Annotated in this window: 40 protein-coding genes and 1 rRNA gene (1 of these 41 only partly in view); 13 read left to right on the forward strand and 28 right to left on the reverse strand. The window is 67.9% G+C overall.

Features of this window, described 5'->3' with window-relative positions; translation table 11 throughout:
* A protein-coding gene (sepH, locus tag ACGLYG10_RS12635) for a septation protein SepH (protein WP_073332610.1) crosses the window boundary here: on the forward strand, positions 1-1,028 show its 3' portion. It extends 25 nt beyond the left edge of the window; 1,028 of the gene's 1,053 nt are visible here — the last part of the coding sequence; the start codon falls outside the window, past its left edge; it ends in the stop codon at positions 1,026-1,028.
* 51 nt (positions 1,029-1,079) lie between these two features.
* On the opposite strand, the gene ACGLYG10_RS12640 is transcribed toward sepH, so the two are convergent.
* Positions 1,080-2,318, reverse strand: a complete 1,239-nt coding sequence (locus ACGLYG10_RS12640; protein WP_073332612.1) for an alkaline phosphatase family protein — start codon at positions 2,316-2,318, stop codon at positions 1,080-1,082.
* Complete coding sequence (locus ACGLYG10_RS12645; protein WP_073332615.1) at positions 2,315-2,917, reverse strand: DUF5998 family protein; 603 nt, start codon at positions 2,915-2,917, stop codon at positions 2,315-2,317. The genes ACGLYG10_RS12640 and ACGLYG10_RS12645 overlap by 4 nt, the downstream gene beginning before the upstream one ends.
* 81 nt (positions 2,918-2,998) lie before the next feature.
* On the opposite strand from ACGLYG10_RS12645, the gene ACGLYG10_RS12650 reads away from it, so the two are divergent.
* Entirely contained in the window at positions 2,999-5,542 is a 2,544-nt protein-coding gene (locus tag ACGLYG10_RS12650) for a DNA gyrase/topoisomerase IV subunit A (protein ID WP_073332616.1), read from the forward strand.
* 43 nt (positions 5,543-5,585) lie between these two features.
* On the opposite strand, the gene ACGLYG10_RS12655 is transcribed toward ACGLYG10_RS12650, so the two are convergent.
* Both ACGLYG10_RS12655 and ACGLYG10_RS12660 read right to left on the reverse strand, forming a co-directional pair.
* Entirely contained in the window at positions 5,586-6,437 is an 852-nt protein-coding gene (locus tag ACGLYG10_RS12655) for a hypothetical protein (protein ID WP_139240981.1), read from the reverse strand.
* Positions 6,438-6,604: 167 nt separating this feature from the next.
* The gene (locus ACGLYG10_RS12660) at positions 6,605-7,288 is read right to left on the reverse strand and encodes a hypothetical protein (RefSeq protein WP_083565902.1); all 684 of its coding nucleotides are present in this window, start codon (positions 7,286-7,288) and stop codon (positions 6,605-6,607) included.
* Between the two features lie 200 nt (positions 7,289-7,488).
* On the opposite strand from ACGLYG10_RS12660, the gene ACGLYG10_RS16265 reads away from it, so the two are divergent.
* The 6 genes from ACGLYG10_RS16265 to ACGLYG10_RS12685 all read left to right on the forward strand — a co-directional run bounded on the left by ACGLYG10_RS16265 (position 7,489) and on the right by ACGLYG10_RS12685 (position 14,023).
* Positions 7,489-7,665: a hypothetical protein gene (locus tag ACGLYG10_RS16265; protein WP_159097655.1), complete on the forward strand. Its 177-nt coding sequence runs from the start codon at positions 7,489-7,491 to the stop codon at positions 7,663-7,665.
* A 61-nt stretch (positions 7,666-7,726) separates the two neighbouring features.
* Positions 7,727-9,763 (forward strand): hypothetical protein, encoded by a 2,037-nt coding sequence (locus ACGLYG10_RS12665; RefSeq protein WP_073332619.1) that lies wholly within the window; start codon positions 7,727-7,729, stop codon positions 9,761-9,763.
* The gene (locus tag ACGLYG10_RS16040; RefSeq protein WP_139240982.1) at positions 9,760-10,257 is read left to right on the forward strand and encodes a hypothetical protein; all 498 of its coding nucleotides are present in this window, start codon (positions 9,760-9,762) and stop codon (positions 10,255-10,257) included. The genes ACGLYG10_RS12665 and ACGLYG10_RS16040 overlap by 4 nt, the downstream gene beginning before the upstream one ends.
* Positions 10,258-10,590: 333 nt before the next feature.
* Entirely contained in the window at positions 10,591-11,325 is a 735-nt protein-coding gene (locus tag ACGLYG10_RS12675) for a hypothetical protein (RefSeq protein ID WP_139240983.1), read from the forward strand.
* Positions 11,326-11,504: 179 nt separating this feature from the next.
* Positions 11,505-13,292, forward strand: coding sequence for a hypothetical protein (locus ACGLYG10_RS12680; RefSeq protein ID WP_073332627.1), 1,788 nt, complete (start codon positions 11,505-11,507; stop codon positions 13,290-13,292).
* Positions 13,289-14,023, forward strand: coding sequence for a hypothetical protein (locus ACGLYG10_RS12685; protein ID WP_139240984.1), 735 nt, complete (start codon positions 13,289-13,291; stop codon positions 14,021-14,023). Before ACGLYG10_RS12680 ends, ACGLYG10_RS12685 begins: the two co-directional genes overlap by 4 nt.
* Before the next feature lie 18 nt (positions 14,024-14,041).
* On the opposite strand, the gene ACGLYG10_RS12690 is transcribed toward ACGLYG10_RS12685, so the two are convergent.
* From ACGLYG10_RS12690 to ACGLYG10_RS12740, 11 genes are read right to left on the reverse strand one after another with little or no spacing between them, the layout of a single operon-like run.
* Positions 14,042-18,718 (reverse strand): FtsK/SpoIIIE domain-containing protein, encoded by a 4,677-nt coding sequence (locus ACGLYG10_RS12690; RefSeq protein ID WP_073332632.1) that lies wholly within the window; start codon positions 18,716-18,718, stop codon positions 14,042-14,044.
* A gap of 11 nt (positions 18,719-18,729) precedes the next feature.
* Positions 18,730-21,450: a hypothetical protein gene (locus ACGLYG10_RS12695; protein ID WP_073332634.1), complete on the reverse strand. Its 2,721-nt coding sequence runs from the start codon at positions 21,448-21,450 to the stop codon at positions 18,730-18,732.
* Entirely contained in the window at positions 21,447-21,875 is a 429-nt protein-coding gene (locus ACGLYG10_RS12700) for a TadE/TadG family type IV pilus assembly protein (RefSeq protein WP_073332637.1), read from the reverse strand. Before ACGLYG10_RS12700 ends, ACGLYG10_RS12695 begins: the two co-directional genes overlap by 4 nt.
* Positions 21,872-22,321: a TadE family protein gene (locus ACGLYG10_RS12705; protein ID WP_073332640.1), complete on the reverse strand. Its 450-nt coding sequence runs from the start codon at positions 22,319-22,321 to the stop codon at positions 21,872-21,874. The genes ACGLYG10_RS12700 and ACGLYG10_RS12705 overlap by 4 nt, the downstream gene beginning before the upstream one ends.
* The gene (locus ACGLYG10_RS12710; protein ID WP_073332643.1) at positions 22,318-22,728 is read right to left on the reverse strand and encodes a TadE/TadG family type IV pilus assembly protein; all 411 of its coding nucleotides are present in this window, start codon (positions 22,726-22,728) and stop codon (positions 22,318-22,320) included. The genes ACGLYG10_RS12705 and ACGLYG10_RS12710 overlap by 4 nt, the downstream gene beginning before the upstream one ends.
* Before the next feature lie 2 nt (positions 22,729-22,730).
* Positions 22,731-22,961 carry a hypothetical protein gene (locus tag ACGLYG10_RS12715; protein ID WP_073332645.1) on the reverse strand — a complete coding sequence of 77 codons (231 nt, stop codon included), beginning with the start codon at positions 22,959-22,961 and terminating at the stop codon, positions 22,731-22,733.
* 55 nt (positions 22,962-23,016) lie between these two features.
* Positions 23,017-23,940 carry a type II secretion system F family protein gene (locus ACGLYG10_RS12720; protein WP_073332648.1) on the reverse strand — a complete coding sequence of 308 codons (924 nt, stop codon included), beginning with the start codon at positions 23,938-23,940 and terminating at the stop codon, positions 23,017-23,019.
* Entirely contained in the window at positions 23,937-24,806 is an 870-nt protein-coding gene (locus ACGLYG10_RS12725; RefSeq protein WP_073332651.1) for a type II secretion system F family protein, read from the reverse strand. Before ACGLYG10_RS12725 ends, ACGLYG10_RS12720 begins: the two co-directional genes overlap by 4 nt.
* On the reverse strand, positions 24,806-26,119 hold the full coding sequence (locus ACGLYG10_RS12730; protein WP_073332655.1) for a TadA family conjugal transfer-associated ATPase: 1,314 nt from the start codon (positions 26,117-26,119) through the stop codon (positions 24,806-24,808). The genes ACGLYG10_RS12725 and ACGLYG10_RS12730 overlap by 1 nt, the downstream gene beginning before the upstream one ends.
* Positions 26,116-26,865 carry a P-loop NTPase family protein gene (locus ACGLYG10_RS12735; protein WP_073332657.1) on the reverse strand — a complete coding sequence of 250 codons (750 nt, stop codon included), beginning with the start codon at positions 26,863-26,865 and terminating at the stop codon, positions 26,116-26,118. Before ACGLYG10_RS12735 ends, ACGLYG10_RS12730 begins: the two co-directional genes overlap by 4 nt.
* Positions 26,865-27,575, reverse strand: coding sequence for an SAF domain-containing protein (locus tag ACGLYG10_RS12740; protein WP_073332659.1), 711 nt, complete (start codon positions 27,573-27,575; stop codon positions 26,865-26,867). The genes ACGLYG10_RS12735 and ACGLYG10_RS12740 overlap by 1 nt, the downstream gene beginning before the upstream one ends.
* A gap of 336 nt (positions 27,576-27,911) precedes the next feature.
* Between ACGLYG10_RS12740 and ACGLYG10_RS12745 the strand changes: the two genes are divergently transcribed.
* The 5 genes from ACGLYG10_RS12745 (at position 27,912) to ACGLYG10_RS12760 (ending at position 32,709) form a co-directional block, all read left to right on the forward strand.
* Entirely contained in the window at positions 27,912-28,217 is a 306-nt protein-coding gene (locus ACGLYG10_RS12745; protein ID WP_073332661.1) for a WXG100 family type VII secretion target, read from the forward strand.
* A 324-nt stretch (positions 28,218-28,541) separates the two neighbouring features.
* A complete protein-coding gene (locus ACGLYG10_RS12750; protein WP_139240985.1) occupies positions 28,542-29,117 on the forward strand; it encodes a hypothetical protein in 576 nt (191 codons plus the stop codon).
* 173 nt (positions 29,118-29,290) lie between these two features.
* Positions 29,291-30,187, forward strand: coding sequence for a hypothetical protein (locus ACGLYG10_RS16720; protein ID WP_073332665.1), 897 nt, complete (start codon positions 29,291-29,293; stop codon positions 30,185-30,187).
* A gap of 66 nt (positions 30,188-30,253) precedes the next feature.
* Positions 30,254-30,574 (forward strand): hypothetical protein, encoded by a 321-nt coding sequence (locus ACGLYG10_RS16045; protein WP_139240986.1) that lies wholly within the window; start codon positions 30,254-30,256, stop codon positions 30,572-30,574.
* 53 nt (positions 30,575-30,627) lie between these two features.
* Positions 30,628-32,709 (forward strand): DUF6571 family protein, encoded by a 2,082-nt coding sequence (locus ACGLYG10_RS12760; RefSeq protein WP_139240987.1) that lies wholly within the window; start codon positions 30,628-30,630, stop codon positions 32,707-32,709.
* A gap of 144 nt (positions 32,710-32,853) precedes the next feature.
* Here ACGLYG10_RS12760 and ACGLYG10_RS12765 read toward each other — a convergent pair whose 3' ends face one another.
* The 13 genes from ACGLYG10_RS12765 to rrf form a co-directional block, all read right to left on the reverse strand.
* The gene (locus ACGLYG10_RS12765) at positions 32,854-33,522 is read right to left on the reverse strand and encodes an NUDIX domain-containing protein (RefSeq protein WP_073332669.1); all 669 of its coding nucleotides are present in this window, start codon (positions 33,520-33,522) and stop codon (positions 32,854-32,856) included.
* A gap of 26 nt (positions 33,523-33,548) precedes the next feature.
* Positions 33,549-34,715, reverse strand: a complete 1,167-nt coding sequence (locus ACGLYG10_RS12770; RefSeq protein ID WP_083565904.1) for a glycosyltransferase family 4 protein — start codon at positions 34,713-34,715, stop codon at positions 33,549-33,551.
* On the reverse strand, positions 34,712-36,364 hold the full coding sequence (murJ, locus tag ACGLYG10_RS12775) for a murein biosynthesis integral membrane protein MurJ (RefSeq protein ID WP_073332670.1): 1,653 nt from the start codon (positions 36,362-36,364) through the stop codon (positions 34,712-34,714). The genes ACGLYG10_RS12770 and murJ overlap by 4 nt, the downstream gene beginning before the upstream one ends.
* Positions 36,365-36,387: 23 nt before the next feature.
* Positions 36,388-37,311, reverse strand: a complete 924-nt coding sequence (locus ACGLYG10_RS12780) for a hypothetical protein (protein ID WP_073332673.1) — start codon at positions 37,309-37,311, stop codon at positions 36,388-36,390.
* A gap of 20 nt (positions 37,312-37,331) precedes the next feature.
* The gene (locus tag ACGLYG10_RS12785) at positions 37,332-38,255 is read right to left on the reverse strand and encodes a copper transporter (protein WP_073332676.1); all 924 of its coding nucleotides are present in this window, start codon (positions 38,253-38,255) and stop codon (positions 37,332-37,334) included.
* Positions 38,256-38,272: 17 nt separating this feature from the next.
* Positions 38,273-39,514: a putative cytokinetic ring protein SteA gene (gene steA / locus ACGLYG10_RS12790; RefSeq protein ID WP_073332678.1), complete on the reverse strand. Its 1,242-nt coding sequence runs from the start codon at positions 39,512-39,514 to the stop codon at positions 38,273-38,275.
* A 56-nt stretch (positions 39,515-39,570) separates the two neighbouring features.
* Positions 39,571-41,391, reverse strand: coding sequence for a DNA repair protein RecN (gene recN, locus ACGLYG10_RS12795; RefSeq protein WP_073332681.1), 1,821 nt, complete (start codon positions 41,389-41,391; stop codon positions 39,571-39,573).
* The gene (locus ACGLYG10_RS12800; protein ID WP_073332762.1) at positions 41,388-42,272 is read right to left on the reverse strand and encodes an NAD kinase; all 885 of its coding nucleotides are present in this window, start codon (positions 42,270-42,272) and stop codon (positions 41,388-41,390) included. Before ACGLYG10_RS12800 ends, recN begins: the two co-directional genes overlap by 4 nt.
* Positions 42,273-42,442: 170 nt before the next feature.
* A complete protein-coding gene (locus tag ACGLYG10_RS12805) occupies positions 42,443-43,318 on the reverse strand; it encodes a TlyA family RNA methyltransferase (protein WP_073332683.1) in 876 nt (291 codons plus the stop codon).
* A gap of 23 nt (positions 43,319-43,341) precedes the next feature.
* Entirely contained in the window at positions 43,342-43,524 is a 183-nt protein-coding gene (locus ACGLYG10_RS12810) for a hypothetical protein (RefSeq protein ID WP_073332686.1), read from the reverse strand.
* A 37-nt stretch (positions 43,525-43,561) separates the two neighbouring features.
* Positions 43,562-44,647 carry an HAD-IIA family hydrolase gene (locus ACGLYG10_RS12815; RefSeq protein ID WP_073332688.1) on the reverse strand — a complete coding sequence of 362 codons (1,086 nt, stop codon included), beginning with the start codon at positions 44,645-44,647 and terminating at the stop codon, positions 43,562-43,564.
* A 1-nt stretch (position 44,648) separates the two neighbouring features.
* Complete coding sequence (locus ACGLYG10_RS12820; protein WP_244542683.1) at positions 44,649-45,425, reverse strand: hypothetical protein; 777 nt, start codon at positions 45,423-45,425, stop codon at positions 44,649-44,651.
* A 630-nt stretch (positions 45,426-46,055) separates the two neighbouring features.
* A 5S ribosomal RNA gene (gene rrf / locus ACGLYG10_RS12825) occupies positions 46,056-46,177 on the reverse strand.
* Positions 46,178-46,460 lie beyond the last annotated feature (283 nt).

The following is a 46,460-nucleotide window of genomic DNA, read 5'->3' on the forward strand; positions in this document are numbered from 1 at the left end:
CCAACGGCGACACCATCGTCATGACCGACGCACGCGGTGAGCGCTACAGCATCGTCGTCGACGACGCACTGCGGGCCGCGGTCAGACGCGCGCGCCCCGCGGCCACGGCCCCCACTCCGCCTCCGCCCTCCCCCGGCCAGACCGTCCGCCCCCGGGAGCTGCAGGCACTCATGCGCGCCGGCGCGAGTGCGGAGGAGGTCGCCTCCGCCACCGGACTGGACGTCGAGCACGTGCGCCGCTTCGAGGGGCCGGTCATCGCCGAACGCCTGTGGGCGGTGCAGCAGGCGCAGGCCTGCCGCATCGGCTGGGAGAAGGACTCCCCCGTGCTGGGCGAGCTGGCCGTGGACCGGCTGGCCACGCGCGGCGTCGAACCGGACAGCCTCGAGTGGGATGCGCTGCGCGAGGGACGCGAGCCATGGCAGATCATCCTTACCTTCGTGCAGGGCGCGCAGGCGAAGCGGGCGCGCTGGGAGCTGGACCTGACGGCCCGCTCCGTGTCGGCCCTGGACGACGAGGCCCGTTGGCTGACGGAGGCCGGAACCGGACGCCGACCGGCCGTCTTCGACCAGGACTCCGCCGCACCGGGCGCGGCCTCCCCGGCGTCGGCGCGTACCCCGGCCGCGGCCCCGGAGCCGCCGGCAGACTCCACCGAGGCGCTGCTGGCGGACCTGGCCTCCAACCGTGGCCGCCGAATCGAGACGCAGGCCCCCGAGGAGGATGACACCACCGCGGCGCAATCAGAGAGCCCGGCACCGGACACTCCCGCCCAGGGGCAGGCGCAGGTGGTCTCCATGTCGGAGCGGCGCCGCGCCCACACCGGCAACCATCCGGCGGGCAGCCGACTGCACGCCGCCCCCACGGCCCCCACTCCGAAGCAGGCGGAGTCCAGTGACGCCTCCGGTGACGCTGCCGCCACTCAGGACGCCCTCCCGGAGATGCCGGCGGCGCCCGCGCCCAAGCCCAAGCGGCGTTCCCGCCGGTCGGTGCCCTCCTGGGATGAGATCGTCTTCGGCGCCAAACCGGAGTAACCGTCCGCACTCCCCCAACAGGGGCGCGTGCCCGCCCCGGGCCTCCAGATTTCAGGCCCGAGCCAGCAGGAGCGGCACCGTCATTTCGGTGTCCGTAAGGGAGCCGTGCACGCCCGGCATGGCGATTGCGCTCTCGGAGTGGACGCGCGGGTCGACCACCACCCAGTTGTCGGCCATGGCCACCAGCACGTCCCCCAGGACGCTTTCGGCGCGCTCCCCCACCGGGCCCAGCAGGCCGGCGGCCTCCCGGCGAGTACCCACCCACGCGGCCCGCTCCCCCAGCACGCTGCGCCAGCGGTCGGCGACCGCCGCGGCCGCCTCCGGGTCGGAGTGCGGCACGTACAGCTGAGTGAAGCGCGGCTCCCCGGCGACCGCGACCACGTCACGCGCCAGGGCGGGGTGCGCGGTCAGGTCGAGGCGGTGCGCGGCGTCGGTGTCCACCATGCCGTGATCCGCGGTCAGCAGCACGCGGGTGCCCGTGGGCACGCGTCGCAGCAACTCCGCCATGGTGGCGTCCAGTCGTTCGAGCTGACGCAGCCACTGTTGTGAGCGCCAGCCGTGGCGGTGGCCGGCATGATCGAGTTCGCCCACGTACAGGTACACCAGGGGCACGCCGCGCTCCAGGGCGCCGGCGGCGAGCGCGGGCCGGTCCTCCATGCGGTCGGCGCCCAGGTGCGCCGGGCCGCGCAGGGCCGCCTCGGTCAGCCCCGACCCGGCGAAACGGGCCGGGCCGATGGTGACGGCGAGCGAGGTGGGCCCGGCGGCGCGCGGGCCGGCGGCGAGGCGCTCGAACACGGTGGGCACGTCCTGCCAGCGGCGCGGGTCGGGGGCGGTGCCCTCCCAGGTGATCAGGCACAGGTTCTGGGCGGCGTCCGGGGTGGTGTCACCGGGCAGGTCGCGGCCCACGCGCGGGTTGAGCACGCTGTAGCCGACCATGCCGGTGACCCCGGGCAGCGCGCCGGTGCCCAAAGTGGTCAGTGCGGCGGCCGTGGTCGAGGGGGCACAGGTGCGGGCGACGCCCCCACCGGGGGTGGATTCGGCGTCGCCCAGCCAGGCACGCAGGGTGGGGGCGTGTCCGCGACGCTCCTGGAGCTGCCGCCACCCGAGTCCGTCGACGAGGACGACGACGACCCCTGCGCGGGTGTCGGCGTCTGGATTGGCCAATCCCCAATCGGTGGCGGCGGACAGGGCCTCGGGGGCGGTGATCGCCCCCGGTGGTCCCGCCTGCAGCGTCAGCCCGGCGCCGACGGCGGCAGCGGCCAGTACCTGGCGCAGCTGTGGAGTGCTCATGCGTGTGCCGCCGCCCGGGCGGTGGCGGCGGACAGGACCCGGGCGAAGTGTTCGGCGCGGGCCAGGGCCTCGTCGCCCTCGACGCCGGCGGCCACACGCACCACGATGTCGTCGGGGACGGACACGCCGGTCAGGCCGTGGTCGGCCTGGCATTCGGGGTCACCGCAGGCGGCGGGCTCCAGGTCGATGCGGCGCACCGAGCCCCAGGCCAGGGCGAGGGTCATTTCCGTGAGCCGGCCCCCGCCGTTGGCCGGCTCGGACACGCCGCGAGTCAGGCCCACGGAGTTGATGCGGGACACGGGCACGGCCTCGCTGGTGGCCAGAGCCCCGGGCAGGCCGTCCTCGCGGGGGGCGTCGTCCACATGGACGATAACCAGGCGGGTGGAGGTCAGGGCCAGAACGGTCAGGTGCCGGTGGACGGCGTCGTCGAACACGGTCTCGGCCTGCACCAGGTCCGCGAGGATCTCCTCCCCCGCGACGGCCGTGTTCAGGGTGCCGAGCACGAGTTCTGGGTAGTAGCCGGCGCGGGTGACTTCGTCGACCAACGACATCGGGGTGGGGGCCTCATCCCCGGGGCGAGCCTGTGCAGTCCACGTCATGGGGCAGATCATGCCATTGTTGCCGCCGCACCCGGGTGTCGTTGCCCCCTTGGCGAAGCCGCGGCGGGCCACAATGCGACTATGCCGAAGTCCGCCCCGCCGACGCCCCCGCCCACCGACCATCTCATCGTCGAGCAGGACCTGCCCACGGAGATGCGCACCTCCTTCCTGGAGTACGCCTACTCCGTCATCTACGCGCGCGCCCTGCCGGATGCCCGGGACGGGCTCAAGCCGGTACAGCGGCGCATCCTGTTCCAGATGGACCGGATGGGACTGCGCCCGGACCGGCCGCACGTGAAGTCCTCCCGCGTGGTCGGCGACGTCATGGGGCGGCTGCACCCGCACGGGGACGTGGCCATTTATGAGGCGCTGGTGCGGCTGGCGCAGCCCTTCACCATGCGACTGCCGCTGGTGGACGGGCACGGCAACTTCGGCTCCCTGGACGACGGCCCCGCCGCGCCCCGCTATACGGAGGCGCGGCTGGCCGCACCCGCCCTGTCGCTCACGGCGGACATCGACGAGGACACGGTCGATTTCGCCCCCAACTACGACTACACCCTCACCGAGCCGGAGGTGCTGCCGGCGGCCTTCCCGAACCTGCTGGTCAACGGCGCCTCCGGCATCGCGGTGGGCATGGCCACCAATATGCCGCCGCACAACCTCACCGAGGTGGTGGCGGCGGCCCGGCACCTGCTGGCGCATCCGGACGCCACCCTGGAGGAGCTGATGGCCTTCGTGCCGGGGCCGGATCTTCCGGCCGGCGGCATGATCGTGGGCCTGGACGGGATCCGGGAGGCCTACCGCACCGGCCGCGGCAAGTTCTCCACCCGCGCCACGGCCCGCATTGAGAACATCACCGCCCGCAAGAAGGGCATTGTGATCACCGAGCTGCCCTACCTGGTGGGGCCGGAGAAGGTGATCGCCCGCATCAAGGAGACGGTGTCCTCCAAGAAGCTGCAGGGCATCACCGACGTCGCGGACCTGACCGACCGCAAGCACGGCACCCGGCTGGTGATCGGGGTCAAGAACGGCTACAACCCCGAGGCGGTGCTGGCGCAGCTGTACCGGCACACGCCGCTGGAGGACTCCTTCGGCATCAACAACGTGTGCCTGGTGGACGGCCAGCCGCGCACGCTCGGCCTGCGGGAGCTGCTGGACGTATTCGTCCGCCACCGTTTGACGGTGGTGGAGCGGCGCACCCGGTTCCGCCTGGGCAAGCGACGCGAGCGCCAGCACCTGGTGGAGGGCCTGCTGATCGCGATCGTCGACATCGACGAGGTCATTCAGGTGATCCGCTCCAGCGAGGACGCGGCCACGGCCCGCCGGCGCCTGATGCAGGTGTTCGACCTGTCCGAGCCGCAGGCCAACTACATCCTGGAGCTGCAGCTGCGGCGCCTGACCAAGTTCTCCGTGATCGAGCTGGAGAAGGAGCGCGACGAGCTGGCGGCCGAGATCGCCGAGCTGGAGGCGATTTTGAACGATGAGTCGCTGCTGCGTGACACCGTGTCCCGCGAGCTGGCGGCGGTGGCGGAAGAGTTCGGCACGCCGCGGCGCACCGTGCTGCTGGAGGCAGCCGGGACGGGCGCGGGGGCGCTGAACGGCGGCGTGGGCGCGCCCGGTGGTGCCGGCGCCGGCGCCTCGCAGGCCATGCGACAGGCCGCCGCGGTCAGCCTGATGGCCGGGACCGGGGAGGTGCCGTTGACGGTGCCGGATGACCCGTGTCGGGTGCTGCTGTCTGCCACCGGGCTGGTGGCCCGTGTGGGTGGGGCGGAGCCGGTGCCGCGCTCGGGCGGGCGGCAGCGCCATGACGCCCTCGTCTCCCAGGTGGCGACGACGGCGCGCGGGCACGTCGGTGCGATCACCGATACGGGTCGGCTGGTGCGCATGGAGGTGCTGTCCACCCCGGAGGTGCCGCGCCTGGAGGGGGCGCCGTCGCTGGCCGGCGGGCAGCCCGCGCGGCTGCTGGCGGATGTCGAGCCGGACGAGCGGATCGTGGGCCTGGTGCCCATCGGCTCCCCCGGAGATACGTCTGGCACCCCGATTGTGCTGGCCACCGCCGGCGGCGTGGTTAAGCGGGTGAAGCCGGGGAGCGAACCCAAGCACGGCGATGCCTGGGAGGTGATCGCACTGGCCGACGGCGACCGGGTGGTCTTCGCCGGGGCGGCCGCGGACTCCGACATGCTGGTGCTGGTGACTTCCGATGCCCGCCTGCTGCGCTTCGAGGCGGCCAAGGTGCGCCCGCAGGGGCGCGGTGCCGGCGGCATGGCGGGGGTGGCCCTGCACGAGGGTGCTCGCGTCGTCGCCGGAGCATCCGTGCCCGTCGACCTGCTGGCCGAGGCCGTGGTGGTCACAGTCGCGGACGGCGCGGGGGCGCTGCCTGGGACCGGTTCCGGTAGTGTCAAGGTGACCCCGCTGGACCGTTACCCGGCCAAGGGCCGGGCGACCGGGGGCGTGCGTGCGCAGCGCTTCCTGCGCGGCGAGGATCAACTGGTGCTCGCCTGGGTGGGGGTCGGTCCGGCCCGGGCCGTGGGCAGTGGCGGCCAGCCGGTCGACCTGCCGGACCCCGACGAGCGTCGGGACGCCTCCGGCACTCCCCTATCCGCGCCCATTGCCGGGATCGGCTGAGCGGCATCCCGACCTCCCGCCCCGTGCCGGTGCGATGCACGACCTAGGGCTGGCGGGTGTTGGTGTTCAGGGCCTGGATCTCAGCGACTGGGATCTCAACAGTGCTGGTAGTGGTCAGGGCACCCAGGTAACCCGAACGATCCGTAGTCGACTTCCACGACGCGCTGTACTGGACATCGACATTCATCGGGGTAGTGCCGCCCAGATGAGCGCTGGAACGGTCGAATACGATAACGCAGTCGGTGCCCTTAGCATCGTTAGCAGGAGTCCACGGAATCCCGAAGCCCGTGCAATCGGCCTCGGCGTCCTGCGCCGAAAGATCCAGCCCCGACGATGTAGCAATAACCGTCACGCTGGTCGAGCCCACCGCGGCAACAATCTCCACCCGCGTAGGTGTATCCGCCGTAGCCCACACCCAGGTATCAAAACCGACAACAGTCGCTTGGGACTCACCGATCGTAGGATTCCGGTCAATGCTAGGAGACGGAATGTCCGCGCTCACGCTCGTCCACACCGCAGACGCCAACGCGGCCGGATCTACCTCAGAGTCCGGAGGGTCCTCGCCCTCGGCCACCCACACGTGCCACGGGTGCTCTGCGTTGAACTCCCGTGCCGCCTCAACGTAAGCGTCTTGATCCGCAAAGGCCGACTCGTCGCAGTAGCGCGTCCACCAGCGCCCCGTGGTGTCGTCTACATAGTCCTCCCAGCCCGGGTACATGGCGGCCACCGCCCTGTTCGCCTTCTCATCGCCGAATCCGCCAATGAACTCGGCCGCTTCCGCTCCCGTACGGCCAGGCTTGTATCCGCACGACGGCGCCACCGACGTCACCTGCGAGGCCGTAGACGTTACGGCATCCGCAGCCCCACCGCTGGCCATCGTGTACGTCACCTTCACCGACGCCTCCAACGACACTCCGCCATCGGACGACTGCGAACCACCAACCGACACCGTCGTATCCGGACGCGTTGAGTCCCCGTCGACCGCAGCCGCAGTGGGTGTCGGAAGAGCGACGCAAAGCACCAGCGCCAGGATAGGCGATATGACGGCTCTCGATTTACGCATCAGCTCTGCTCCGTAGTGCACTCGTTTTCAGAAACCGCCGTTTCCTCGTACGCAACCCAGTTGCCTTCGGCGTCGGGCACCATCTGGATCGAGAACTCGACCAGAGCTTGGACCTCGGGGTCGGTGATGTCGTTGCCGTCAGCATCCGATCGGGTTGTCTGCGTACGATCAAGACACGTAGTGATGCTTGCGAGTGTGCCGTCGTCAGTAATGGTCACCTCGCTGATCCCGACGCTGACCGGAGGGTTGGAGTGCTCGCCGTTCAGGTTCGAGTAGTTCTCATAGATCCGATCCAACAAGTCCCCGGTGGCGACCAGGGCGACGTCGTCAATGCCCTCCCCGGTGAACCAGACCCGCCAGGTGGCCTTGTCGTAGGCCACGTAGTCCGCCAGCACCTGCGCCTGCGCCTCGTCGAGATCCTCCGGGATTGACACCACGTAATAGCCCAGTTCCGCATCGGTCAGCGACTCAGCGCTCACCACACCGGCCGCGGCGGCAGACGCTGCGGCCGAGGCGGATGCCTCTGCTGCCGCCGCCGACGCAGCCGCATCCTCCGAGGCCATCGCCTCCGGATCAAAAGTCGGGATGTCCAGGCCGCCCTCGTCGGAGCCGGACGAGCATGCCATCAGGGACGCCCCCGCCAGCAGCACGGCCCCCACTACCGCGCCGGCCCGCTTACGCACACCAAACCTCATCAGGAACCTCCCAGGAACATCGCGCACGGGAAAATCACAATTTGACCATAGCAGCCATCGGAGTGCGCTACCAGACCCGATAGAACCTCAAACGAGACGGTTGTGTGAGCTGGCGCACACCCATCCTGCGTAACGACACGGTACGGTAACGGCAGTTTTGTTCCTCGAACCCTGCTGGGAGGCCATGCATGTGCGGCGACGCTGACAGCACCGATGGGGATCTTCAGAAGAACCTCTACCGGGACGCCATCGGGGACCACTCCTCGGATCTCAATGCGGCGATTGCCTTCTCCCTTACTCCGCCTAACGGCTTCGGTCATGTCTGTACGAAGGTGTGTCAAGACGTGGCAGCGGCCTGGGAGTGAGGCTCCGTCTGCCACGCAATGGTGGATATTTCCTGGCCCTGTTTGAGGAGGATGTGCGGTCATGACGTTGGTCAAGGTCAATATTGAGGATCTGCGTTCCGCGGCCACCTCTCTGTCCGGTCTTGCGGACAGTGTGGAGGACTTGTATGACACCAGCGCGTCGGAGGGACGCAGACTGTACCTGTCGACGTCGTCCCTGGCGGAGGTTCCTGGTTACGTGGAAAGCCTGCAAGACGAGTCGACCTTCCTGTCGGCGAAGGTCGACTGGATTGTGCTGATCAACTCCGACAGTGAGGGCAACCTGCCCGAGTCCGGGGAGGTGAGCTATGAGGTCGATGGCGAGGACCCGGACACCCTGGAGGAGATGGAGACCGCTCTTGGCGAGGCGATCGCGTCTCTCGGCACCGACATCGCTACCTCCGACTATGAGAAGGGCGATCCGCGCCTGGAGACCCTGAGCAAGTATCTGGACACGTGGGGCGGCAACGAGAACGTTAATGCTGCCCTGTTCAGCAGTCTGGGTCCCGATGGGACGCTGGCACTGACCGAGGCGGTGGGCAACCATGCGGGCCTGACCTACAGTGCCAGCGACTCCGAGCGCGAGATGGCCCAGAAGACACTCGCGCAGCTCAAGGAGGGACTCGAGATCGCTACCAAGCAGTGGGAGCCGGACTACGCCCAGCAGTTCGGTGCCGACCTGGTGGAGGCAGCAGCGTGCCCGGATCCTGACTCCTCTTACTACCGGCTTGAGAACCGCAATGAGTCCCTAACCTACCTCCTGTACGACACCACCGCAGGCAATAAGTTCATCCTGGGTACGGCGGAGAAGATGGATGAGCTACAGCACGAGGCCGACGAACGCGGCATGCCGAGCCCATGGAACTGGGGTACGCCGTCACGCTTCCTCCCAGCAATGATCAACGAGGCGGACGAGGCCTGGGCCCTGGACATTCCCTCGATCATCATGCACGACCTGGGAGGCCACCCCTACGCTTCCTACGAGTTCTTCTCCGGCGACGATGGTCGGGTCGACTACTGGGCGGGCCAGTACGCCTATGACAGCGGTGATCTGTCCGGTATCGCTGCCGCCCTGGACTCCGCCTCGACCCCCCCGTACCTTATGAGAGCCCACAAGCAGGAAACGGCCAGCATTGCCGCGCGCGGCCTTGAGGCCCTCACCGGCCGGGACGACTTCGGCGTCGAACGCAGCCAACGGGGAGTCGAGGGAGCCCAGTCACTTGAGCACATCCTTGAGACCTACATGGACTCCCTGGTCGACACTTATGCGGACTCACTTAGCAGACCCGGAGGAAGCGATCTGACCTACGACCTCACCACAGCAGCCGGCCAAACAATCGCCGACAGCCCCTGGTTCAGCGAGGAGACATTGGATGCGGTACTCGGAGTCGTCGGTCGCGACGGACAGGCCCTCATCGACCTGCGCACCGCCGTCAACAGCGCCGAACTCAAATCAGTGCCCCAAGGAACCACCCGTGACCAGCTTACTGTAATTGCAAATGACTGGGGCGCCACCGAGGGCAGCATAGCCAATGCCATTGGTACCGGCGCCATTGACGCGGAGAAATCAAACGATGAGTATGCGCAGGCCTGGATCGATCTGGCAGGCAAGCCCGCCTCCGAGCTAGCAGGCCTGGTCAAAACCTTCGCCCCACCGGGAACCACCAAGGGTGCTGGCTGGGCCTCGGACGCCCTGATCAACCACCTCCAGCAAGAGGCAAGCAACACTTGGGCGAGCAATGCGGACGCAGAAACTGACAGGCAGGAAGTCATTGCTGACGAGGCTTACCGCTCCTACATGCGCAGGCTACTTTGGGCGGCTGATACCGCTGGCCTAAACGGATACCAAGACCCCAATTCCGGCCAAGAGCTGAACAGTGACAGCATCACCAGCGTTCAAGAGCCGGACGGCACCTACAGACTCATCACCCCGCAAGAATACGAACGTCTGAGCGACGAAGACAAGGCAACTGCGGACACCCAGCTGGAAAGCCTAGCGAAGAGCGCAGATGGAATGGGAACCGCTAGCGCCAACGTCAAGACCCACTTCGATCAGCAGTTCCAGGAACGCTACTCATGAGCCACACACATAGCTTTCGATCATTCTTGATTCTGGCGCTAGCGACAGGCATGTTAGCTGCATGCGGTCACGGTGGCACCGATCAGGAGGCGACCGCCACCCCGGAGCCAATCCCCGCCACCGCCCTGACACTCGCGGACATCCCCGGAGCAACCACACAGGCCGCCTACCACGGAATACGCATGGAAGTGCTCTGCAGAGGTATCGAAGAGGGCATTCGGAGTATTGCTCTGTTGTTAGAGCCGGACCACCCAGTCACCATCGGGTATGAAGTGGGTGATGCCACGGTTTATGAGACACTCACCCTCGGCCTGAACACTATATGGCCCAACGGGCGTTTCGCCGGTATTGCCAAGGATATTGCCGCTTGCGACGGCACTGAACTCACCACCCAGTACTGGCCCGAAGACATAATACAGTCCGGAGAGGGCGTCTTTCACGCCACCGCGGGTCTGCCGGACACCCGCGGGCTTCACCATCACCACGACCGGTGAGGATGGTGCTCAGCACCACATTGAGCGCATCTACGCCGCCGTCACCACCAATGACGGGAGGGAGCCCGGCATCATCGTCCTGACCACCGTATCCAACACCGACCAACCCGCCACCCCCGCACCCCTGGACCTACTCGACACCGCACTCCAACGCGCCGACGCCACCCTCGACCCCACCGCCATCACCACCGACCTCGGACCCCACACCACACCCCAACCCACCAACACCCCCCAGCAAGAGTGATTGTCGTGACGGCAACTTCAGCAAGCACCCGACAGGAGTGGCGTAACGCCCGCCCACCCAGACGACGCCGAAACATGAGCGCCATTCTCATGAGCTACACACGTAGTCTTTGCTCGTCCTTGGTGCTGGTACTGGCGGTCGGCCTGGTCGCTGCCTGTGGTCATGGTGGCGCTGATCAGGAGGCTACCGCCACTCCGGAGCCCATTCCCACCACGGCCCTGGCGCTCGCGGACATCCCAGGCGCAACCAGTCAGACCGCCTACCCCGGAATGCGTGTGGAAGTGATTTGCAAACGCATCGAAAACAGCATCTACAAACTCGTCCTACTGTCTGAGCCTGACCACGCGGTCACCGTCGAGTATGAAGTGGGCGATGCCACTGTGTATGAGACTCTCACCCTCGCCCTGACCACTATAAGGCCCAACGGGAGTTTCGCCAGCATTGCTGAGGATGTAGCCGTCTGCGACGGCACCGATCGGACCACCCAGTTCTGGTCCAACGGCGCACCCGATCCCGAGCACGGCGTCCTCCACGCCACCGCGGGCCTGCCGGACACCCTGGCAGGTTTCACCATCACCACGACCGGTGAGGATGGCGCCCAGCATCATATTGAGCGCATCTACGCCGCCGTCACCACCAACAACGGCGAGTACCCCGGCATCATCGTGCTGACCACCGTGTCCAACACCGACCAACCCGCAACACCAGCGCCCCTGGACCTGCTCGACGCCGCACTCCAACGCGCCGATGCGACCCTGGACCCCACCGCCATCACCACCGACCTCGGCCCCCACACCACACCCCAACCCACCAACACCCCTTAGCGGCGAAGACAGCGCAGGAGCATTGAGGCACGATATGGTAACGGGTGCCGGCATCCAGTCCCGCCGGGACGGCACGCCAGTGTTGTGGACGCCAAACAGCTGCCAGTGATAGATGAGAGGTTGTCGTGACCGGTTCCACCGACACACCGAGCCACCACTCTCGACGCATATTTCTCGGTATGTCGCTCGCCGCCTTGCCGGTCGCGGCTTCGCTGGCCGCCTGCCATGACAAGTCAACCACCTCCGTGGATGCGATTCCACTGGATGGCTTCACCACCGCAGTCCTCCGACAGGAAGATGCCGACGAGCTCACCCTGGGCAAGCTGAGCAGTTTTCTGGAAACCTCGTGCGACGACTCCGATGCCCTCGCTGCCATGTTCAGTGGTCTGGGTGCCGATGGGACGCTGGCACTGACCGAGGCGGTGGGTGATCATGTGGGCCTGACCCACCGGGCCAGTGACGCCGAGAGCAAATTGGCCCGGAAGACATTGGGCCAGTTGAAACGATCCCTGGGAGCCGCGTCGAAGAAGTGGGAACTGGGCTACGCCCGGCGGTTCGGCGCCGACCTGGTCGAGGCGGCGGCGTACCCGGACCCCGCCTCCCTCTACTACCAGCTCGGCAACCGCAACGAGTCCCTTGCATATCTCCTCTACGACGCCAGTGGAGCCAGCGACGAGCTCATCCTCGGCGCAGCCGACAAGATGGACCGAATCCAACGGCAGGCGGCAGCAGCGGGGTACCCACACGATTGGGCGTGGAACGGCCGACCACGCTTCCTTCCGGGCATGGTCGAGGAGGCCGACGAGGATTGGGCCCACGACATCCCCACGATCATCATGCATGACCTGGGTGCCCACGGCCGCGCCTCCTACAAGTTCTTCACCGGCGACGATGGCCGCGTTGAGTACTGGGTCGGTGAGCACGTCTACGACGGCGACCTGTCCGGCATCGCCGCAGCCCTGGACTCCGCCTCAACCACAACCGACTTCATGACGATCGATCGTCAGGCGTGCGCGAACGTTGCCGCATTCGGCATCGAAGCCATGGCGCACCGGAAGGACTTCGGCGTCAAGCGCGTCAAGCACGGCAAGCGCGGTGTTGAAGGTGCACAGTCCCTCGAACACATCCTTGAGGCCTACATGGATTCCCTGATCGTCTCTTACGCCACCGGGGGTTGGGAATACCCCGGCACCTACACCCTCACCACAGCAACCGGCCAAAAGATCCCGAACAGCCCCTGGTTCAACCACATTAGCCTAGACGTGATTCTAGGGGTTATCGGCCGCGACGGCCGAGCTATGATCCACCTGCGCACCGCTGTCAACAACGCGGAGCTCAACTCACTACCGCCAGGCAGCGACGAAGAAGACCTGACGATCTTTGCCGACTATTGGGCCGAGGTTGAAGGCGGTACTACAAATGCCATCGGTACGGGAGGTATCCGGGGAGCGGCAAATCCGGACTACCGGTTCGCTCAGGCGTGGACTGATTTGGCTAACAAGCCCGCCTCCGAGCTCGCCGAGCTCGCCCAACAATGTGTCTCCGACGCCTTTGACAATGCAGCCGTGTGTGACTCAAGCACGCTGATTGACCTGCTGAAGGACGACACCAGCCTCTGGCGGAACGGTGACGACAATACCGACGAGAAACGGCGAGCCATCAGAAATGCAGCCTACTCCTCCTACATGCGCCGCATGCTCTGGGCTGCCGACGCCGCGGGCCTCAACGGCTACCAAGACCCCGACTCAGGCCACACTCTCGACAGTTATTCCACTGCCACCGTCCAAGATCCTGACGGCACCTACCGACTAATTACACCGCAAGAATACGAACATTTGAGCGACGAGGAGAAAAAGAGAGCGAACACCGAACTAGAGATGCTGGCCGACACCCCGGGATGCATGGGTGATGCCGTCGGCGAAGTGAAGAACAGTTTTGATCAGCAATTCCAGGAACGCTACCCATGAGACGCGCGCGTAGTCTTCGATCGTTCTTGCCGCTGGTCCTGGCGTCCTTCCTCCTTGCTGGTTGCGGTCACGGTGGCGCCGGCCAAGAGGCGACCGCCACGCCGGAGCCCATCCCCACCACCGCCCTAACGCTCGCAGACGTCCCCGGAGCAACCAGCCAGGCCGCCTACCCCGGAATGCGCGTGGAAGTGATTTGCAAGCGCATCGAAAGCAGCATCTACAAACGTGTTCTACTGTCTGAGCCTGACCACGCGGTCACCGTCGAGTATGAAGTGGGCGACGCCACGGTGTATGAGACTCTCGCCCTCGCCCTGACCACTATAAGGCCCAACGGAAGCTTCGCGAGCATAGCCAAGGACATTGCCGCTTGCGATGGCACCAAAGAGGAGACCCAGTTCTGGTCCGTGGGTCCACCCGAATCCGAGACCGGCGCCTTCCACGCCACTGAGGGCCTGCCGGACACCCTGGCAGGTTTCACCATCACCACCACCGGTGAGGATGGCGCCCAGCATCATATTGAGCGCATCTACGCCGCCGTCACCACCAACAACGGCCAAGAGCCCGGCATCATCGTCCTGACCACCGTATCCAACACCAACCAACCCGGCGCACCCGCGCCCCTAGACCTGCTCGACGCCGCCCTCCAACGCGCCGACGCCACCCTCGACCCCACCGCCATCACCACCGACCTCGGCCCCCACACCACACCCCAACCCACCAACACCCCTTAGCATCAGGCGGCCCAGGGCCTAGCCCGCGCTGCCGCCGCTGGGCACTTGTGCCCAGGCCCAAGTGCCCGATCTGACCAGGATGCCGCGCCCCAACGGAACGGGTTGCCCCACGGAACGGGGCAGGCGGGCGGACAAGACCTCGCCGTCCTGCGAAGAGCGCGGAGCCAGGATGAGCCCGGTCCGGTTCCGCTTAATCAGAGTCATCAGGCCCCGGTACATGCCTGTCAGCTCGTCCACGCCACTGGCCACCAGCACGCCACCGCTCTGGTCACGGCATGCCTTGACGTGCTCCTCAAACACTTTCACCAGGACATGATCATTGCCCAGCACGTCGTAGTCATCCACCACGACGAGGGTCTGCGTGCCGTGGACCTGCAATAGCTTCCGCAGGTCGTCGGCCTTGGCCGAACTGTCCAGCACTCCAACGACCCGGGGGTGGTTTCGGAATTCGCTCACCGGCGACCGGCGGGCGAGTACGAGGATCACCGGGGCGCCGCCGTCCAGCGCGGTTCGAAGCCCGAAGCACAGGGCCGTCGACTTGCCCGAGCGCCGCGGCCCCGTCACCAGCACGCCGTTGCCGACCTCGTCCATGCGTAGCGGAAGCATGGACAGCGTGTCGCCGCCCACCGCGAGCGCGAATTCGCCCGGAGTCGGCCGCGGCCCCAGCGCCAGCGCATCGGCGGTCGTAATAGCCAGCGGCAACTCGTCCACGCGCGCGGGCCGACGGGCCGCCGGAATCTTCCCCCAGCGCTGCTTGGCCTCCTCGCCCTCCCGGTGCACCGCGGCAACCTGAGCAGTACCGGCTGCGTCGGCGTCGAGCAACGCGAGTTGTACCTCCCGCACGCTAGTCCCGCTGCGGAAGGCGCGTCCAGGAGGCATGGACTGGGGCACGTCACGGCTGCGCATGCCGACTAGTTCGAAGTCCTCCGCGGCGGGCATGCGCAGCACGATCCGATCCTCGAGCATCATGCCCATGCGCCCCCTGAAGGTGCCGCGGTCGCCGGAGATGACGACGCGCAGCCCGGCGGCGGGCCCCTCCCGCAGCAGCGTCTCCATCCGATCCAGGAGCAGCCCGTTGTCAACCTGTTCGAAGGCCGCCTTGAAGCCGTCCCAGCGATCCAGTAGCAGCAACAGGTAGGGCATGCGCTCCGAGGGCGTGACCGCGGCTCGTTGCTCGGTGATCGAAGCAAATCCGGCGACGGCGAGCGCCTGCTGGCGGCGGCTGACCTCCTTACTCAGGAGGTCGGTGAGCCGACGCAACCGTTCGGGCTGGTCGCGGGTGACCACTGCGCCGGTGTGTGGCAGGGAGACCAGCGGCAACAGCGCTCCGGTACCGGCGTCGATGCCGTACATGTGTAGGTCTTCGGGCGAGGCGGTGCGCGCGGCCGCTACGGCGAGTGCACGCAGCAGCGACGAACGACCGGATCGCGCCGCCCCCGCTACGCCGAGGTGCCCGGCCCGCGTGTAGTCCCAGCTCATCACCCGCTGAGCCTGCTCGGAGGGGATGTCTTCCAGTCCGAGGATCAGCGGGGGCAGCAAGCCCCGCGCCCTCAGCTCGGCCTCGGCTTCTGGAGTGGCCGTCTCGTCATCACTCGTCTGCGTGGCATCCGCACCCGAGGTCTCGGCGTCCTGTCGTTCCTCCAACTGGTCGAGGGTCACGTTCTCGGGCAGAGGGGCCAGCCACGGGCTGTGCGGGGTGGGCCGCCCGGTTTCCTCGTGGGCCCGGTTCATGGCGTCTACGAGCGTGGCCAGATCGGTGGGGATCGAGACGTCCTCCTCCAGCTGGGGCGCGGCCGCCTCGGGACGGGACATCTCCGCCAAAGTCAGGGCGCTGGTGCGCAGCGCCGCCTGCGGCAGGGCGCCGCGGGGGCGCCCACCTACCCGTGCGGCCTGGAACTGCCGTAGGCTGGCGTGCCCCAGCCGGGCATATGCGCGTCCGGGGATGGACGGCGGGATCTGCGCGGAGGCCGCCGATTCGATGACGTCGTCGGAATCGGCCTCGTCGGTCACGCGCAGGGCGATGCGCAGGTTGGTGTTGGACTTGATCTCGGCGGAGACCACGCCGGCGGGCCGCTGCGTGGCCAGGACCAGGTGCACACCCAGGGAGCGTCCCCGGCGCGCGATATCCACCAGACCGGTGACGAAGTCGGGCAGCTCCGCCACGAGCGCGGCGAACTCATCGATGATGATCATGAGCCGTGGCATGGGCTCGTCCCCGGGCTTCATGGCCGCCACATAGTCTTCTATGTCCTTGGCGTCGGCGCGTGCCAGCTGCAGTTCGCGCCGGCGTAATTCGGCACCGAGCGATTCCAGTGCCCGGGCCGTAAGGTGCCCATCGAGGTCGGTGACCATGCCCACGGTGTGCGGCAGCCGGGAGCAGTCCTTGAAGGCAGCACCGCCCTTGTAATCGATCAGTACGAAGGTCATGTCATCGGGCGAGTTGCCTACGCACAGGGAGGCGATCAGGGTTTGCAGCAGCTCGGACTTACCCGAGCCGGTGGTGCCGGCCACCAGTGCGTGCGGCCCGTCGGCGCGGATGTCCACGGCGAACAATCCCTCCGCATCCTCTCCGATGATGGCTCGGGTGGTACGCCCCACCCGCTGCCATGCCTCCAGCACACTCTGGCCGTTGGGTTCGGGCATGCCGACCACGTCCAAGAATCTGGAGCTGGTGGGGATCGAGCCTTCCGCGGCGGCCGCGGACACATCACGGATCGGGGCCAAGGCCCGGGCCACCCGCTCACACCACCCTGCGGGCACGAGATCCAAGTTGACCTGCTCAATCTCATCGCGGTCGGTCTCTGCGAGAGTCACCGGGCCCGGCCCGGTAGCGACCACGGCGCGGCATTCCTCCGGTAGGGCTGTCCGATCCGTATCCAGGCACAGCAGGTGAATGCCGTGCTGGGGGCCATCGCGCAGAATGCGCACCATGCCGGGAGCCAGGCGCAGTGCCCGCGCCCCGTCCAGCACCACCAGGATGCGGCCGGGGCGTCCACTGATCCCTTCCGCCGGGCCGGACTCAATGGTCTCAAGCAGTTCGTTGATGCGTCGGGTGACGGTCTCCTCGTCGAGTCCTACGCGCGCCCTGGCCCCGACACCCTCCGGGGTGCGCAGGTGCGGCAGCCAACGCGCCCAGTCCCACTCGGACCGGCCCGGATCCTGCCGTCCCGGGTCGGTCAGGATGACCAGGTCCAGCTCGGCCGGGGAGTGCAGCACGGATGCCTGGGCCACCAGCCATGCGGCCACCCGGTGCCGCTTCTCTCCGGCAACGCCTACGGCGCCGAGCCGCCCGAGTCCAAGCGTCACCGGGACGTCTGGGACGGTCCAGCGCAGCGGCTCCTCGTATGAGGCGCGGGTGGGGTCCTGAAGGACAACCTCGCTGGGCACGTCCGCGGTGCCCAGGCGCAGGTCCAGCCAGTCCGGGTCGCTGGGGCGGCGCTCCCACAGCCCCGAACGGGGGCCGGTGGCTCGCAGCAGGACCTCCGCCGGGTCCGGAGAGTCAAGGCGGCGCAGGCCGCGTTCCTCCAGTAGGGCCCGGTGGGCGGCGGACTCGGTCGCGGCCTTCTGCTGGCGGTAGCGCCGCACTTCGTCACGGTAGACGCGCTTGCGGCTGGAGCGGCCTTGCATGCGGTTGGCCAGCATCATGAGCGGGGACAGCAGCACGAACAACAGCGTCGTCGTCCGGTGGGTCATCAGGTACAGGCCGCCGCCCATCACCAGTGGCGACAGGAGCAGCGCGAACGGAAATGGCGGTTTGCGGGGCTGCTGGGGCTCACGCGGCAGGGTGAATACCCGTTCCCGCGTGGGGCGGGCCAGGCGCGGGGGCCGGTTGAAGTCGATGGTGGGCTCGCCCGGAGTTGGAGTGGCTACCGCGTCCGCGGTTGGCACCGGGCCGATGACCAGCTGGCTGTGCCCGACGGACAGCACCGCTCCGTCCTCCCAGACGGTGTCGGGTTGCAGCGCACGGCGATCCAGTTCCAGGAAGCTGCGGGGGGCGTCGGGCTGCTGTTCCTCCAGAGTATTGACGGTCTCCGCGTCGGTCTCGTCCTTCTTCCGGCTTCTCCGGCTTCCGCGCCGGCGCTCGAGGACAGGCTCCCGTTTCAGTCCCAGGACCAGCGGCCCCGGCAAGGCGTGCTTCCGCAGTGGGGCGGGTTCCATGAGCCGGTCAACAGCCTCGTCCCGCGGGCTGAGCACGGCGCGGCCGCCGGAGAATACGACAAGGTCAACCAGGGCACCGGCCTCCTGCTCCTCCAGGCGGACGTCGGCATCGGCACCCCCGATCGTGTAGCGCCCCAGCCCAAGACGGTGCACCGCGCCCGCGCCCGGGCCGGAGACGACCCGCAGTTCGACGACGCCGTCGGGCTCGTCGTCATCGGGCAGGTTGGCGGGACCGCCCAGGCCGAGCACCATGCCGTCGTGCACGGCCCCCTCCCCCAGCCTGGCCCCCGGGTCCAATCGGGTGGAGCCGGTCCACAGGGAGGGGGACGGACGGCGTGGCTCGCGCACATCGTCCTGACGCGCAACCACGAGTTTGAGCGGCTGCTCCGGAAGCTCTCCGCCGGGCGTGCCGACCAGCGCGTGATCGAGCGCGTCGGCAAGCTCCCTGACCGTTGATTCCGGTTGGGCGGTGACGATCAGGTCGCGGGGCTGTCGCCCGTCGGCGGCGGTGGGGTGGACACTGAGCAGTACGCGCATGATTACTTGCTTTAGGCGGTGGCGCGGCGGACAGAGGCGCCCGGGGCCAGTTCCTCGACGAGGGCCGCGGTAGCCGGATCCACTTCCGCGACCTCGTCCGCGCCGGTGGCGTTCAGTAGGGCTGCAACCTCGTCGAGTAGCTCGTCCTGCCCGCGGGCGGCCGCAAGGCGCAAGCGATCCCGCCACAGGCGCTGGTCGAGGTCGACCACCCGTAGTCCGGTGTCGACCGCGAGCGCCGCCCCGTCGGGGTCGGTGTCGTGCAGTAATTGGGCGGCCCGGTGTGCGGCGTCGGTGACGAGCGCGTCGGCCTGGCGAGCGGTGCGCACACGGGCCAGCCAGGCGTAGCCGCCGGCCGGAATCCCAGCGCCCACCGGACCGCGCACCAGTCGCAGCGCCTCGAGCAGCAGTTCTGCCTCGCGGTGGATATCGCTGCGTCGGGAGGCGGACAGCAAGGAGCGCAGCACGTCCCAGTCGCAGACGACGTCCGGGCCGAGAAGCAGTCGTCCCTCCTCGTCCTGGCGCACATGCGGGATGCCCTGGGAGTCGGTGCCAAGCCAGTCGCGTAGGCGCCGCACCATGGCGGCCACCACGTCGCCGGTGACGCCGAGGGGCCAGAGCATGGCACCGAGGGCCTCCGGGCGGATGCCCCGCGGGTGCAGGGCGAGGCAGATCGCCGCCTCGGTGAGCCGATCGCGGCGGTCCGGGTCGACCGTCCCCGGAGCGTCGACGCTGGCAGGGCCCAGCACCAGGATCCTGATGGCGGCCGAACGTAGCGCCACCGTGGACAGCGGGGGCTGCGGCGGATCCGGCACAGGTGGACGGGAATCGTCTCCCGGAGGCGCGGGAGCCGCGGAGCCCAACAGGCCGGCGAGCGCATCGAGTTCCTCACCCGTTGCCCGGGTGGCGGTCACGGCTACGCCCAGCGGGTCGATCCGCGCCATACCGGAGGCATCGATCTCAATGCGCCAGCGTGCACCCCGAGAAGGTCCGGTCCTGACGAGGCTGAGGTCGTGCTGTCCCGGTTTCGTGGCTTCCTGACCGGAGGTCAGGACGAAGGTCTGCTGGGTGTGCCGCTGGCCGGTGAGGACGCTGTCGGGGTCCACGGCCCGGGCCGGCGAGATGTCGTCGAGGCTGGCGACAGCATGCAGGCGATCGCCGACGATGCGTTGCAGGACCGCCGGCAGCCCCAGGGTGTATGCGAGGGCTCCCTGTGACCACGGGTTGGTACCGAGCTCGAGGGCGAGGGCGGTAATGAGTTCGGCGGCCATGGTGGGTTCTCCCCCAACCACCACGTCGCCGTCCGCCGCCCCCAGGTTGATGAGGATGTCTGCCCCATTCTCGTCGCGTCCGATGGTTACCAGTCCAGGCAGGGCTGTGCCGCCGTCCGCGTCACCGGCAGGCGCCGCCGGCTCGTCCCCGGACGGGAGGCTCCAGGTAGAGCCGTCGTCGTCGGTGGTCCACGGGAGCGGCGGTTGCGGGAGCGGGCGCGGCAGGAGCAGCCGGCAGGCCGCATCATCGATGACGACGGCGTAGGGCTCGGGACGCCCCGACACGGCGCCGAGCGAGCGCAGGATGCGATACAACCGGTCCGCGCGGACCGGGTCGGCGCCCACCCGCATGAGGCGTTCGAGTTCGAGCGCATCGTCTCCCGGGGCCGCCGCTATGGCGCGGCGCCGTCGATCGGCAAGGATGGCGGTGAAGGTGGCGGCCATGAGGGCGCCGATGGCGGGCATCTGGGCCGGTGGCACGTCCGGCACCGCGGCGGCCGCATTGCTGGCGGCCGCCACCATATCGCTTGTACCCGCCGCGGTGTCACTGCTGGCGGTAGCACTGGGCGCAGAGGCATCCGCCTGCGCGGTCTCCTCGACGGGCACGGCGACGACGCGGTCCACGTCCTGCGCGGATTCGGGCACGATCAGGTACCAGCCGGGCTGAATGAGCCGGGCGAGTTCCAGCGAGCGGCCGTCGGGCTGGACCCTGCCGACGTTGAGATCGTAGATCTGCTGGTAGGCACGACCGTCGCCCAGGGTGCGCTCGGCGATATCCCACATATTGTCGTGATAGCGGCCGGCGGGTGGCTGGACCACGTAGACGCGCTGCCCGACGAGTTCGGCCCCGATGTCGGCGGGAAGCTCGGTATCGCCGAGCATGTAGCGGACGGATTGAGCCTGTTCTCCCGGGGAGCTCGCCTCGGTTGGCCCGTCCGCGCTGCTGGTGGCGGAAGCAGCGGCCTGGCTCAGTGACGGCGTCGTGTCGGCGGCCTGCGTCTGCATGGTCGCGACCGGGGGGAGTTCCGGGGCGGACACGGGCGCTGCGACGGCAGCGGGAGCGGCGACGGCGCCCAGCACCAGCGCGGAAGTCACCAGCCGCCGTACAAGTGCCTGCGTGCCACCCGCCAGCGGCACATGCGCGGGCAGGCCGCGGCCGCGCAGCGCAGAGATCACCTCGACGACGGTGCAGACAGTGAATTGCAACCAGGCGAGCCATACCACCCAGCTGAGCACGCCGAGCACGGTCTCAGCGGTGACGGCGCGGGTCAGCAGTGAGGCGTCCAGGTGCCGCGGCAGCGGCGGCAGCCCAGCTTGCCACAACAGCAGGCAGGGCAGGCCGATGATTACGGCCCCCAGCACCAGCACAGACAGGATTGAGCGCCACAGGGGCTCGCGCCGCTCCGGGGTTGGCGCGCGGAAGCGAGCCGGACCCGGTGCCGTGCGCTGAAGTGTAGGGGTCACATTTCCTCCTGGTTGATGCCGACTGCGGCGTGGGCGTCACCGGAGACACTCACGTGCACGGTGCTTACGCCCACGAAGCGGAGCATGGTCGTGGAAACGTCGTCCTCTAGCGTGACCACCACGTCCTGGCCGGTTGTGACAACAGAGAAGCGGTCCGCACCGATGCCGGTGGCATTCAGGTAGCTGGCTGCTGCTGAACGTGCCCCCGCCGAATCGAGGCCGATTCCGCCAGCGCCACGCAGTGACCCGGCGGAGACCTGTTGGGCGCCGGCACGGGCGGCCTGTTCGGCAGTGTCGGCCAGGGTGGCACGGGCATTGAGCACCCGGCCGCCGTCGATGCATAGTCCGGCCAGGGCCATGAGCACCGCAACGACGATTACGGCGAATACCGAGGTGGATCCGCGTTCCTTGCGACAGGCGTTCATCGGGTTCCCCGCCAAGTGTCTACCGGGGAGATCGAACTGGAGGTGACGGTTGTGGTGCCGGGCAGGAAGACCAGCCCGAGGTCGGCCAGCCGCACCTGGCAGCTGACGGTCACCTTCACGGAGCCGCCACGGGAGAAGCCGGACACGTCCGTGTCGGACCTGCACTCGGCGGCGGCGGTGTCGGCTACGGCCAGGCTGGAGGCGGCCGCCGCTGCCGCCGTGCCGGCAGAGCGTTCCATCGAGGCGGCGCGGGCGGCATCACGGGCGGCGGCCTGGGTCATGCCCTCCGCGGAGACCCAGCGCCCTGCAGCGACGACGAGCATGACCACCATGAGCAGAGCGGGCGCGATAAGGACCATTTCGACCGACATGGTGCCGCGCTCGCCACGCCACCGGGGGCGACGGCGCGCACGTCGTCGGGAATAGGTGCGCACGGCGATCCTCATGTGTCCTCCCTGAAGGTCTCGATCGGCGCGGTGACGGAGGCCTCGATGCCGGGGGCGAGGCCGGCGACAATATCCATGGAGGCACCGGTCACGGTGACCCGAGCCTCGTCGCCGTCTATGTCGACGTGCACGTCGACATCGGTCAGTGCACGGCCGCTGCCCACCCGCGTGGCATAGCGAGCGCCGTCGGCCTCGGCCTGAGCGACCTGAGCCGGGGCGGTGCCGCCGTCGCGCACTATCCGAACCGTCTCCCGGGCGGTGGAGATGGCCACCTCATGGCCGTACCAGGACAGCGCGACCTGCACGGTGATGAGGATGATGAGCATCAACAGCGGGAAGAAGACCAGGAGCTCCACCGAGGAGGCCCCGGTCTCCGCCCGCAGTCGCTTGCAAATCCAGGCAGACATGGTCACCCGTTGTCGCCGCCGCCGTTGTTGCCGATCGTCGGCACCTCGAGGTTGGAGGACGCGTCCTGGACCAGCCCGTAAACGACGCGTCCGACCAGGGCGGCCAGGGCAATCAGGAAGCCGGTGATGATGACCCACTCGACCGTGGAGGCGCCCTTTTCGCCGGCGTGGGCGTTCAGGCGGCCCCGAACCGTACCGGCGAGGATCTGGAGTGTGCACATTAGGCGGAGCATGGTGATTTCCTTTCTGCAGGGTTTTCTGGGTGATTTGTGGCGCGGGAGTACCCGGTCAGGTACTTCCCATGATTCCGGCGAGGGCCGGATAGACGAGGAACACGATGAACCCCATCGCGATGATCAGCTGTGCTACCAGCATGGATTCCGAGCTCTCCCCCGCCTTGCCCTCGGCGTCGGCCAACTCACGCCGCCGCATGCTGGTGGCGCGGGCGGACAGGGACTCGCGGATCTTGGCGCCGTCTTCGGCGACGAGCGCGAGCGCGGCCGAAAGGTCGCGCAGCTCGTCAATCCGCAACTGGTCACCGAGCTGTCCCATGGCGGCCCAGGGGGTCTCACCGCGAAGGCGCGCGGCAGCCAGAGCATCCCGGATGCGCACCATCGCCGGGTCGTCGGACAGTGTCGCGGCGGAGTCGAGGGCCTCGGGCACGCCCCGACCGGCGGCCAGGGACATGGACACCAGGTCCAAGTAGGAGCCCACCACGTGCCGGAAGTCCCGGCGCGCCGCATCTGCCTGCCCACGCAACCTGACGGTGGGCAGGATGACCGCGAGCGCGCCGAGTACCAGGCATGCCAGCACGGGCGTCTCCCAGGAGGTGATGCTGCCGAGCGCGGTAGCCACCCCGACCAGGGTCAGTGGCGCGGCAAATGCAGCCAACCCGCACATGAGCGAGATCACCAGGTGCCGTTCCAGAGACCGCCCCACCATGGCCAGGTCGGATGACAGCGAGCCCAGGCCTATGCCGGTGCGCCTTAGCAGTGCCGCCGAGCGGAAGCCGACCGTGTCCAACCAATCCGGCAGCGCGCCCTCGGCCGGGTTCAGGCGGCGGGCGTCGCGGCGCAGCCGAGCCTCATCACGCTGCGTGTCCAACTCAGCCAGTGCCGGAGCCGGCTGCACCCGCGGCGGCACGAGGATGAGCGTCAGCAGCAGCACGCCGGCCCCGCTGACGGCACCGCCGACCAGAATCCAGATGCTCATGCGGCACCCCCGTTCGTGACGGTCAGGAAACGGCGCGGAAGGACCACGCCGGCCAGGCGTCGCATCCACATCAGACCCACGGCGAACAGCCCCACCACCACGAGCAGGACCAGCTGTCCCTGGACGCTGGAGTACGGCTCCACGAAGCTTCGGTTGAACAGCGCTAGCGCAAGCATCACCACGATGGAGAAGATCACGACGATCTGCGCGGAGCGACGGGTGCCGGCGCGGGAGGCCGAAACTCGCTGGCGCATGTCCAGTTCGGCGCGTGCGGTGTCGGCCAGTGAACCGAGCAGCTGACGCAGTCCGGGGCCACGCAACCGCGAGTTCATGATCAGCGCGGACACCATCAGGTCTGCCGTGGGATCGTCCAGATCGTCGGCGAACTGCCGCAGGGCGGTACCCATGGGCACGCGCACGCGCATCCGGTCGGCCAGCAGTGCCAGGTCCTCGCGGATGGCCGGGGCCGCGGCGTAGACGGTGGCGGGGATGGCCTGTTCCAGGCCGACTGCGCCGGCGATCGTGTCGCGCAGTGACTCCGCCCAGGCGGCCAGCGCCTCCACCTTCGCGGCTGCCTCCCGCTCCTGGCGGGCGCCACCGAACAGCAGTGGCCACACCAGCACGAGCACACCGCCCGCCGCAGCGAGCACGACCCAGCGGGTCAGCACCAGCACGGCGAGGGCGACTCCGGCGGCAAGCAGGATCCGGCGCAGGTCCCGCCGGATCAGCGGCTTGCGGCCGGCTTCGGTGTGCGAGGTATGGGCGGGAAGCGGGTCGACGCCCATGATGAAGATGATCAGTAGGAAGGCTCCGGCACCCACGAGGGCGCCGGCGAGCAGGGCTGCCATGGCGGTCGAGTTGTGCATCAGGCCCCCCGCGCATACGTGGCAACCGGGTCGTAGCCGGCCTCTATCAGATCGGCGATGCATTCGATGGGCGCCGCCGGCTGGGCGTGACCGGAGCCGTCGTCGGCGAATATCTCGCTGGACAGCACCCGTCCGTCGACACCATTGACCTCGCGCACGGAGGCCACATAACGGCGCATGGAGCCGCCCTCACTGAAGCGGTTCTCACGGGTGAGGAAGATGACGAAGTCGACGGCGCCCGCGATCAGCAGGTTGGTGGCGTCCTGTGGCAGATGCTCGGCGGACTGGATGGCGTAGGTGGCGATGCGGTTGAACACCTCCGCCGAGGAGTTGGCGTGGATGGTGGACAGGGAGCCGTCATTGCCCTGGCTCATGGCGTTGAGCATGGTGACGATCTCGTCTCCCAGTACCTCACCGACGATCACGCGCGAGGGATTCATGCGCAGCGAGCGCCGCACCAGGTCGGCCATGGTGATGGCGCCGGCGCCCTCGGAGTTCGGCAGGCGCTCCTCGAAGGCGACCACGTTGGGGTGCAGGTCAGAGAATTCTCCGAGGCCGAGCTCGAGCGCACGCTCAACGGTGATGAGCCGCTCTGACGGCGGGATCTCATTGGCCAGCGCACGCAGGAAGGTGGTCTTGCCGGCGTTGGTGGCACCGGCGATCATGATGTTCTTGCGGGCGCGCACCGCGGCCGAGCAGAAGGCGGCCAGCCGGGGGCTGATGGTGCCCAGGCCCACGAGCTCATCCAGTCCCACCTTGTCCAGGCGGGCGCGGCGTACCGAGACGGCGGGGCGGGAGCACACGTCCATAACGGCCGACAGGCGCGAGCCGTCCGGTAGCCGCAGATCGAGCTGTGGGTTGGCGGAGTCGAAGGGGCGGGAGGCGAGACCCGAGTAGGAGCCGAGTACCTGGACCAGTTCTACGAGCTCGTCGTCGGAGTCGGCTACCGGCGCCCCGCGTTCCTCCCGCCCATCGGCGTACTGGATGAAGACGTTGTCGTAGCCGTTGATGTCGACATTCTCGACGTCGGGGTCCTCCAAGAGAGGCTGAAGCCGCCCGACGCCGAACAGGGCGGCATGAATGCCCTGGGAGACCTCTTCCTCCGCCTGGGCGTCCAGGGGACTGCGTCCGGCGGCGATCTCGGTGCGCGCGTACTGCTCCAGCACACGTCCGATCAGGGCCCGGGCGAACTGGCGCTCGTCCTCCGGAGTCATGGGCGGAATGCCGGAGGCGGCGTCGTCGTGCCGCTGCTTGGCGAGTAGGTCGGCAACCTGCTCGCGCATGGTGCGTACGAGGTTCTGGTCCACACTCATCGCCGCACCACCAATCCCGCCAGAACGGCGGCGAGTTCCCGGGCGGAACGCACCAACAGCGTGTTCTGCAGCGGGCGGGGTCGCCGTCCCGACAGGGCGTCCGCCGCCGCATCGTCATGCGCGAGAACGCCAACCACCGGTACGTCCAAACCTCCGGATTGCAACAGCTGGCCAAGGGCCTGCGCCTCGTGGCGCTCTTTCCAGCGGGCGACGAGCAGTACGCCGAGTTCGGGCCGCTCGGCTCGGTGCGCCGTCTCCTCGGTGATCCAGCGCAGGCGTTCACGCAGGTGCCCGTACTGGTCGACTCCTGGGCGGCTCACCAGCAGCAGGCGATCGGAGGCAAGCGCTACGGCCAGGCTGGGGGCGCCCGGTGTGAGTCGCCCGACGTCGGCGATGACGTCGGTCGTGCCACGCAGGCTATGGGCGACGGCCGACCAGCCGGCGCCTATGGCTGCCGCCTGATCAGGACGGGCCAGGCCGACGAGCACCTTCAAGCCACCGTCGACGGCGGTCAAGTGCTCATCCAGAGCAGCCCGAGACTCGCGTCGTGCCGCGGCAGCCAGCGAGACGAGACCCCGCGAGGAATCGATGGGGTGGCCGGACTGGGTACGCAGCCTGTACATCAGGTCCGAGCCGGCCGGGTCCAGTTCGGCCAGGCGCACGTCACGCGGCCAGATGGCGGCCAGCACGTGCGCTGCGGTGGTGGCGCCGGGCGAGCCCTTGGCGGAGGCGACCGAGATCAGCATCAGCTCTCTCCGATCGGCTGGTCGGTGGCGGTCAGGACCACGGCTATGCTCCCGCCCGCGCCGGCCTGGGCGAGCGCGGCGGCGTCGGCCTCATCGACAATCAGGGACAGCACGCAACCGGAAGTCCAGTCATTGTCCGAACCGGAGGTGGAGACCGCAGTGAGCACCTGCGCATGGCGGACCGTGACGGCGCCGCTGCCGGTGTCAACCACGTCCACCACATCGCCCGCAGCCAAGCCCCCCGCGGGGAATCTACCGATCTCAAGCGAGACACCGACCACCTGGGTGCCGTCGCCGGGCAATGGCGAGTTCAGCAGCTGAGAGGTGTCGAACAGCTGGCCCTCGGCGATCTCTGTCCGCGCCGTCTGCCCGACCAGCTGCTCAGCTTGGCTGGCGGGGATGAGCGTGTCGAGTGTGGACGAGACAGGCGTCGAGACGAGGTCATCCTCGGTGATTACCGCGCCAGCAGCGACCGTGCGGGCCGCTGCGAGCATCTCGACTCGATGGTCGGCGCGAGTAGCAAGCAATCCAGCCAGCAGCGCCCCGCCCACGATCAGCAGCACCGCCAGCGCGGCCAACAACGGGCGCCTCTCACCGGGGGCCGCAGGCAGGCGCGACGCGGTCCGCTCACGCCGAGCACGGCTGGACGACACACCACGGGCATCGCGGTCACGACGCCGAAGGACACGCCCGTCCTGGGGCTGAGACATGTTGGAAACCTCGCTTGGGAGAAAGGATGAGACGGACGTACGTTACCTCGAGTCCCCCGGTCACACCATGACAACTTTGCGAGCACGCTTGAGGCAATGACAACACTTCCGGCCAGCGGAGGGCACAAATCCGCAGAATCTAGCCGCATCCTCGAAGTTACACCTCGAAGCCTCCGACGCCTCGCATGGGTAGTTCTACCCGAAGCGCTTGCGCCGACATCCTCGGCATGGAACCCTAACAGTTACCCGGTACGCGAGCATCATCACGTACCCATCTCTCAAGCGATAGAGACAAGCGACAGAGATGTATCCGAACCTGAACCCGAGGAGTTACTAGTGGCAACTACCACCGCAGATCTCGACACCCTTGAAACTCTCTACAACACCCTCAAGACCGATGTGGACTCCGCCCACTCGATCCACTCGGACACGGACACGGCACTGCAGAACGCGAACTGGGAGAGCCCCAACGCGCAGTCCTTCCGCGCCGCCTGGGACGAGTTCAAGCCCAAGCTCACCGCCTTCGAGGCCGTCCTGGCCGACGCCGCGACGGACGTGGCGCGCAACCACAACAACATCGCTGCGGCCAACGGCGTGACTGACGCCGCGGATCTCGCTGACGTCGCTTCGTACGACGGCTGAGTCTCCTCGCAAGCGACACGCATGGGGCGGTCGGCGTTCGGGTTGCATGATCCGGCACGCCGACCGCCCCTGCCTCTTAAGACCATCATTCCAAAACACACACGTCCTCCGAAGTCCGCACCACACACAGCCTGCGATCCAACCCTCACACTGCAGAGGCTTTCAATGACGCCAAGCCACCCCATCACTATCGGCCGGACCGACATACAGCCGCCATCACCCACCACTCGCCCCCGCCGACGCCGTCTGTCGGCAGGCCTGCTGGCGCTGCTGCTCACAAGCACACCCCTGGTGGCGTGCTCGTCTGAGTCGGATGACAACCCCTTGAATATCCCTACTTATGATCCGGAGGCTGCCGCGTCGGCGGAGGCGTCGGAGTCGGCTGCCGCCGCTGAGGCGTCTGCGTCGGCTGCGGCCTCGGCGGAGGCTGCGGGTGTGGTGACGGCGGAGTCGTTGTCCACCGACCGGTACGTGGTTACCTCTATCCCTGAGGATCTGGATGAGCAGCAGACTGAAGTCCTGAAGGCCTTCATCAACTACGACCAGGTCACCTGGAACATCTGGTTCACCCGCACCGGCGTAGAAAACGCCGAACCACTCATGACTACAGAGGCATACCAGAGGCTCAAGAACGGCTTCGAGGAACTCGGTGATGGACATACCGATGGGACGGTCAGAGTTTCGGTTAAGGTGGTCACCGCTGTCGACTACGTGGGGGCACAGGTCGCGATCTGCGGCGATCAATCGGATCTTGTGGCCTACGATGCGGACGGGAACGACATCAGCAATCCCGAGACCCTCCAAGGCCGTTATGAGACGGTTATCACCATGACATACGAGGATGGGACTTGGAAGGAATCGGATGAAACAACTCTGACCGTAAATGAATGTGTGGCATGAAAATGGCGAACTTCAGAACTCGATCGCTGCCGATAGCTTGCGTCATGCTATTGTTCCTCGCCGTGTCGGCCGGGTTTGTCCCGGGTGCTTGGGCAAAAGAGATCCAAGACGTCCATGCCGGTTCGGGTTCGTCTTCCGGCTCGGTGTCCGCTAGCGAGGATGGTTCGGTGACTATGACGGTTACCGCCCAGTACACGTCGGCTGCGGCAGACGGATCCGGCTCGGGTGGCGCGACGGTGTCGTCGCAGTCGGTGACTGCCGCGGTGCATCCGGTGTGCTGGTATAGGCAGGACAGGACGGGTGAGGAGGTTGCCGAGTGGCTCGATTCGGGTGAGGCCCTCAGACAGGCCTCAGTTCATGGCGGTCGGCCGGAGAATGACAAAATCATCAAGGGCATGTATCCGGACTACGGCTCCTACGCCGATGACACTGAGGGGCACTGGTACCTGCCGTGGTGCGATTGGACGTACTACAACGGCGACGATGCGCAGGAGTTCCAGCAGCTTCTCGGGCAATTCACCTCGAATGGCCCCGTGTATGTTCCCGCAGGCGAGTCTGCTCCCGCTCCGGAGGTGGATGGTGAGACGTTGGCGCGGGCGGCCTGGGATGCGGTGACGATCCCGACCGCCACGATCGGCTACAACCCCAGCGTCGGGGATGTGGGGGCCACGATCGTGGGTATGGATACCTGGGTGTGGGCCACGGGTGATACCCCAAAGGAGGTTACTGTGACCGCCACCGCGGGGTCGACGACCGCCACAATCACCGCCACGGCCTCCATGCTGACCCTCCAGCCCAAGGACGGCACCGCCACCTGCACCGGCTTCGGCATCCCCTGGACTGAAGAGAACGACGCCAAGGGCACCGACTGCAAGATCGTGTTCAACCGGTCCAGCGCGCACTTCAAGGACAGCGTCACCCCGGTGGACATCAAAGTGTCCTACGCGATCACCTACACCGCCACCGACGGCGCCACCGGAACCATGGACACCCACACCACATCCACAACCACCACCATCCCCGTCGCTGAAATCCAAACCCTCAACACCCAACCAACCAAACAACCATGAACCTTCTGGACTCAACCGTAATGAAACAGCTCGAGCCAACGCCCGTTCTAAATGGAGGCAGTTATAATGGTTACCAATCCGAAGCGTGAGGCGCTTGAACGTCTGAGCGGACACGTCTCGCGAAAGAACTCCGAGTTGGGATTCTCCACAAATGCACCTTCATGGTTGCCGTGGACATCCTCACCGGGGCAGGAGCACGGCTCCGCCATCAACGCCCCTGATACATGGGCCGGCCCATTGGCGGATACTTCGACTGAAGACACCAAACTCGATGTTGATGCGGTCGATAGCATATTCAGTAATCTGCTAGACGCGATTAACGAGCAAAAGAACTCTTTGCCCGAGGACATCGACGAGAGTGACCCAGCAGCCGAATGGCCCAACTAGCTATGACGAAACAAGCAACCGACACCAAGAACAAATAAGAGGGCGACATACTCATGGCTGTAGTCATTCTGAACGCTGACAAATTGGCAACCGCGATTCAAGACCTACGTGATTTCTCAAACTCCTGCGCCGCCGCCGTCACCAGCATAGACAACAAGTGCGCGGATGAGCATGATCCTATGGATCTTTCCGATTTTCGGACCGACGCCAGAGGTGCGATCGACTGCGTCAGAAGCAGGGCAGATGATCTGGAGAATGCCAAAGACGCGATCGTCGCGGTAAACGAGTCCGGCGTCGGCAGTATGAACGCGCACGGGGATATCAGCTGCGAGGTTCCCGACGAGACCACCATCAACACGATCGACGACCTGGCCGCTTGGTCACAAGCCACCATCGACGCGCACGATCTGCAAACTGTCACCGGCCCATACATGACCAAATCAAACGGTCGTTCGTACAGCCAGATCATAGAAGCCATACGGGGACGATCTGACGATCCCGCCTACGCTGCCGCGCTGATCAACGCCATAGGACCAGAGAACCTCACTCAACTTCCACTCGATGTTGCCTCAAACACCCATGTTGCTTCCAGCAAAGACAACGCCGACGAACTCGCTGATCTCCTAGGCGTACTCTTGGCCTCTGCGTCCACCAGATGGGACGACGATATGTGCGAGTCGATGGCCACAACCATCGCCGAATCCGTTGACGGCGTAGGCGAGTGGGGTCGCATAACCGTACTTAACGCCATCGTTGGAGGGCACGACGCCGACGACGACCATGTAAGCGACCTTGAGTTCAATAGCACTTTCCTCAACGCCCTCGCCGATAACCTTGAGGAAATTGACTGGAATACAGTCCGATCTGTCTCCGCGACCCGTGACATCCAAGACGCCGAGGCATCTTCTTACGCAAGACAGCGACTCGGCTCGTATTTGGATGGACACTCCTTTGACCCGTTATCTGGCGTCCTGTACGCAATGGGAAACAACCCCGAGGCCGCCTTAATGTATCTCAGCGCTGACGGCGAGATTAAGTATGGGCAGTGGGAACCAGGCAAGCAGGCAGAAACGCGGTGGGAAATGCTCAGCACCCGTTATCCGGGTCAGAGCAACGGACTCAACGTCCTCACCGCAACGATGGCAAGCGCCTCCTCCATGCGCGGTAGTGAAGATTCCGGGAAGGCAGCCGCTGCAACCTGGGTCATCTCTAGATCTATGGAGTTCGCCTACGACGTGCCTTTTGATGACTACACCGATACTATGAAGGAGAACTTGTCTGTAGTGATTGCCAACACGTCTGATCAGGGCCTCAAGATCGCCGATGGTGGATCGCCAGAAGGACTGGACCTGCATACCGACGGGGATCGTGACTATACGGACACCGACCTGTACACCACGCTCATCTACAGAGTCATCGACAATGAGGTCGCCTCCACCACCATATACACTGCATTCACCGACGCCGCATTGGAAGACCATTCCAACGTCGAAGATGCCTCCAGCCTGAAGAGCAAGTATCATGATGCCGGGACCGTATACGGGTACCTCAACGCGATTGGCAGCGTGCGCCTGACGGACCTGGAAGATGCAGCAACAGCGGAACATGAGGCCGCCGAGAAGGCAATAGGCTTAGGGTTCACATTGGCAACCACCATTGTGGGAGGCCCCAAGCCACCTTGGTCTTACAGAATCGGCAGCACCGTGGCCAAGCCCTTAGTCGACTTGGTCGCCTCGGACGAGTTGCCCGAATTCGACGACCCTCTCCCCAACACTCGTACCACACTTGAAACTCAGGCGTACGCAGAAGCCGTCAACCAAGGACTCATAACTGACCCCGATGCCTTCAACCCCGAGTACTGCCAGGATGAATACACTCACGAGTCCTACACGTGGTGTGTCACCAACGATGATGGCACCACCAGTTTCAACCTCGATGTGCCCCCGACCGACGATCAGAACGATCAGGTCCACAACTGGGCCACTGACATCAAACGAGATGATCATGACCCGGACAACATAATCATCGATACGGAGACAGCTATCGATACCGGTATTAACAGAGGGCAAGCCAGGATCTTAGGGGAGGATGGCGCGAAAGGCGAAGCCGGTGCGATCGAGATCAAAAAAGACTAATGGTGATTACCCCATGGCGAGGACGGAGGACCGACACACGAGCTTCGCCCTCCGCGGGCCGACTTGGCCGTGTGAACCAACACCAGGACATTCTCCAGCTTAAAGTCGTAGTCCGTTATGACACCATCCGCCGGTTGCGCGCCTTCACAGACTCTCCGGGCTCCGCAGCCAGGCGGCGTCGGCGGGCCGCAGGCCCGTGTAACCGAGGTCGCGCACGCGTGCGGCGGCGAGAATCCCGATGACGGTGGAGGGGTTGTGCAGCAGGCCGTGCATGACCGCGTCCACGGCGTCGTCGAAACGCACCCAGGTGGGCTCGAACTCGGCCTCCTCGGCCTCCCGGGGAATCCGCTCCTCCGCCGGCAGTAGTGTGAGTTCACGCGCGAGGAAGGACCGTGCCCCCTCGGTGGTGAATCCGGGTGAGGCGTAGGAGTCGACCAGCACGTCCCAGCGGGCGGCGGCGTAGTCGGTCTCCTCGGCGAGTTCGCGCTGCGCCGCGGCCAGCGGCTGCTCCCCCGGCACATCCAGTAACCCGGCCGGGATCTCCCACAGCATGGCCCGCACGGGGTGGCGGTACTGGCGCACCATGAGGATCTCAGCGGCCGCATCCGGCTGCGAGGAGTCATTCCCCTCCCGCAGCGCCACAATGTTCACGGCGTCGTGGTGGGCGACCGTCTGCCGCCGCACCGGGGCGAGCCCGTCGCCCAGTATCACCGAGTCATCGTCGACGGCGAAGATCGGCCCCGACCAGGCGCGCTCGTGGCTCACGACGCGGCGTGTCAGATCGTGGGTGTCCCTGAGACTTTCTCGATTCACTGTTCTCTCCTCCGATTCTCGGCGTTTCAGCGGTGGGCGACGACGGCTTGCAGTTGTGCCCGCAGATCGGCTTCGTCGGGCAGGAGTTCGGCCGCCTGTCGAGCTCGTTCCCGCGCCTGCGCGCGGGCTTCGGCGTCGGCCAGCAACCCGGTGATCGCGTCGGCCAGGGCCTGCGGCTGCGGCGGTACCAGGATCGCGCCGCCGTGGGCGGTGGCGGCGGTCCCGCCGACGTCGGTGGCGACGATCGCAGCGCCCGCCTGCATGGCCTCTTGCAGCGCGATGGGCTGTCCCTCCCACAGGCTGGTCTGCACGACGACGTCGGCCGCTTCCATCAGCGCGGGCATGTCCTCCCGCCGGCCCAGCAGGTTCACGGGCAATGACTCGGCGTGGATACGGGCCTCGGCGGCTGCCCGTCCCGGTCCCTCGCCGGCGACCGCCCACACCAAGTCTGTTGCCGCGGCGTCGGATACGGCGGGCGTCGCCAGCAGGGCCGCAGTGTCCAGCAGCAGGTCCAGACCCTTCTGCGGGGCCAGCCGAGCCACCGTGAGGATCCGCGTGGGGGCGCCCCGCCAGGCGGACTCGACGGAGGAGGCGCGCGGGGCCAGACCCTCGGTATTGCGCCGAGGCGCGGGGATGACGGCGAGCTCGACACGCTGCGCGCCGCGGCTGCGCTGACGCTCGGCCAGATCCGGGCTGACCGCGAGGATGTGGTCGGCGCGCCCGGCCACCAGCTGCTCCAGCCGGTTCCCGACGACGGTGGTCAGGCGCCCCCCGACGGGGAGGTTGTGGATGGTCACTACCAGACGGGCCCGGCCCCGTCGCGGCCCGCCCAGGGCCAGCGCCGCCAGGGCACCGGCGCGCAGCCCGTGGGCGTGAACCACATCGGCGCGGCGGCCAAGTCGACGTAGGCGGGCCACGACGACGCCGTCACCGGGTGCGGGACGTGCGCCGATCGTCAGCAGCTCGGCCCGTGCCTGTCCCAAGTCGGCGCCATCCAGCACGTCGGCCGGTGCCTCCACAATCACGTCGTGTCCCGCCCCGGCCAGAATTCTGGCGCACTCGGCGACGTGGGCGCGCATGCCGCCGGCGGCACTGCCGGAAACCTCCAAAATGCGCAGCCGGGCCCGTGCCTCCCCCGACTCCGCGGGAGAGGTATCCGGGGCGGTTGATGGGGTGTCGTTAGGCAGGCTCATTTCGTCTCCTGTGACTCAGGTGCTCCACCTGCGCCGCGAACGCCGGTGTCCGGATGCGCGGGGCGGCGCAGAGCGGCCAGCAGTTCGCGGTCCACCACGCATATGGCGGCCCCGGTCGCCGCGGCGGTGAACAGGGCTCCGGCCAGCGCCACGGCCACCCCGCCGGCGACGGTTTCGGGCTGGCGGCTGAGCCAGTTGCAGGCGAACCCGGCCACGGCGGCGACGGGCAGCGTCAATGCCAGTACGCGCGCCGTCGGGGCCAGCACCCGCACCCCCATACGGCAGGCCAGCGCAGCCAGCAGCCCGATGCCGGCCACACACATGCCGATGGTCGTGCCCAGGGCCAGGCCCTTGAGCGTGGCCACCCCGTCTCCGCCGTGCGGAGCCAGCAGCCGCACTGCCGCCCAGGACGCCAACGAGACCGTGAGCCAGCCGGCAGCCGCGGCACACGCGGCCCCACGGGCCCGGTCGGCGGCGTACAGCGCCCGAGTGACCTGGTAAATGAGGGCGTAACCGACCAGGCCCGGTGCCAGCAGGGCCAGAGAGGCCCCCATACCGCCCACGTCGGCCAACAAAGCGAAGAAGCGTTCGGCGCCGTCGGCGGCAGCCAGCAGCATGCCCGCCCCGGCCACGGCCACGCCGGTAACCAACGCGGTGGAGCGGGCGGTCAGCGGGAGCGCGTCGCCGTCGGCGCGAGTGAAGGCAGCGGCCAACCGCGGGTAGATGACGGTGGCGACCGGGACGACCAGCACTGCATAGGGCAGCACGTACACAGCCTGCGTGTACTGGTAGACGGCGACGGTGCCGGTGTTTCCGCCGGCGCGGGCGAGCGCCAGCACAGCCAGGACGCTGAGCTGCTGGGCGAGCAGTGTCCACACCCCGGCGCCCCCCAGACGCAGTGCCCTGGCCGCTTCGGCGCGCCCCAGGCTCAGGGTGGGCCGCAGGCTCACACCCAGGCGGTGTACGGGCCACAGCAATGGCAGGGACAGTGCGACCACCCCCAGCGTGGTGCCCCATCCGAGTAGCTGCAGTGCCGCCGGTGAGGCCGTCTCCGCGCCGTCGGCCAGAGTCCCGTAGACCGCGTAGGTGGCGATCACCACCAGGCTGGACAGGACCGGAGTCAGAGCCGGCCAGGTGAAGCGGCCGTGGGCCTGCAGCACGCCGGTGAGCACCACACCAATGCCGTATAGGGGGATCTGCGCGGCAAACATGCGCAGGAACGCCGCCACCAGGTCCCGCTGGAGGCCGGGATCCACGCCCTGGGAGACGGGGAACCAGCCGGCGATCGGGACCGCACAAGCAGCCAGGATCACGGCCAGTGGGGTCAGTACCAGGAGAACCAGGGTGAGCAGTGCGGAGGCGGTGCGGGCCACGTCATGATCGCGTCCGGCACTGATCGGGGCGGCCAGCAGCGGGACCACCGTTGCGGCCAGTGCCCCGCCGACCACCACCTCGTACAGCACGTTGGGTACCTGGTTGGCGGTGGCGTAGGCACCGGCCACCGTGCCGGCTCCCACCGTGGTCGCCTGCACGATCCAGCGGAGGAAGCCGAGCGCACGTGAGACCAGGGTGAGTCCGGCGACGCCGCCGGCTGCCCCCAGGACCGCCCGCCGGGGGCCGGTGACGGCGGGAGCGGCTTGCGCGGACACGACTGTCGTCGGCTTCTTGCCGGTCACGAGGTCCGGCGTCCGCAGCGGTCGACGGCGGACAGGAAGCGGTTGCCCTCGATCACCCGGGTGAAGGAGACCCGCTCGCTGGCCAGGACCAGCCCCGTCCCGGCCAGAGCGGCCGCCACCCGCACGCCGACACGGGGGTGGGCGGCCAGGGCCGTTCCCACCAGGGCACCCACGGCGTTGGCGCCGGTGTCCCCCAGCATGGTCGTCTCCCCCAGGTCCTCCGGCAGGGCCGCCCCGGCTACCCCGAGGGTGCCGGCGGCCAGGGCGCGACCGGCGGCGGCGCTCGGACGCCGGTCGGCCAGCAGCGGCACCGCGGTCAGCACGGCCGCCTTCAGGGCGCGGCCGGGGCGCAGGTCCAGCAGATTGTGCAGGTTGGCCCAGGACGCGATGACGACGGCGTTGGCGGCGGCGTCCGCCACCGCTGTCAGCGCACCGGCTTGGGTTCTCCCGCGAGTGATCAGGCCGCCGGCCACCAACGCCCCGGCGCCGATCCCCGCAACCTTGAGGGCGCCGGTGGTGACGTGTCCGCGGCGCAGTGCCGCCAGGTGTCCCCGCAGGCCCTTGGCGGGGGCGTCGCCGTCGTGCGCGCCGGCGTCGAGGTCATCGACCAGCCCCGCAGCGCCAGCGGCCGTGGTCGCGGTCACGGCCGCGATCGCGACGTTGGCGCCGGCGGGCACGTTAGCGTCGTACAGGAGGCGTCCCGCGCAAGCACCGGCCGCGGCGGCACCGGCCGCAGCGCCCACGCCGCCGCGCAGGCTGACAGCGCGACCGTGGAAGTTCGTACGTTCGAGGCGACGCCGCAACCGGGAACCTGCACGTCCCAGGGCGGCGGATACGGCCGCGGTGGTGATCGCGGAGGCGGCCGCGACGATTGCGGGGCCGCAGCAGGAGCCGTCCGACGTCGGCGTGGGTCGCGTCATGGCTGCAAGCGTAATCGGCGTCAGCGGGAGATGGGCGGGATGACGGCATCCGCGCCGTCGTCGAAGCCGTAGCTGCCCACCGTGCCCGTGGCGGTGGCGGCCAGCGCCAGTGGGGTGGACACGGCCGCGGTGGCCTGCCCGATGGAGTCCACCGTGGTTACCGGCGCCTCGGCATTGCGCAGCGCCGTCACGATGTCAGCCGCGGCGTCGCCGGCGCCGACCACCACGGTGGTGGCGGTCGACGCGGCACCGGTCAGTGCGGAGGTCCAGGCGGCGACGTCCTGCTCCGGTGTGGCCTGTGCGGTCGGCTCGCTGCCATCCGCGGCGGCAACGGTCCGCGGGCCGATCACTACGATCATGTCGGCCGGAGCGGAGGGCTGCGCATCGACGGTGACCAGTGGGGTGTCGGAGGCGGTGAGTAGTTCCATCAGGGCCGTGGCGTCCTCCCCCTCTTGGGTCAGCGCGGTGGCCAGCCCCTGCCCGAGGACGGCGTTGCCGTCCGCGGCCACGTCGTCCAGGTAGGGACCGAACTGGCCGGAGTAGGTGGAGCGGAAGGACTCGCGGGCGGTCTCGGCCCAGGCGCTGGTCAGGGTGACCCGGCCGGTGATGGTGGCGCCGGCGGTTTCGATTTCGGTGACGACCTGGTCGATGTCGTCGCCCTCGGCCTCGGGCATGAGGACGACGGCGACGCTGCGCCCGTCCAGCGCCCCGGGCAGCAGGGAGTCGGCCGCGGAGGTGATGTAGTCGTCGCGGTCATTGACCGCCGCCTCGGTCTGCTCCAGCCGGGATTGAAGGTCGTTGCGGTCCGCCCGCAAGGAACTGACCTGGTCGTTCAGTGCCGTGCCGAGGGAGTTTTGCAGCGGCCCGGCACCCAGGACGACGCCTACGGCGAGAGCCAGAAAGACGGAGATGAGCGAGACCAGGTGGTAGCGGAAGTCGATCATGAAGGATCCTGTACTGCTCAGACGGAGGGTGTGTTCGGAGTGAGTCCAACCAGGGACCGGAAGAAGTTGACCAGATCGTCCCATACGGCGCCGGACAGTCCCAGGAAGGTCTGGCCCGCGGGGGTGGAGGCGAGGGCGACGAACAGGGCGACCAGGCCCGCCAGCGCCAGCAGTCCCAGCTGCCAGCCGGAGATGCGCGTGCGGTACAGGCGGGATACGCCCTTGGCGTCGATCAGCCGTCCGCCGACCTTCAGGCGAGTCAGGAAGGTTGAGGACATGCCGGCGCGCCCCTTGTCGAGGAACTCCAGCAGGGTGGCGTGGGTGCCCAGGGCGACGATGAGTTCGGCACCCGCTTCATCGGCGATCAGCATGGCGATGTCCTCGCTGGTGCCGGTGGCGGCGAAAACAGTGTGTTCCACGCCGAGGTCCTCGACCCGTTTGAGGCCGGGGGCGCGCCCATCGCGGTAGGCGTGGACGATGATCTCGGCGCCGGAGGTCAGCGCCTTGTCGGACACCGAGTCCATGTCCCCGACGATCATATCCGGCTTGAGTCCGGCCTCCAGGACCGCGTCCGCGCCGCCGTCGACGCCGATGATGACGGGCTTGTAGTCGCGGATGTAGGGCTTGAGGGCCTGGAGGTCCTCCTTGTAGGAGTAGCCGCGCACCACGACCAGCACGTGTCTGCCGGACATGGAAGTGCGAATGTCCGGCATGCCGACGCCGTTTAGGAGCAGGTCGCGTTCACCGCGCATGTACTCCATGGTGTTGGCGGCGAAGGCCTCCAATTGAACCGACAGTCCCTCTTTGGCGGACTCCATGAGTGCGTCAATGCTCTCGCGGGTCTGGATAGTGCCCTCGGCGAGGATGGTGGAGTCGGCACGCGCATCGGGCTCGGTTTCGCCGGCGTCCGCCTGATCGAGCCGGTGGTGGCGGTGAGTGCCCCGGCCCTGCACGTGCACGGCCCCGGCGTGCTCGGACTCGGGGTCGAGGTCGATGGTCACGCGCTGCCCGTCGTGCAGCCGCATAACGTCGGGGCCGAGGTCGTCGACGAGTGGAATCCCGGCGTCGATCAGGATGCCGGGCCCCAGGTTCGGGTAGCGGCCGGAGACGGAGGGGGCCGCATTCAGCACCGCCATCGGCTTGCACTCAACCAGTGCCTCCGCCGCCACCCGGTCCAGATCCACATGGTCTATAACGGCGATGTCCCCGGTTTGGAGGCGTTTGGTGAGTTTCTTGGTGCGCGCGTCCACCCGCACCATGCCGCTGGGACGGTCAGATGCCGGCGGGGCCTGCTTGCGGAACGGAAACGGAAACCTCACGACTGGGATTGTGCCACGTGGGCCTCGGCGATCAACTCAGCGGCATGCCGGAGGGCCGCCTCGGAGTCCTCGTGGCCCGAGAGCATGCGAGCGAGCTCGCGTACCCGAGCCGAGCCGGTTACGGCTTCGACGCGGGTGCGCACGGTCGGTTGGTCTTCCCCGGTGTGCTGCGAAACAGCCGTGTTGCCCGCATTGGCGGGCGCGGTCTCCTTGCGCACGACCAGCTGGGTGTCCGCCCAGGCGGCAACCTGGGCGAGGTGCGTGACCACTACCACCTGGTAGCGGCGGGCGAGTCGCGCCAGGCGCCGTCCGATCTCGCGAGCGGCGCGGCCGCCGACACCGGCATCGATCTCGTCGAAGACGAAGGTGCGCTGGTGGTGTATTGGCGCCCCGTCCGCAGCATCGAGTGGCGCACCGCCGGGGGCGGCATCGGCCAGGACGACCTCCAAGGCCAGCATGATACGTGACAGTTCACCCCCGGAGGCCCCCTTGCCCAGGGGCAGCGCAGGCGCTCCGGGATGAGAAATCAGCAGCAGGGCGACGTTCTCGGCGCCGGTGGGGCCGGGGGCGTCGCGCGGCTGCAGGTCGACGACGAAGCGAGCGCCTTTCATCTCCAAGCCGGCCAGCTCGGCGTTGACCGCCTCCTGCATCCGCTCGGCCAGGTCCCGGCGGGCGGTCGTCAGCTCGTCGGCGAGGCTCACCAGGGCTGCTTCCGCCGCAGCAAGCTGCGCGGTCAGAGTATCGGCGGTGCCGTGGGGACCTTCGAACTCATCCAGGCGAGCGGCGGCGGACTGGCCCCAGGCAAGCAGGGCGTCGACGTCGTCGAGTTCGACGGTAGGGCCCCCGATCTCCCGGCAGGCCCGGGCGAGTTCGGCGCGGCGGTCCTGCACCCAGGCGAGGCGGGCGGGGTCGGCGTCCAGTCTGGCCAAGTATTCGGCCAGCTCGCCGGACAGGTCCGCCGCGTCGATACCGAGCTGGTGCAGGCGCTCGGCCAGGGCGGTCAGGGCGGGGTCCACGCCGGCTACATGCGCCAGAGCACGGTCGGCGGAGGCAATCAGGGCCGCCACGTCCGGGACGTCGGCCGCGGCCCCGTCCTCCTCGCCGGCAAGCGCGATGCGAGCGGCGGTGGCGGCGCGGCGCAGGTCCTCGGCATGGTCCAGCCGTTCGGCCTCGGCGGTCAGGGCAACGTCCTCCCCCGGTTGGGCGGCGAGCTCCTCCAGTTGCTCGAGCCAACGCCGCAGGTCGGTGGCCTCGACCCGGCGCGCTTCGGCCCCGGCCCGCCACTGCTCCAAGGCGGTGGCGGCGTCGGTTCTGGCCCGATAGGCCTCGGCGTAGCGACGGCACAGGGCGGCGTGGTCCGGTCCGCCCAGGCCGTCGAGGGCGGCCCGCTGGGCGGAGGCGGAGCGCAGACGCAACTGATCGGCCTGCCCGTGTACGGATACGAGTCGGGCGCCGACGTCGGCCAGGACCGCTGAGGGTACGGCGCGGCCTCCCAGGTGGGCGCGGGAGCGGCCCGAGGCCGGTACGGTGCGCGAGGCCAGCAGCAGGTCGTCGTCGAGCTCGGCTCCGGCTTCGACCGCGCGGGATGCGGCACGGGAAGCGGGGGACAATACGAAGGCGCCCTCTACCAGGGCTCGATCGGCGCCGGTACGCACACTGGTCGCCTCGGCACGCTGTCCCAGTAGCAGCCCGAGGGAGGTGAGCACCATGGTCTTGCCGGCGCCCGTCTCCCCGGTCAGGGCGGTCAGCCCGGGACTGAGCAGCAGATCGGCCTGCTCAATCACCCCGAGGTTCTCGATGTGTAGAGACTCGATCACCGCGCGTCGCCGTCCCGGCCGGGCAGCGCGGCGGACGCGTCGGCGCTGCGCCAGCCCTCCACGGGCAGGTCGAACTTGCGCACCAGGCGCGTGGCGAAGGGGGCTGTGTTCAGCCGGGCGAGTCGCACCGGGCGCTGCGCGCGGGTGACGCAGATGCGCGAACCGGTGGGGGCGTCCAGGCAACGGCGCCCGTCGCACCACACCTCGGCCCCGCCGAAGCCGGCGTGGTAGATGACGACCTCCAGGCGGGAGTCGGGCCCCACCACCAGGGGGCGGGTGAATAGGGCGTGTGCGGACAGGGGTACCAGTAGCAGCGCCTCCACCTCGGGCCAGATGACGGGGCCGCCACCGGAGTAGGCGTAGGCGGTGGAGCCGGTGGGTGTGGCCATGACCAGCCCGTCGCAGCCGAAGGAGGACACGGCCTGCCCGTCCACGCCGACCGCGACCTCGACCATGCGGGCCCGATCCCGCTTCTCCAGGGCCGCCTCGTTCAGCGCCCAGTCGCGGGTGACCGAGCCATCGGGGGCCTGTACCTCCACGTCAATGGTCATGCGGGTGTCGACCACGTACCGGCCGGCCACCAGGTCGGCGACGACCTGCTCCACGGCGTCCGGATCGGCCTCGGCGAGGAAGCCGACGTGGCCGGTATTGATGCCCAGTAGGGGCACGTCGCGGTCGCGGGCGACCTCGCTGGCACGCAGGATGGTGCCGTCACCGCCCATCACCAGGACCAGGTCCACGTCGCCCTCGAATCCGGGCTCGACGGGCTCGACGCCATGGGAGCGCAGTGCCGCCTCCGCCCGGGCGACGGCCGTGGCGGTGGGGGCCGCCTTGCGGTGCGGCGGGACCGGTTTGTCGTTCAGGTCGCGCTGGAGGACCATGACGCGCCGCAGCCGCGGCTGAGACTGCGGCGTCGGGCTGATTGCCGCCACGGCCGGCGGTGCCGCGGCTCCCACCGGTGAAGTCGCGGCCTCGGTGTAGGCGGCCTGACTTGGTTCGGTTGGAGTTTCGGTCGTGGCTTGAGGAGCGGTCTCGGGGATGATTCCGGTGGTCATATTCCGCCTCCTTCCGTGCGGCGTCGACGCTGCGTGTGTCCGGCTGGCCCTGCCTCCACGGCGCGGCGCGCCTCGTCTCGCAGCGCCGGACCGTGCAGGTCCGTCGGTGAGCCGGCCTGTCCGGCATGCATGTTCACAAAATACTCGACATTTCCGGCGGGCCCGGGCAGCGGCGAAGCGGTGACCGCATCAATGCCCAGGCCGAGAGTGTGGGCGCATTCGCATACGCTCAGCACGGATTCGACATGCAGGGCGGGGTCGCGAACCACTCCCCCGTGGCCGAGGCGCTGTTTGCCGACCTCGAACTGGGGTTTGACCATGAGCAGGAGATCCGCGTCCGGAGCGGCCGCGGCAACCAGCGCCGGCAGCACGGTGGTCAGAGAGATGAAGGAGAGGTCGCCGACGACGAGTTCGGGAGCCGGGGCGACCACCTCGGGCCGCAGCGTGCGTACATTTGTGCGCTCAAGCACACTCACACGCGGGTCGTTCCGCAATGACCAGGCGAGTTGTCCGTAGCCGACGTCGACGGCGACGACATGTGCGGCGCCGCGTCGCAGCAGCACCTCGGTGAAGCCGCCGGTGGAGGCGCCGGCATCCAGACAGCGCCGTCCCCTGATGCGCGGTGCCAGACCCCGCTCGGTGAGCGCGTCGAGTGCCCCCGCCAACTTGTGGGCGCCCCGGGAGACGTAATCGTCTGTGTCCGGGGCGATGATCTCGATCGCCTGTGCGGGGTTGACCTGTCGCGCAGGTTTGGTCACCACCACGCCATCCAGAGTGACGTGACCGTCGTCGATGAGCCGGGCGGCGTGGGTGCGTGAGCGGGCGAGCCCTCGCCGAACCAGCTCGGAATCGATGCGGATCAGTCGTGCCATGTGGTTGGGTGTCGGTTCTGGGGTTAGTTCTCGGTCTGGTGCAGTTGGGAGGCGAGTGCCTCATTGATGGCGGCGAGCTCGGCGGCACGTTCCGCCAGCGGTAGGGCGGCAGCCGCCTCAAGTCGAGCCGACAAGTCCAGTTCCGGCGCGGGTCCCCGACCGTGTATGGGGCCGGGGCGCGGGGCCGGTTTGGGAGTGGTAGTCATCGGACTGTTCCTAAGAGGTGGTTTGTGGCTCAGTGCTTTAGGCGGTGACGCTGAGCTCGGGCACGTTCACATCATCCGTGCGGCCGGCGTTGGCGTCGGCGTGTTCCCAGAGCGCGCAGGCGAGCGCACGGTATGCGTTGAGGGTTACGGTGGCGGACGCCGCGTCAAGGAATCCTGCGGCCTGGCCTTCTATGCCCGTCTCGTTCACATGCCATCGCTCGTCACCGACCTGCCACCAGGTCTCGCCGTCGACACTGACCTGGAGGGGATCAGGGTGGGGCTGCAGCAGGCCGCGCAGGTCGGTATGCAAGAAGGTCGGCCGCTCCTCGGGGGAAGCCAGCAGCACGTCGCGGGCCGTGCTGACGCCCGTGAGCACATGCAAACCGGGGATGTCCGCCGCCCGGGCGCCGACATGATCGGTGTTGAGCCGGTCCCCGACGGCGAGCGGCCGGGTGCCTCCCGCACGGCGCAGTGCGCGTTGGTAGATGCCGGGGAAGGGCTTGCCGCCGGCGAGCGGTTGGTGCCCGGATGCGTTGGCCACCGCCGCAACCAGGCTGCCATTGCCGAGGGCGAAGCCGCGCTCGGTCGGCAGGGTGGCGTCCAGATTGGTGGCGACGTGTATGGCGCCGTTGGTTATGGCGTACAGGCCTTCGGACATCATGGCCCAATCGACCGCGGGGTCCCACCCCTGTACGACGGCAGCGGGCTGGTCGTCCGCGGAGGCGACGACCGTAAAGCCCTCGTCGGTCAGCGCCTGACGCAATCCCTCGCCGCCGATGACGAAGACCGCGGCGCCGTCGGGCAGATGCTCGTGGAGCAGCGCCGCCGCATCCATGGCGGCGGAGAAGACCTCGCCGGTGAAGGCAGTAATGTCATTGCGCGCGAGCTTGTCAACCACGGCCTGTGGGGCACGGGAGGCGTTGTTGGTAACGAACACCAGTTGCATCCCGTAGTTGCGCGCGCCGTTGGCACCCTCGGCCGCGTGAGGTACGCGGGCGTCTCCGGCGAAGCAGACACCATCCAGGTCGAGCAGGGCGACGTCGTAGACGGTAGCCAGCGGCTGGCTGCTACCGAGCAGGAACTGGGAGGCGTCCCCGTGGAGAGTGCTCTTCGCGTCGGCCATTTCAGTCCTCCGCCGGTCCTGCGACTGTAGTCGCGCCGTCGGCCTCGGGTTCGGCTGCCTCGGGATCCGTCGGTGCCGTGCTGTCGTCAGCGCCGGCAGAGGCGCCGACGGCGTCTGAAGCCTCGCGAGACTCGGCGACCTCGGCGGTTTCCGACGGCTCCGGGGCGGCGGACGGCTCCTCGCTTGCCTGCGGAGCGTCGGCCGTGGTCGCGGCATGCTGCTCCTCTTCGTAGTCGTCCTCGATGTCGTAGACCTCGACCTCTTCGGCTGGCTCGCGCTCTTCTCCAATGCCGATGCGCTTGCGGATCTTGGCCGCTTCGTCGCCGCGGCCGAGTTCCTCGAGCCGATCGGCGCGCACGGAGTGGAGGCGGCGCAGGGTTTCGCGGTCACCGCGGAACATCATGATCGCCTCTTCGATGACAACCAGCCCGAGCTCGCTCTGCCCCATGTCATGGCGTACCCCGGAGACCACCATGGCGAGTTCAGCCTCCTCGAGATCGTCGAGTTGCCTGGGGTCGGCCTCTTGCGCGACCTTTAGAGCCTGGTTGTAGCGACCCAGCGCGCGTTCACAGTCGGCCTCGATGGCACGGTGCAGGTCCAGACCGGAAAGCCGCCTGGCGGCACGGATCTCACGCAGCGCCTCGTTGTAGTGGCCGGAGAGGTAGGCGGCGATACCCGCTGACTCCCTCACCACCGCCACGCGTCCGGCATGCGATGCCGCGTAGCGTGCGTGCTGGTATGCGAGTTCGGGATCGGAGTCCAGCAGGCGCTGCACCATCACCAGATGGCGAGCCACGTTCTCCGCGTTTGCGCGTCCCAATGAGCGCAGCTCGCGCCGGGCCGAAGCCTCAAGATTCTGTGGGAGCACCTCGGACGGCACCGGAGGCTCGGGTACACGCGAACGCTGCGGCGGACGGGAGCCGCCTTCATGCCGACGTGCGCCGCCGCCATATCCGCGCCCGCGACCATCGTCGTGCCTGTGGCCACGCCCGTTGCCGCGATAGCGGCTATCACCATCTTGCGTACCGGATCCCCGGCGCTCGGCCCCGTGCCGACGCCCCTGATCGGAGCGTGCGCGCGGTTGATCATCATCCCGACGGCGGAAACCGTGCCGGTCTCCACCCCTGCCGCGGCGGTTCCCGGAGCCGGAACGGTTTTCACGCCTGTCGTACGCCATGGTCCTTCTTTCTCGTTCGTCGGCCGGCGCTCTTAGCGCTTCGTGCCGTGAGATCCAACCCTACCTGTGGGCGGCTCCAATGGCGATCCCGTGAAAATGTGGTGCGCGCTTCTATGAGCGCCAGCTCATCCGTTGGTGTCTGGTGTGGGCTGTGCTGGGTGTGTGTGGTGTGTGCCCCCCGGGCCGGGGCCCCGGGGGGCGGGTGTGGTTGTGGGTGTGGGTTCGTGAGCGTGCCGGCAGTGTCCTACTCTCCCACCCGCCTTCCGGGGGCAGTACCATCGGCGCTGGGGGGCTTGGCTTCCGGGTTCGGAAAGGAAAGACCGGGCATGACCCACCCCGCTATGACCACCGGCACACACACCAACCCACACCCACCCAGAAACAACCAGGCCAGGCGGGCGCTCGCGCACGCACCACACACCCTGTTCACATATCAGCACCCGCCCGGGGGTGGGTTGCCTGTGAACCGTACAGCGGACGCAAAAAACAAACCAAGTGATTGAAAGAACTACTCAACTCATGTTGTTTGCCGGTTGAACACTGCTGCTTGTGGAAGCCCCACGCGTCAAGCCGCCATCACACCCCGCCCAGCACAGGGCGGGGGCGTGTGCCTGCCGGTTTCATGCCATAAAAACA

It is taken from the genome of Actinomyces glycerinitolerans (assembly GCF_900098745.1).
Taxonomy (GTDB): domain Bacteria; phylum Actinomycetota; class Actinomycetes; order Actinomycetales; family Actinomycetaceae; genus Actinomyces; species Actinomyces glycerinitolerans.

Excerpts from the sequence above, each read along its gene's own strand:
- ACGLYG10_RS12640 (WP_073332612.1), bottom strand. The coding sequence starts at position 2,318 with ATGAGCACTCCACAGCTGCGCCAGGTACTGGCCGCTGCCGCCGTCGGC.
- ACGLYG10_RS12645 (WP_073332615.1), bottom strand. The coding sequence starts at position 2,917 with ATGACGTGGACTGCACAGGCTCGCCCCGGGGATGAGGCCCCCACCCCG.
- ACGLYG10_RS12650 (WP_073332616.1), top strand. The coding sequence starts at position 2,999 with ATGCCGAAGTCCGCCCCGCCGACGCCCCCGCCCACCGACCATCTCATC.
- ACGLYG10_RS16265 (WP_159097655.1), top strand. The coding sequence starts at position 7,489 with ATGTGCGGCGACGCTGACAGCACCGATGGGGATCTTCAGAAGAACCTC.
- ACGLYG10_RS12665 (WP_073332619.1), top strand. The coding sequence starts at position 7,727 with ATGACGTTGGTCAAGGTCAATATTGAGGATCTGCGTTCCGCGGCCACC.
- ACGLYG10_RS16040 (WP_139240982.1), top strand. The coding sequence starts at position 9,760 with ATGAGCCACACACATAGCTTTCGATCATTCTTGATTCTGGCGCTAGCG.
- ACGLYG10_RS12675 (WP_139240983.1), top strand. The coding sequence starts at position 10,591 with ATGAGCTACACACGTAGTCTTTGCTCGTCCTTGGTGCTGGTACTGGCG.
- ACGLYG10_RS12680 (WP_073332627.1), top strand. The coding sequence starts at position 11,505 with ATGTCGCTCGCCGCCTTGCCGGTCGCGGCTTCGCTGGCCGCCTGCCAT.
- ACGLYG10_RS12685 (WP_139240984.1), top strand. The coding sequence starts at position 13,289 with ATGAGACGCGCGCGTAGTCTTCGATCGTTCTTGCCGCTGGTCCTGGCG.
- ACGLYG10_RS12690 (WP_073332632.1), bottom strand. The coding sequence starts at position 18,718 with ATGCGCGTACTGCTCAGTGTCCACCCCACCGCCGCCGACGGGCGACAG.
- ACGLYG10_RS12700 (WP_073332637.1), bottom strand. The coding sequence starts at position 21,875 with ATGAACGCCTGTCGCAAGGAACGCGGATCCACCTCGGTATTCGCCGTA.
- ACGLYG10_RS12705 (WP_073332640.1), bottom strand. The coding sequence starts at position 22,321 with ATGAGGATCGCCGTGCGCACCTATTCCCGACGACGTGCGCGCCGTCGC.
- ACGLYG10_RS12710 (WP_073332643.1), bottom strand. The coding sequence starts at position 22,728 with ATGTCTGCCTGGATTTGCAAGCGACTGCGGGCGGAGACCGGGGCCTCC.
- ACGLYG10_RS12715 (WP_073332645.1), bottom strand. The coding sequence starts at position 22,961 with ATGCTCCGCCTAATGTGCACACTCCAGATCCTCGCCGGTACGGTTCGG.
- ACGLYG10_RS12720 (WP_073332648.1), bottom strand. The coding sequence starts at position 23,940 with ATGAGCATCTGGATTCTGGTCGGCGGTGCCGTCAGCGGGGCCGGCGTG.
- ACGLYG10_RS12725 (WP_073332651.1), bottom strand. The coding sequence starts at position 24,806 with ATGCACAACTCGACCGCCATGGCAGCCCTGCTCGCCGGCGCCCTCGTG.
- ACGLYG10_RS12730 (WP_073332655.1), bottom strand. The coding sequence starts at position 26,119 with ATGAGTGTGGACCAGAACCTCGTACGCACCATGCGCGAGCAGGTTGCC.
- ACGLYG10_RS12735 (WP_073332657.1), bottom strand. The coding sequence starts at position 26,865 with ATGCTGATCTCGGTCGCCTCCGCCAAGGGCTCGCCCGGCGCCACCACC.
- ACGLYG10_RS12740 (WP_073332659.1), bottom strand. The coding sequence starts at position 27,575 with ATGTCTCAGCCCCAGGACGGGCGTGTCCTTCGGCGTCGTGACCGCGAT.
- ACGLYG10_RS16720 (WP_073332665.1), top strand. The coding sequence starts at position 29,291 with ATGACGGTTACCGCCCAGTACACGTCGGCTGCGGCAGACGGATCCGGC.
- ACGLYG10_RS16045 (WP_139240986.1), top strand. The coding sequence starts at position 30,254 with ATGGTTACCAATCCGAAGCGTGAGGCGCTTGAACGTCTGAGCGGACAC.
- ACGLYG10_RS12760 (WP_139240987.1), top strand. The coding sequence starts at position 30,628 with ATGGCTGTAGTCATTCTGAACGCTGACAAATTGGCAACCGCGATTCAA.
- ACGLYG10_RS12770 (WP_083565904.1), bottom strand. The coding sequence starts at position 34,715 with ATGAGCCTGCCTAACGACACCCCATCAACCGCCCCGGATACCTCTCCC.
- ACGLYG10_RS12780 (WP_073332673.1), bottom strand. The coding sequence starts at position 37,311 with ATGACGCGACCCACGCCGACGTCGGACGGCTCCTGCTGCGGCCCCGCA.
- ACGLYG10_RS12785 (WP_073332676.1), bottom strand. The coding sequence starts at position 38,255 with ATGATCGACTTCCGCTACCACCTGGTCTCGCTCATCTCCGTCTTTCTG.
- steA (WP_073332678.1), bottom strand. The coding sequence starts at position 39,514 with ATGGTGCGGGTGGACGCGCGCACCAAGAAACTCACCAAACGCCTCCAA.
- ACGLYG10_RS12800 (WP_073332762.1), bottom strand. The coding sequence starts at position 42,272 with ATGGTCCTCCAGCGCGACCTGAACGACAAACCGGTCCCGCCGCACCGC.
- ACGLYG10_RS12805 (WP_073332683.1), bottom strand. The coding sequence starts at position 43,318 with ATGGCACGACTGATCCGCATCGATTCCGAGCTGGTTCGGCGAGGGCTC.
- ACGLYG10_RS12810 (WP_073332686.1), bottom strand. The coding sequence starts at position 43,524 with ATGACTACCACTCCCAAACCGGCCCCGCGCCCCGGCCCCATACACGGT.
- ACGLYG10_RS12815 (WP_073332688.1), bottom strand. The coding sequence starts at position 44,647 with ATGGCCGACGCGAAGAGCACTCTCCACGGGGACGCCTCCCAGTTCCTG.
- ACGLYG10_RS12820 (WP_244542683.1), bottom strand. The coding sequence starts at position 45,425 with ATGGTGCAGCGCCTGCTGGACTCCGATCCCGAACTCGCATACCAGCAC.